The 56494-nt window shown below is 67.4% G+C and carries 52 protein-coding genes (2 of these 52 running past the window's edge); 33 read left to right on the forward strand and 19 right to left on the reverse strand.

Annotated features, from left to right (window positions below; all coding sequences use genetic code 11):
• The 5 genes in view from tsaE to trxA are tightly spaced (at most 57 nt apart) and all read left to right on the forward strand, a layout consistent with a single transcriptional unit that may run on beyond the window.
• Positions 1-551 carry the 3' portion of a tRNA (adenosine(37)-N6)-threonylcarbamoyltransferase complex ATPase subunit type 1 TsaE gene (gene tsaE, locus Q8S30_RS02275; RefSeq protein WP_305664413.1) on the forward strand. It extends 979 nt beyond the left edge of the window, so the window shows 551 of its 1530 coding nt (coding positions 980-1530); its start codon lies off the left edge, out of view; the stop codon is at positions 549-551.
• Positions 533-1228: a nucleotidyltransferase family protein gene (locus Q8S30_RS02280; RefSeq protein WP_305664414.1), complete on the forward strand. Its 696-nt coding sequence runs from the start codon at positions 533-535 to the stop codon at positions 1226-1228. Before tsaE ends, Q8S30_RS02280 begins: the two co-directional genes overlap by 19 nt.
• Positions 1221-4178: a double-strand break repair protein AddB gene (gene addB / locus Q8S30_RS02285; RefSeq protein WP_305664415.1), complete on the forward strand. Its 2958-nt coding sequence runs from the start codon at positions 1221-1223 to the stop codon at positions 4176-4178. The genes Q8S30_RS02280 and addB overlap by 8 nt, the downstream gene beginning before the upstream one ends.
• Positions 4175-7540, forward strand: a complete 3366-nt coding sequence (addA, locus tag Q8S30_RS02290; protein WP_305664416.1) for a double-strand break repair helicase AddA — start codon at positions 4175-4177, stop codon at positions 7538-7540. The genes addB and addA overlap by 4 nt, the downstream gene beginning before the upstream one ends.
• A gap of 57 nt (positions 7541-7597) precedes the next feature.
• Positions 7598-7918, forward strand: a complete 321-nt coding sequence (trxA, locus tag Q8S30_RS02295; protein ID WP_305664417.1) for a thioredoxin — start codon at positions 7598-7600, stop codon at positions 7916-7918.
• 51 nt (positions 7919-7969) lie between these two features.
• On the opposite strand, the gene Q8S30_RS02300 is transcribed toward trxA, so the two are convergent.
• A complete protein-coding gene (locus Q8S30_RS02300; RefSeq protein WP_305664418.1) occupies positions 7970-8962 on the reverse strand; it encodes an aminoglycoside phosphotransferase family protein in 993 nt (330 codons plus the stop codon).
• A 129-nt stretch (positions 8963-9091) separates the two neighbouring features.
• On the opposite strand from Q8S30_RS02300, the gene hslV reads away from it, so the two are divergent.
• Genes hslV through Q8S30_RS02320 form a run of 4 tightly spaced genes read left to right on the forward strand, consistent with a single transcriptional unit; the run spans position 9092 to position 13197 of the window.
• Positions 9092-9661: an ATP-dependent protease subunit HslV gene (gene hslV, locus Q8S30_RS02305; protein WP_305664419.1), complete on the forward strand. Its 570-nt coding sequence runs from the start codon at positions 9092-9094 to the stop codon at positions 9659-9661.
• Positions 9654-10712 carry a hypothetical protein gene (locus Q8S30_RS02310; protein WP_305664420.1) on the forward strand — a complete coding sequence of 353 codons (1059 nt, stop codon included), beginning with the start codon at positions 9654-9656 and terminating at the stop codon, positions 10710-10712. The genes hslV and Q8S30_RS02310 overlap by 8 nt, the downstream gene beginning before the upstream one ends.
• Entirely contained in the window at positions 10709-12016 is a 1308-nt protein-coding gene (gene hslU / locus Q8S30_RS02315; RefSeq protein WP_305664421.1) for an ATP-dependent protease ATPase subunit HslU, read from the forward strand. The genes Q8S30_RS02310 and hslU overlap by 4 nt, the downstream gene beginning before the upstream one ends.
• A gap of 59 nt (positions 12017-12075) precedes the next feature.
• Positions 12076-13197 carry an alpha/beta hydrolase gene (locus tag Q8S30_RS02320; RefSeq protein ID WP_305664422.1) on the forward strand — a complete coding sequence of 374 codons (1122 nt, stop codon included), beginning with the start codon at positions 12076-12078 and terminating at the stop codon, positions 13195-13197.
• On the opposite strand, the gene Q8S30_RS02325 is transcribed toward Q8S30_RS02320, so the two are convergent.
• The 3 genes from Q8S30_RS02325 to Q8S30_RS02335 all read right to left on the reverse strand — a co-directional run bounded on the left by Q8S30_RS02325 (position 13198) and on the right by Q8S30_RS02335 (position 15421).
• Positions 13198-13812 (reverse strand): Smr/MutS family protein, encoded by a 615-nt coding sequence (locus Q8S30_RS02325; protein ID WP_305664423.1) that lies wholly within the window; start codon positions 13810-13812, stop codon positions 13198-13200. It lies immediately after the preceding gene.
• A complete protein-coding gene (locus Q8S30_RS02330; RefSeq protein WP_371135424.1) occupies positions 13809-14678 on the reverse strand; it encodes a murein transglycosylase A in 870 nt (289 codons plus the stop codon). Before Q8S30_RS02330 ends, Q8S30_RS02325 begins: the two co-directional genes overlap by 4 nt.
• Before the next feature lie 80 nt (positions 14679-14758).
• Positions 14759-15421: a Tim44/TimA family putative adaptor protein gene (locus tag Q8S30_RS02335; RefSeq protein ID WP_305664425.1), complete on the reverse strand. Its 663-nt coding sequence runs from the start codon at positions 15419-15421 to the stop codon at positions 14759-14761.
• Positions 15422-15554: 133 nt separating this feature from the next.
• Here Q8S30_RS02335 and Q8S30_RS02340 point away from each other — a divergent pair, with 133 nt between their 5' ends.
• The 6 genes from Q8S30_RS02340 (at position 15555) to Q8S30_RS02365 (ending at position 24307) form a co-directional block, all read left to right on the forward strand.
• Positions 15555-16055 (forward strand): FxsA family protein, encoded by a 501-nt coding sequence (locus tag Q8S30_RS02340; protein ID WP_305664426.1) that lies wholly within the window; start codon positions 15555-15557, stop codon positions 16053-16055.
• A gap of 73 nt (positions 16056-16128) precedes the next feature.
• Entirely contained in the window at positions 16129-16653 is a 525-nt protein-coding gene (gene secB, locus Q8S30_RS02345) for a protein-export chaperone SecB (RefSeq protein ID WP_305664427.1), read from the forward strand.
• Between the two features lie 85 nt (positions 16654-16738).
• Positions 16739-17272, forward strand: a complete 534-nt coding sequence (idi, locus tag Q8S30_RS02350; RefSeq protein ID WP_305664428.1) for an isopentenyl-diphosphate Delta-isomerase — start codon at positions 16739-16741, stop codon at positions 17270-17272.
• Between the two features lie 155 nt (positions 17273-17427).
• Entirely contained in the window at positions 17428-19269 is a 1842-nt protein-coding gene (locus Q8S30_RS02355; protein ID WP_305664429.1) for an autotransporter assembly complex family protein, read from the forward strand.
• The gene (locus Q8S30_RS02360) at positions 19269-23144 is read left to right on the forward strand and encodes a translocation/assembly module TamB domain-containing protein (protein ID WP_305664430.1); all 3876 of its coding nucleotides are present in this window, start codon (positions 19269-19271) and stop codon (positions 23142-23144) included. The genes Q8S30_RS02355 and Q8S30_RS02360 overlap by 1 nt, the downstream gene beginning before the upstream one ends.
• Positions 23145-23311: 167 nt before the next feature.
• Positions 23312-24307 (forward strand): PRC-barrel domain-containing protein, encoded by a 996-nt coding sequence (locus Q8S30_RS02365; RefSeq protein WP_305664431.1) that lies wholly within the window; start codon positions 23312-23314, stop codon positions 24305-24307.
• A 234-nt stretch (positions 24308-24541) separates the two neighbouring features.
• On the opposite strand, the gene Q8S30_RS02370 is transcribed toward Q8S30_RS02365, so the two are convergent.
• The 3 genes from Q8S30_RS02370 to Q8S30_RS02380 are packed head-to-tail and all read right to left on the reverse strand — an operon-like array spanning position 24542 to position 27007.
• The gene (locus tag Q8S30_RS02370) at positions 24542-26290 is read right to left on the reverse strand and encodes a sensor histidine kinase (RefSeq protein ID WP_305664432.1); all 1749 of its coding nucleotides are present in this window, start codon (positions 26288-26290) and stop codon (positions 24542-24544) included.
• Positions 26291-26294: 4 nt separating this feature from the next.
• The gene (locus tag Q8S30_RS02375) at positions 26295-26855 is read right to left on the reverse strand and encodes an RNA polymerase sigma factor (RefSeq protein WP_305664433.1); all 561 of its coding nucleotides are present in this window, start codon (positions 26853-26855) and stop codon (positions 26295-26297) included.
• Entirely contained in the window at positions 26852-27007 is a 156-nt protein-coding gene (locus tag Q8S30_RS02380; protein WP_305664434.1) for a NepR family anti-sigma factor, read from the reverse strand. Before Q8S30_RS02380 ends, Q8S30_RS02375 begins: the two co-directional genes overlap by 4 nt.
• A gap of 98 nt (positions 27008-27105) precedes the next feature.
• Here Q8S30_RS02380 and Q8S30_RS02385 point away from each other — a divergent pair, with 98 nt between their 5' ends.
• A complete protein-coding gene (locus Q8S30_RS02385; RefSeq protein ID WP_305664435.1) occupies positions 27106-27918 on the forward strand; it encodes a response regulator in 813 nt (270 codons plus the stop codon).
• A gap of 57 nt (positions 27919-27975) precedes the next feature.
• Here the strand turns inward: Q8S30_RS02385 and Q8S30_RS02390 are convergent, their stop codons facing one another.
• Positions 27976-28143, reverse strand: coding sequence for a DUF1328 domain-containing protein (locus Q8S30_RS02390; RefSeq protein ID WP_305664436.1), 168 nt, complete (start codon positions 28141-28143; stop codon positions 27976-27978).
• Positions 28144-28339: 196 nt separating this feature from the next.
• Between Q8S30_RS02390 and Q8S30_RS02395 the strand changes: the two genes are divergently transcribed.
• On the forward strand, positions 28340-28687 hold the full coding sequence (locus Q8S30_RS02395; protein WP_305664437.1) for a YqjD family protein: 348 nt from the start codon (positions 28340-28342) through the stop codon (positions 28685-28687).
• A 7-nt stretch (positions 28688-28694) separates the two neighbouring features.
• Positions 28695-29054, forward strand: coding sequence for a phage holin family protein (locus Q8S30_RS02400; protein ID WP_305664438.1), 360 nt, complete (start codon positions 28695-28697; stop codon positions 29052-29054).
• Here Q8S30_RS02400 and Q8S30_RS02405 read toward each other — a convergent pair.
• Positions 29051-29908, reverse strand: coding sequence for a YihY/virulence factor BrkB family protein (locus Q8S30_RS02405; protein ID WP_305664439.1), 858 nt, complete (start codon positions 29906-29908; stop codon positions 29051-29053). The two genes, Q8S30_RS02400 and Q8S30_RS02405, sit on opposite strands and share 4 nt — an antisense overlap.
• Positions 29909-30276: 368 nt before the next feature.
• On the opposite strand from Q8S30_RS02405, the gene xylB reads away from it, so the two are divergent.
• The gene (xylB, locus tag Q8S30_RS02410) at positions 30277-31713 is read left to right on the forward strand and encodes a xylulokinase (RefSeq protein ID WP_305664440.1); all 1437 of its coding nucleotides are present in this window, start codon (positions 30277-30279) and stop codon (positions 31711-31713) included.
• On the opposite strand, the gene dnaQ is transcribed toward xylB, so the two are convergent.
• Genes dnaQ through Q8S30_RS02430 form a run of 4 tightly spaced genes read right to left on the reverse strand, consistent with a single transcriptional unit; the run spans position 31710 to position 34423 of the window.
• Positions 31710-32405: a DNA polymerase III subunit epsilon gene (gene dnaQ / locus Q8S30_RS02415; protein WP_305664441.1), complete on the reverse strand. Its 696-nt coding sequence runs from the start codon at positions 32403-32405 to the stop codon at positions 31710-31712. The two genes, xylB and dnaQ, sit on opposite strands and share 4 nt — an antisense overlap.
• A complete protein-coding gene (gene coaE / locus Q8S30_RS02420) occupies positions 32398-32994 on the reverse strand; it encodes a dephospho-CoA kinase (protein ID WP_305664442.1) in 597 nt (198 codons plus the stop codon). The genes dnaQ and coaE overlap by 8 nt, the downstream gene beginning before the upstream one ends.
• Positions 32991-33827, reverse strand: a complete 837-nt coding sequence (locus Q8S30_RS02425) for a shikimate dehydrogenase (RefSeq protein WP_305664443.1) — start codon at positions 33825-33827, stop codon at positions 32991-32993. The genes coaE and Q8S30_RS02425 overlap by 4 nt, the downstream gene beginning before the upstream one ends.
• Positions 33824-34423, reverse strand: coding sequence for a nucleoside triphosphate pyrophosphatase (locus tag Q8S30_RS02430; RefSeq protein WP_305664444.1), 600 nt, complete (start codon positions 34421-34423; stop codon positions 33824-33826). Before Q8S30_RS02430 ends, Q8S30_RS02425 begins: the two co-directional genes overlap by 4 nt.
• Before the next feature lie 425 nt (positions 34424-34848).
• Here Q8S30_RS02430 and Q8S30_RS02435 point away from each other — a divergent pair, with 425 nt between their 5' ends.
• The 7 genes from Q8S30_RS02435 (at position 34849) to Q8S30_RS02465 (ending at position 42209) form a co-directional block, all read left to right on the forward strand.
• The gene (locus Q8S30_RS02435; protein WP_305664445.1) at positions 34849-35301 is read left to right on the forward strand and encodes a CopD family protein; all 453 of its coding nucleotides are present in this window, start codon (positions 34849-34851) and stop codon (positions 35299-35301) included.
• A gap of 126 nt (positions 35302-35427) precedes the next feature.
• Entirely contained in the window at positions 35428-36708 is a 1281-nt protein-coding gene (gene rho / locus Q8S30_RS02440; protein ID WP_305664446.1) for a transcription termination factor Rho, read from the forward strand.
• 24 nt (positions 36709-36732) lie between these two features.
• Positions 36733-38007, forward strand: a complete 1275-nt coding sequence (gene mnmE, locus Q8S30_RS02445) for a tRNA uridine-5-carboxymethylaminomethyl(34) synthesis GTPase MnmE (RefSeq protein WP_305664447.1) — start codon at positions 36733-36735, stop codon at positions 38005-38007.
• Between the two features lie 12 nt (positions 38008-38019).
• The gene (gene mnmG / locus Q8S30_RS02450) at positions 38020-39885 is read left to right on the forward strand and encodes a tRNA uridine-5-carboxymethylaminomethyl(34) synthesis enzyme MnmG (protein ID WP_305664448.1); all 1866 of its coding nucleotides are present in this window, start codon (positions 38020-38022) and stop codon (positions 39883-39885) included.
• Positions 39882-40493, forward strand: a complete 612-nt coding sequence (gene rsmG, locus Q8S30_RS02455) for a 16S rRNA (guanine(527)-N(7))-methyltransferase RsmG (protein ID WP_305664449.1) — start codon at positions 39882-39884, stop codon at positions 40491-40493. Before mnmG ends, rsmG begins: the two co-directional genes overlap by 4 nt.
• Positions 40486-41292, forward strand: coding sequence for a ParA family protein (locus Q8S30_RS02460; RefSeq protein ID WP_305664450.1), 807 nt, complete (start codon positions 40486-40488; stop codon positions 41290-41292). The genes rsmG and Q8S30_RS02460 overlap by 8 nt, the downstream gene beginning before the upstream one ends.
• Before the next feature lie 11 nt (positions 41293-41303).
• Positions 41304-42209 carry a ParB/RepB/Spo0J family partition protein gene (locus Q8S30_RS02465; RefSeq protein WP_305664451.1) on the forward strand — a complete coding sequence of 302 codons (906 nt, stop codon included), beginning with the start codon at positions 41304-41306 and terminating at the stop codon, positions 42207-42209.
• Here the strand turns inward: Q8S30_RS02465 and Q8S30_RS02470 are convergent.
• From Q8S30_RS02470 to rph, 5 genes are read right to left on the reverse strand one after another with little or no spacing between them, the layout of a single operon-like run.
• Positions 42184-42537: a YbaN family protein gene (locus Q8S30_RS02470; RefSeq protein ID WP_305664452.1), complete on the reverse strand. Its 354-nt coding sequence runs from the start codon at positions 42535-42537 to the stop codon at positions 42184-42186. The two genes, Q8S30_RS02465 and Q8S30_RS02470, sit on opposite strands and share 26 nt — an antisense overlap.
• Complete coding sequence (hemW, locus tag Q8S30_RS02475; RefSeq protein ID WP_305664453.1) at positions 42537-43688, reverse strand: radical SAM family heme chaperone HemW; 1152 nt, start codon at positions 43686-43688, stop codon at positions 42537-42539. The genes Q8S30_RS02470 and hemW overlap by 1 nt, the downstream gene beginning before the upstream one ends.
• Before the next feature lie 2 nt (positions 43689-43690).
• Positions 43691-44065, reverse strand: a complete 375-nt coding sequence (locus tag Q8S30_RS02480) for a RidA family protein (RefSeq protein ID WP_305664454.1) — start codon at positions 44063-44065, stop codon at positions 43691-43693.
• Positions 44062-44670, reverse strand: coding sequence for an RdgB/HAM1 family non-canonical purine NTP pyrophosphatase (gene rdgB, locus Q8S30_RS02485; RefSeq protein WP_305664455.1), 609 nt, complete (start codon positions 44668-44670; stop codon positions 44062-44064). The genes Q8S30_RS02480 and rdgB overlap by 4 nt, the downstream gene beginning before the upstream one ends.
• Positions 44670-45383, reverse strand: coding sequence for a ribonuclease PH (gene rph, locus Q8S30_RS02490; protein WP_305664456.1), 714 nt, complete (start codon positions 45381-45383; stop codon positions 44670-44672). Before rph ends, rdgB begins: the two co-directional genes overlap by 1 nt.
• 145 nt (positions 45384-45528) lie before the next feature.
• Between rph and hrcA the strand changes: the two genes are divergently transcribed.
• Positions 45529-46596 carry a heat-inducible transcriptional repressor HrcA gene (gene hrcA / locus Q8S30_RS02495; RefSeq protein ID WP_305664457.1) on the forward strand — a complete coding sequence of 356 codons (1068 nt, stop codon included), beginning with the start codon at positions 45529-45531 and terminating at the stop codon, positions 46594-46596.
• A 3-nt stretch (positions 46597-46599) separates the two neighbouring features.
• Positions 46600-47142 carry a nucleotide exchange factor GrpE gene (locus Q8S30_RS02500; RefSeq protein WP_305664458.1) on the forward strand — a complete coding sequence of 181 codons (543 nt, stop codon included), beginning with the start codon at positions 46600-46602 and terminating at the stop codon, positions 47140-47142.
• A gap of 232 nt (positions 47143-47374) precedes the next feature.
• Here Q8S30_RS02500 and mutS read toward each other — a convergent pair whose 3' ends face one another.
• The gene (mutS, locus tag Q8S30_RS02505) at positions 47375-50005 is read right to left on the reverse strand and encodes a DNA mismatch repair protein MutS (RefSeq protein WP_371135431.1); all 2631 of its coding nucleotides are present in this window, start codon (positions 50003-50005) and stop codon (positions 47375-47377) included.
• Between the two features lie 170 nt (positions 50006-50175).
• Between mutS and Q8S30_RS02510 the strand changes: the two genes are divergently transcribed.
• From Q8S30_RS02510 to ggt, 5 genes are all read left to right on the forward strand, one after another.
• A complete protein-coding gene (locus tag Q8S30_RS02510; RefSeq protein WP_305664460.1) occupies positions 50176-52443 on the forward strand; it encodes an NADP-dependent malic enzyme in 2268 nt (755 codons plus the stop codon).
• Positions 52444-53322 carry a PfkB family carbohydrate kinase gene (locus tag Q8S30_RS02515; protein WP_305664461.1) on the forward strand — a complete coding sequence of 293 codons (879 nt, stop codon included), beginning with the start codon at positions 52444-52446 and terminating at the stop codon, positions 53320-53322.
• Positions 53323-53373: 51 nt separating this feature from the next.
• Positions 53374-54282, forward strand: coding sequence for a D-amino acid aminotransferase (locus Q8S30_RS02520; protein WP_305664462.1), 909 nt, complete (start codon positions 53374-53376; stop codon positions 54280-54282).
• Between the two features lie 52 nt (positions 54283-54334).
• Positions 54335-55051, forward strand: coding sequence for an HAD family hydrolase (locus Q8S30_RS02525; RefSeq protein ID WP_305664463.1), 717 nt, complete (start codon positions 54335-54337; stop codon positions 55049-55051).
• Positions 55052-55212: 161 nt separating this feature from the next.
• On the forward strand, positions 55213-56494 hold the 5' portion of the coding sequence (gene ggt / locus Q8S30_RS02530) for a gamma-glutamyltransferase (protein WP_305664464.1). The gene runs 377 nt beyond the window's last position; 1282 of the gene's 1659 nt are visible here — the first part of the coding sequence; its start codon is at positions 55213-55215; its stop codon lies beyond the right edge, outside the window.

Genomic DNA, 56494 nt, shown 5'->3' on the forward strand with positions numbered 1-56494 from the left:
GCACCCGCACCGACAGCGCCGGCTTTGCCGATCAAGTCGCGGCGTTAAAGGACACCCTCGCCCCCGGCGACCCGGTCATGGCCCTGCGCGACTACCACGCCGAAAACCTGCTGTGGCTGCCCGGCCGCGCTGGCATCGCCCGCGTCGGTCTGCTGGACTTCCAGGACGCGATGGCCGGCCCCCGCGCCTATGACCTCGTGTCGATGCTACAGGACGCCCGCCGCGATGTCCCCGACGCCATCGAGGCCGAGATGGTTGCCCGTTATTGCGCGCAGAACCGGCTGGATCAGAGCCGCTTTTCGGCCGAATACGCCTTCTGCGGCGCGCAGCGGAACCTGCGGATCCTCGGCGTCTTTGCCCGCCTGTCGATGCATTACGGCAAGCCGCACTATGTGGACCTGATCCCCCGGGTCTGGGGCCTGCTGCAGCGCGATCTGGCGCATCCGGCGCTGGCGGATCTGCAAGCCGCCGTCGCCGCCACCCTGCCTGCGCCGGATGCCGCCGGCCTGCAACGGATCAAGGAGCAGGCCGGATGCCACCCGCTGCGCTGATGCTCTACGCCGCCGGCTTCGGCACCCGCATGGGCGCGCTGACGGCGGACCGGCCCAAGCCGCTGATCCCCGTCGCCGGGCGCGCGCTGATCGACCATGCGCTGGCGCTGGTGCCACCGGGGCTGCGCGTCGTGGTGAACACCCATTACCGGGCGGACCAGATCGCCACCCATGTCGCCGGGCGCGGGCTGTTGCTGACGCATGAGCCGGAACTGCTGGAAACCGGCGGCGGCCTGCGCGCCGCGCTGCCGCTGCTGGACGCGGACCCGGTCTACACGCTGAATACCGATGCCGTCTGGACCGGGCCGAACCCGCTGGAAACGCTGGCCGCCGCCTGGGATGCCAGGCGGATGGACGCGCTGCTGCTGGTGCTGCCGCGCGCCCGTGCCATCGGCCACAAGGGCCGCGGGGATTTCGCCATCGGCGCCGATGGTGCCCTCAGCCGCGGGCCGGGCTTCGTGCCGGCCGTAGTGCATAGCGGCGCGCAGATCATCTCGCCCCGGCTGCTGGAGGCGGTGCCGGAGCGCATCTTCTCCAGCAATCGGCTCTGGGACGCTGCCGAGGCGCGCGGCCGGCTGTTCGGGGTGATCCATCCCGGCAGCTGGTGCGATGTCGGCCAGCCGGAGTCGCTGCCGCTGGCCGAGGCGATGCTGGCGGAAGCGGCCGCCCGTGTTTGACCCCTCCGCCAAGCCGCGCCTCTTTGCCCTGCCCTGCGGCGCCGACTTTCCGGTGGCGCTGGTTGACGGGATGATCGCGCGGATGGCGGGCCAGCCGCCCGAGGCGATGGCGCGGGTGACGCTGTATCTCAACACCCACCGGATGCTGCGCCGGGTGCGCGAGGTGTTCGGCGCCCGGGGGGCCCGGCTGCTGCCCCGGTTGCGACTGGTCACCGACCTTGGCCGCGATCCGCTGGCGGGGCTGCCCCCCGCGATTCCGCCGCTGCGCCGCCGGCTGGAACTGGCGCAACTGGTGGCGGGCCTCGTGGCGAACCAGCCCGATTTCGCGCCCGGCACCGCCACCTATGACCTAGCCGACAGCCTTGCCACCCTGATGGACGAGATGCAGGGCGAGGGCGTGGACCCGGCCGCGCTGGAACGGCTCGACATTGCCGACCACGCCGCGCATTGGCAACGGGCGCTGGCCTTCATCCGCATCGTCGCGCGCTATTTCGACGGCTCCGAAGCGCCCGACCCCGAGGCGCGGCAGCGCAAGGTGGCCGAGGCGCTGGTTCAGGCCTGGGCCGAGGCGCCGCCCTCTGGCCCCGTGATCGTGGCGGGGTCCACCGGCTCGCGCGGGGCGACGACGCTGTTCCTGCAGGCCGTGGCGCGGCTGCCGCAGGGCGCGGCGGTGCTGCCGGGCTTCGACTTCGACCTGCCGGAGGCGGTGTGGACCGGGCTTGATGCGGGCACCTTCCCGGCCGAGGATCACCCGCAATACCGCTTCTGGACGCTGACCCGCGCGCTGGACCTGACCCCGCGCGACGTGGCGCGGTGGAGCGAGGCGCAGGCGCCTTCCGATGCGCGCAACCGGCTGGTCTCGCTCGCCCTGCGGCCCGCGCCGGTGACGGACCAATGGCTGACCGAGGGCGCACGGCTGACCGATCTGGCCGGCGCGACCGCGGGGCTGACGTTGATCGAGGCGCCGAACCCGCGGACCGAGGCGCTGGCGATTGCCCTGCGGCTTCGGCAGGCGGCCGAGGAGGGTACCCGCGCCGCGCTGGTCACGCCCGACCGACTGCTCGGGCGGCGGGTGGCGGCGGCGCTGGACCGCTGGGGCATCCTGGCCGACGAATCCGCCGGACAGCCGCTGGTGCTGTCGCCGCCGGGTCGGTTCCTGCGCCATGTCGCGGCGCTGGTGGGGCAGAAGCTGACCGTCGAGGCGCTGTTGACCCTGCTTAAGCACCCGCTGGCCTGCTCGGGCGGCGACACCCGCGGCCCGCATCTGCTGTTCACGCGAGAGTTGGAGCTGCATCTTCGCCGTCATGGGCCCGCGTTCCCCGGCCCCGCCGATCTGGCGAAGTGGGCCGCGAAGGGCCCAGAAGATGGCCGCGCGGCTTGGACCCAGTGGCTGGGCGAGACGCTGTGCGGGCTGGAGGCGCTGACCGGCGAACGCCCGCTTTTGGCCTGCATAGAGACGCTTTTGGCCCGCGCTGAGGCTCTGGCCGCCGGCCCGGGTGGCCTCCCCAAGACTCTCTGGGCGGAGGCTGCGGGGCGCGAAGCGGCGCGGATCGTGGGCGAGCTTCTCCGCGAGGCCCCACACGGCGGCAGCTTCGCCCCGCATGACTTTGCCGACCTTCTGGCGACGCTACTGCAGGCCGGATCGGTCCGCACCCCCGATGCGCCGCATCCGCTGATCGCGATCTGGGGCACGCTCGAGGCACGGGTGCAAGGCGCCCATCTGGTGATCCTCGGCGGGCTGACCGATGGCGTCTGGCCGGAATTGCCGCCGCCGGACCCGTGGCTGTCGCGCAAAATGCGGGCCGAGGCGGGGCTGCTGCTGCCAGAGCGCCGCGTCGGCCTTGCCGCGCATGATTTCCAGCAGGCGGTGGCCGCGCCAACCGTGGTGCTCAGCCGCGCCCTGCGCGATGCCGAGGCGGAAACCGTGCCCTCGCGCTGGCTGAACCGGCTGACCAACCTGCTGAATGGGCTGGCGGCGCAGGGCGGTCCGCAGGCGCTGGCCGCGATGCAGGCGCGCGGCGCGGCGCTGGTCGCCGATGCGCTGCGGATCGAGGCGCCGGAGGCCCCCGCCCCCCGCGCCCACCGCCCCGCTCCGCGCCCGCCGCTGGCCCACCGCCCGCGCGAGCTTGCGGTGACCGGCATCCGCACGCTGATCCGCGACCCCTATGCCATTTACGCGCGCCACATCCTGCGCCTCCGCCCGCTCGACCCCATCGGCGCCGCCCCTGATGCAAGGCTGCGCGGACAGGCATTGCACCTGATCGTGGAACGGTTCATCCGCCAGCGCCCGGCGGGCGAGACGCCCGAAGACGCCCGCGCCCGGCTGCTGGCGGTCGCGGAAGAGGTGCTGGCGGCCGAGATTCCCTGGCCAAGCGCGCAGCGGCTGTGGCGGGCGCGGCTTGCCCGCGTGGCCCCCCGCTTCCTGGCGGCAGAGGCGGGGCGCGCAGCCCGTGGCACCCCGCTGCTGATCGAGAAAAGCGGCTCTGTTACACTGCAAACGCTTGGTTTTACCCTCTCCGCCCGTCCCGACCGGATCGACCTGCTGGAGGACGGCCGGGTGCACATCTACGACTACAAGACCGGCGAGCCGCCGAGCCTGAAGAAGCAGGAGCATTTCGAAAAGCAGCTGCTGCTGGAGGCGGCGATGGCCGAACGCGGCGCCTTTGCCGCGCTTGGCCCGCGCGAGGTGGAGGCGGTCACTTATATCGGCCTTGGCACCGGCGCCAAGCTGGTCACCAACCCGCTGGAGGATGACATCCTTGGCAAGACCTGGTCGGGCCTGCACCGGCTGGTCGGCGGTTATCTGGTCGAAGGGCGCGGCTATACAGCCCGCCGCGCGATGTTCGAGACGCGCGATATCAGCGATTACGACCACCTCTCGCGCTATGGCGAATGGGAGCTGAGCGAGCCGTCGCACCCTGAGCGCGTCGGCCCGGAGGAGGCGCCATGACCCGCAACGCCGCAAGCGCGCGGCAGGTTCTGGCGGCAGAGCCCCGCGCCTCGACCTGGTTGTCGGCCAATGCCGGATCGGGCAAGACCCGCGTGCTGACCGACCGGGTTGCGCGGCTGCTTCTGGGCGGGACGGAACCGCAGCACATCCTGTGCCTGACCTATACCAAGGCCGCCGCGTCGGAGATGCAGAACCGGCTGTTCCGCCGTCTGGGCGAATGGGCGATGCTGGAGCAGGGCCGCCTGCGCGCTGCACTGGCCGAGCTTGGCATCGACGGCATGGTCAGCGACGAGACGCTGGCCGAGGCGCGGCGGCTGTTCGCCCGCGCCATCGAGACGCCGGGCGGGCTGCGCATCCAGACCATCCACTCGTTCTGCGCCGGCCTGCTGCGGAGATTTCCGCTGGAGGCCGGGGTGTCGCCCGACTTCACCGAGATGGATGACCGCGCCGCCGAACTGCTGCGCGCCGAGATTGTCGAGGAGCTGGCGGGGGGCGGGGATATCGGCGCGGTGGATGCGCTGGCGGGGCTGGTGGCGGGGGATGACCTGTCGCCCGTTCTGGACGATTTGTGCAGGAATAGTGACGCATTTGCCGTTCCGCTGACCCGCCCGGCAGCGCTGTCGCTGTTCGACCTTCCGCCCGGCTATGACCGCGCCGCGCTGATGGCAGAGGTGCTGATGGGCGATGAGGCCGCACTGCTGGCCGATCTGGTGCCGCTGCTGCTGGCCAGCGGACCGAACGATTGCAAGGCGGGGGAGCGGCTGGCCTCTCTGGACCTCACGGACACCGATTGCCTGACCGCGCTGGAAGACGTGCTGCTGACCGGCAAGGGCGCCAAGGAGCCCTTCACCGCCAAGACCGGCAGCTTCCCGACCAAGGGACTCGCCTCCGGTGCCTGCGCGCCCCTCATGCCCCGCCTTCAGGCGCTGATGCTGCGGGTAGAGGCGGCGCGGCCGCGGCGGATCGCGCTGGCGGCGGCAGAGCGCGCGCTGGCGCTGCACCGTTTCGCCACTGCCTTCCTGCCGCGCTACCACGCCCGGAAGGCGGCCCGCGGCTGGCTGGATTTCGATGACCTGATCGCCCGCGCCGGGCGGCTTCTGTCGGATCGCAGCGTGGCGCAATGGGTGCTGTTCCGGCTCGATGGCGGCATCGACCACATTCTGGTAGACGAGGCGCAGGACACCAGCCCCGGCCAATGGGCGGTGATCGAACGGCTGAGCGAGGAGTTCACCGCGGGTGAGGGCGCGCGCGAGGGGCGGCGGACGCTGTTCGTGGTCGGTGACAAGAAGCAGTCGATCTACAGCTTTCAGGGCGCCGACCTGACCGCCTTTGACCGGATGCGCGGGCAGTTTGCCAGCCGCTTCCAGGCCGTCGGCGCGGCGATGCAGGATCTGACTCTGGACCACTCCTTCCGATCCTCCCCCGCCGTGCTGCGGGTGGTGGACCTTGCCTTCGACGGGCGGGCGGACCGCGGCATCGGCGGCGCGCCGCTGCATCTGGCCTTCAAGGATCAGATGCCGGGGCGGGTGGACCTCTGGCCGCTGATCCCCAAGGCGGAGCGCGAGGAGCCGGAGGCCTGGGACGCGCCGGTGGACCAGTTGCCCGAGGCGCATCCGGCGGTGCAACTGGCCCGGCGGATCGCGCGCTGGATCGGCGAGACCATCGCGGCGGGCACGCAGATCCCGGTGCCCGGCGGCACGCGCCCGGTGCATGAGGGTGACTTCCTGATCCTGGTGCAGCGGCGGTCGGACCTGTTTGCCGAGATCATCGCAGCCTGCAAGGCGGCGGGGCTGGCGATTGCCGGGGCCGACAGGCTGAAGCTGGGCGGCGAGCTGGCGGTGAAGGACATCCGCGCCGTGCTGGCTTTTCTGGCAACGCCAGAGGATGACCTGTCGCTGGCCGCCGCCCTGCGCTCCCCCCTGTTCGGCTGGACCGAGGCGCAGCTTTACGATCTGGCGCAGCCGCGTAAGGGCTACCTTTGGCAGGCGCTGCGCGGGCGCGAGGATCATGCGGAAACCCGCGCCATCCTGAACGACCTGCGCGACTGGGCAGATTTCCTGCGGCCCTATGAGCTGATCGAGCGGCTGCTGACCCGGCACGCCGGCCGCAAGCGGCTGGTGGCGCGACTGGGGCCGGAGGCTGAGGATGGTATCGACGAGCTGCTGACGCAGGCGCTTGCCTTCGAACGCAGCGCGGTGCCCAGCCTGACCGGGTTCCTGGTCTGGATGGAGGGCGGCGATGTCGAGGTGAAGCGCCGCCCCGAGGCTGCAGGCCGCGCGATCCGGGTGATGACGGTGCATGGCGCCAAGGGGCTGGAGGCGCCGGTGGTGATCTTGCCCGATACCATCCGCGGCGAGCGAAACCGGGGCGCCGCGATCCTGCGGCTGGAGGATGGCCCGCCGGTCTGGGGCACCAACGCCGATGAATCGCCCCCGGTGATGACTGCGGCCCGCGCGGCAGCGAAGGCACGGGAGGCGGAGGAGCGGGACCGGCTGCTCTATGTGGCGATGACGCGGGCAGAAAGCTGGCTGGTGGTCTGCGGCGCGGGGGATGCGGGCAGCAGCGGCGATCAGTGGTGGAGCCTTGTGGCCGCGGCAATGGAGAAGGCCGGGGCGGAACCGGCGCAGGTGGGGTTTGGGCAGATCCTTCGGTCTTTCTCAGGGGAGTGGCCGGTGGATGCTCCTTCGGCCACCCCCACTGTGGCACAGACGGGCCGGCCGCCGCTAGCGGACTGGGCGCTGAGACCGGCACCGCCTGCCGTGGGGACGGAAAAACCGCTCTCACCCTCGGACCTCGGCGGCGCCAAGGCCCTGCCCGGTGAGGCGGCTTTGTTGGGTGAGGACGCCGCCCTTCGCCAGGGACGGCAGCTGCACCTGCTGCTGGAGCATCTGCCCGATTGGCCCGCCGAGGCGCAGGCCGAGATCGCCTCGCGGCTGCTCTCGGTGGGCGAGGATAGCGCCGATCCTGCAGAGATAGAGACTGTTTTAGCCGCGGCGCAGGCGGTTCTGACCAGCGAGGCGATGCGCCCCTGGCTCGGCCCGGACACGCTCGCCGAGGTCGAAATCACCGCGCATCTGCCGGAACTCGGCGGTCGCAGGATCCACGGCATCCTCGACCGGCTGTGGATCGGCGAGGACCGGGTGCTGGCCATCGACTACAAGTCGAACGCCGTTGTTCCCTCGCGCCCCGAAGACGTGCCCCTTGGCTTGCTGCGCCAAATGGGCGCCTATGCTGCGGCGCTGGAGCAGATCTACCCCGGTCGGCGGATCGACACCGCAATCCTGTGGATTCGCAGCGGCCATCTGATGCACCTGCCTTGCGATATCGTGAGGGCGGCCTTGCATGGGGGCACCATCCCTTGACCTGCCCTGCCCGCGTCCATACTTTCAGGACCAACCCGCTTCATCAGGAGAAGACCGATGGCAACCCATCCCGTGACCGATGCCACCTTTGACGCCGAAGTCCGCCAGTCGGCCATTCCGGTCGTCGTGGATTTCTGGGCCGAATGGTGCGGCCCCTGCCGCCAGATCGGCCCGGCGCTCGAGGAAATTGCCACCGAGATGGAAGGCAAGGTCAAGATCGTGAAGATCAACGTCGACGAAAACCCCGACAGCCCGGCGCAGCTGGGTGTGCGCGGCATCCCGGCGCTGTTCCTGTTCAAGGACGGCCAGGTCGTGTCGAACAAGGTCGGCGCTGCGCCCAAAGCCGCGCTGCAAAGCTGGATTCAGTCGGCGATCTGATCGCGGGCAAGCGAAACGAGAGGGGCGCCCTTTGCGGCGCCCTTTTTGCATTCAACGCAGGTCCGGGAACGCCCGCCGTGCAATGGCGCGCAGCGCCGCCAGTCGGATCTGCTGCAACAGGTCGGATTTTGCCGCCGCTGCCGGGATGCGCGCCCAGTCTGCGATGATCTGGTTGCGCAGCAGGAAGCCGATGCTGGCGTCCTCGGGCCCCGAGAACACATAGCCCCGGAAAAAGGCCGCCAGGGCCCGCGGCGGCAGCACCTCGCCTTCGGGGATCTGCTCGGGGTCGGTGCAGGTCACCGCGAAATTCAGCAGCAGCCGCGCCACGTCATGCCCCACAGGGGCGCTTTGCGCCGGGGCGAAGTCCAGCCCCCAGACCCCGCCCTGCCCCGGCGGATCGCCCGCCAGCATCAGATTGCGCAGATTCATGTCGCCATGCCGCCCCCCAGCGCTGGCAGGCAGACCATCATAGCGCGCGCCCTCGGCGATTACCCGGTCGCTCAGCGCGATGAACTCGCGCGCGAGCGGCACCTGCCGGCGCCCCGCGGCCACCGCATCGCGCTGCCGCGCCAGATGATCGCAGACGGCGCGCGGGCGGTAGGCGCGCATCCCGGCATCGGTCGCGGCATGGAACCAGGCGAGCCAGCGGCCGCAGGCCTCCAGCGCATCATCCAGCTGCTCGGGCCGCGTCGCCTGCTCCATCACCGCGGCGGCGGTCTCGCCCGGCACCCGCTCCATCAGCAGGGCGTGGCTTTCGGGCAAGGCGGCCAGCACCTGCGGCACCCCGCCGCCCATCGCCCGCAAGGCCGCCTGCTGCGCGGCAAGGCTGCCCGCGAACAGGGCCGGATCGGCCGGCAGCGGCGCCAGCTTCAGCACCAGCGGTGGCTGGCCGGGGGCTGTCAGCTCCAGCACGATGCGGCGCCGGTCCGGTTCATCCCGCCAGGCCAGAAGCCGGGGCGTGTAACCCTCTGCCGGCACTCCCGCTATGGTCGAAAGCCGCGGCCACAGCGCCAACGCTGCCTGTTCGAGGCCTGTCCTGCCCATCCGTTCCCGTCCGATCTGCCCCGCGACATGCTGGCCGATCCGCGCGGCGAGGGGAAGGGGCGGCGAGCGGGGTTGCGGCGCCCGGCCCTGCGCCCATATTCAGGGCGTGACACAACGGAAGGCAGATCCATGACCCGCGACGAGTTTCCAGGCTGGCACGGCACCACGATCATCGGCGTCCGCCGCGGCGGCAAGGTCGTGATTGCCGGCGATGGGCAGGTCAGCCTTGGCCAGACGGTGATCAAGGGCACCGCCCGCAAGGTGCGCAGGCTCTCGCCGGGCGGGCATGACGTGGTGGCGGGCTTTGCCGGGTCCACCGCCGATGCCTTCACCCTGCTGGAGCGGCTGGAGAAAAAGCTGGAGGCCGCGCCCGGCCAGCTGGACCGCGCCTGTGTGGAGCTGGCGAAGGACTGGCGCACCGACAAGTATCTGCAAGAGCTGGAGGCAATGCTGATTGTCACCGACGGCACCGCGCTACTGGTCGTCACCGGCGCGGGCGATGTGCTGGAGCCAGAGCATGACGTAGCCGCCATCGGGTCGGGCGGGAACTACGCGCTCGCCGCTGCCCGGGCACTGATGGAGACGGAGTTTGATGCCGAGACCATTGCCCGCAAGGCGATGGCGATCGCGGCCGACATCTGCGTCTACACCAACGGCAAGCTGACGGTGGAGAGCATCGAGGGGGCCAGCCTTGACTGACGCGACCGGCTTTACCCGCGATGACCTGCGCGCCGGCGTTGCCGCCGGGCTGCTGACCGAACCGCAGGCCGCCAGCCTGCTGGCGCTGGCCGAGGCGCGGCACGGTACCCGCAGCACCCTTCCCGAAGAAGATGAGCCCTTCGAGCTGTTCCGCGGCTTTGCCGAGATCTTCGTGTCGGTCGGCCTTGTGCTGCTGCTCTCCGGGGTCATCGGGCTTTCGGCGCTGTTCGGCAGCCCGCTGCTGTTGATGGCCGTCACCGCCGGGGCCTGCTGGGCGCTGGCGCGCTATTTTACCTTGCGGCGGCGGATGGTGCTGCCCTCCATCGTGCTGGTCTGCGGCTATGCCGCAGGCATTGCCGGGGTGGCGGCGTCGCTGATCGGCGGTGAGGGCACCGCGCAGGACCTGCTGATCTGCGCGCTGATCGCGGCGGGGCTGGCGCTGTGGTACCGCGTGTTCCGCCTGCCCTTCACCATGTTCCTGCTGGGCCTGACCGGGCTGGCCGCCGTCGTCATCGTCACCGACAGCATCGCACCTGATGCCGCCCTGCATGGCTGGCAGGCGATGTTCGACCTGCGCGCCGGGTCTGGCCTTGCGCTTGGCACGCTCGCCTTCGGGCTGGCCGCCTTCGCGGGTGGCATGTGGTTCGACAGCCGCGATCCGCACCGGCTGGGCCGCCATGCCGCCAGCGGCTTCTGGCTGCATCTGCTGGCCGCGCCGGCGCTGGTGAACACCGTGGCGCTGACCTTCTACAACATGGGCCCCGGCACCGGCTATGTGCTGCTGGCCCTCGCCCTCGGGCTGATTGCCATGCTGGCGCTGGTGATCGACCGGCGCAGCTTCCTGACCGCCGGCATCGGCTACCTTGCCTTCCTCATCACGCTTGTTGCCCGGCAGGGCGGCGATCTGGACTGGCCCTGGGTCGTGCTGATCCTTGGCGCCGTCATCACCGGCCTTGGCGCCACATGGACAGACCTGCGCGCCCGCCTGATGCGGGCCCTCCCGGGCTTTCCGGGCAAGCGCCGCCTGCCGCCTTATCTGGAGACTCCATGACCGACCTGACCCCGCGCGAGATCGTCTCGGAACTCGACCGCTACATCATCGGCCAGCAAGGCGCCAAGCGCGCCGTGGCCGTGGCCCTGCGCAACCGCTGGCGGCGCAAGCTGCTGGGGGATGACCTGCGCGAAGAGGTGTACCCCAAGAACATCCTGATGATCGGCCCCACCGGCGTCGGCAAGACCGAGATCAGTCGCCGTCTGGCCAAGCTGGCCCGCGCGCCCTTCATCAAGGTCGAGGCGACGAAGTTCACCGAGGTCGGCTATGTCGGCCGCGATGTCGAACAGATCATCCGCGATCTGGCCGATGCCGCCATCGTCGACACCCGCGCCCGGATGCGCGAGGAGGTGAAGGCCCGCGCCCACAAGGCCGCCGAGGAACGGGTGATCGAGGCGCTGGCCGGCACCGAGGCGCGCGAGGCGACGCGCGAGATGTTCCGCGGAAAGCTGAAGCGCGGCGAGCTGGATGCAACGGTGATCGAGCTGGAGGTGGCCGATTCTGCCCCCGCGATGCCGTTCGAACTGCCGGGCCAGCCCGGCGGAATGGGCATGGGCGCGATGAACCTGGGTGAGATCTTCGGCAAGGCCTTCGGCGCCCGCAAGATCCGCAAGAAGCTGACCGTCGCCGAAAGCTATGAGCTGCTGATCAGCGAAGAGGCCGACAAGCTGCTGGACGATGAGATCGTGAAGGCCGCGGCGCTGGAGGCGGTGCAGGAAAGCGGCATCGTCTTCATCGACGAGATCGACAAGGTCTGCGCCCGCGCCGATGCCCGCGGCGCCGACATCTCCCGCGAAGGCGTGCAGCGCGACCTGCTGCCGCTGATCGAGGGCACGACGGTCAGCACGAAGTATGGCCCGGTGAAGACCGACCATATCCTGTTCATCGCGAGCGGGGCCTTCCACATCGCCAAGCCATCGGACCTGCTGCCCGAACTGCAGGGCCGCCTGCCAATCCGGGTGGAGCTGCGCGCACTGACGGAAGAAGATTTCGTGCGCATTCTGACCGAGACGGACAACGCCCTGACGCGCCAATACACCGCGCTGATGGCGACCGAGGAGGTGACGGTGACCTTCACCCCCGAAGGCATCGCCGCGCTGGCCCGCATTGCCGCCGAGGTGAACCGCAGCATCGAGAATATCGGCGCGCGGCGGCTGTATACCGTGATGGAGCGGGTGTTCGAGGAGCTGTCCTTCACCGCGCCGGACCGGGGCGGCGAGGCGGTGGTGGTGGATGCGGACTTCGTCGAGAAGAACCTCGGCGATCTGTCCCGCTCTGCCGACCTGAGCCGCTACGTGCTGTAACACTGGCGATGCGCGCCGGGGCAGGCTACGAAAACCTATGACCTGTCCCGGAGCGCGCCATGATCGTCCTTCGTCCCGCCTTGCTTCTGGTGCTGCTGCTTGCGGCCTGCACACCGCGGGGCGCAATCGTGATCGATCCGGCCGCGGCCGAGGTGGGCACGGTGCGCCCGGTCTTCGTGGGCACCTCGCGCGGGAAGGATGAGGAGACGGGCACCGAATATGCCAGGTACCGCAACCCCGAAACCCGGTTTGCCCGCTTCGACATCGCGATCCCCCCGGCGCATCAGGCGGGGCGGATCGTCTACACAAAGCCGAACAAGGCTGCCAATCCGCAGACCGATTTCCTGACCACGCGCGAGATCGTCTATGACGAATCCGGAGCCTTCCGGGCCGATCTGGCGCGCGAGCTGCGGCAGAGCCCCCGCGGCACGCGTGAGGCAGTGATCTTCGTCCACGGATTCAACACCACCTTCGCTGAAGGCCTCTACCGAATCGCGCAGCTGGCGCATGACCTGAAGATGCCGGGGGTTGCGGTGCATTACGCCTGGCCCTCGCGCGGGGCGCCGCTCGCCTATGTCTATGACCGCGATTCCGCCATGTTCGCCCGGGACGGGCTGGAACGGCTGCTGGACGAGGTAACGGCGGCGGGGGCAGAGCGGGTGGTGCTTGTCGGCCATTCGATGGGTGCCTCGGTGGTGATGGAGACGCTGCGGCAGATGGCGATTGCGGGAAAACCCGCGCGCGATGTCGCCGGCGTGGTGCTGATCTCGCCCGATCTCGACGTGGACCTGTTCCGAGCGCAGGCCACGCGGATCGGCACGCTGCCGCAGCCCTTCGTGATCTTCACCTCGAAGAAGGACAGGGCGCTGGCACTGTCGGCGCGGGTCTCGGGCGAGACGGCGCGGCTGGGGAATGTGACCGACGTCGCGCTGCTGTCGGGGCTGAACGTGACGTTGATCGACGTCACCTCCTACTCCACCGGCGCGGGCCATTTCACGCCCGGCACCTCGCCCGCGCTGATCGGGATCCTGTCGCAGATCAGCGAAGTCGATGATGCGCTTGCCAGCGGGCAGATCGGGCAGACCGGCCTGTTGCCGGGGGTGGTGCTGACGGTGCAGGGCGCGACTCAGATCGTGATGTCGCCGGTGACGGCGCTGGCGGGCGGGCTGGACGGGCAGTAGCTAGCGCCCGCGCCGCAGGTAGACGTAATAGGCCCCTGCCCCGCCATGCTTCAGATGCGCCTGCACCACCTGCAGCACCAGCGTACCCAGCGGCGGCATGGTCAGCCATTGCGGCACCTGATGGCGCAGCACGCCCTGCCGCTGCGGGATCGGGCCGTTGTCGAGCCCGCGCTTGCCCTTGCCGGTGATGACCAGCACCAGCCGCCGCCCTGACGCTGCCGACCGCAGGATGAAATGCGTCAGCTCGGGATGCGCCTCGGCCATGGTCATGCCGTGCAGGTCGATCCGCGCCTCTGGCTCCAGCCGGCCGCGGGTCATGGTCTTGTGGGTCTTGTGGTCCATCCTGACCGGCGCGGCGGCCAGCTGGTCAGAGACCGAGGGCGCAAGATCCATGCGGAAGGCAAGGTCGGGGGCGGATTGGCCGATGCGGAAGTCCTGCACCTCTGGCCGGGGTTTTTTCTTGGGTACATCCACCTGCGGCACCTGATGGGCGGGGACATGCGCCTTCGGCTCGGCCAGTGGACGGCTCGGGTGCAGGGGCTGCGCGCTGGCGGCGATGCGCTGCCACAGCTCCTGCTCATCCGGGCGCAGGCCACGCGGCCGCCGGGTGGTCACGACACGCGTCCGGGGCCAGCCCCCGGTGCCATCCGTTCCGCCAGCGCCGGTGGCAGCAGCAGCACCAGCCGCCCGGCATCCTTCATCCGGCCCGCCATCTCGCCCGCCTCGGCGCCCGATCCGCAGAACAGGTCGCCCCGCTGCGGCCCATGCATGGCGCTGCCGCTGTCCTGCGCGATGCAGAGCCGCGACTGCGTCCGGGTTTCCACCCAGACCGGCGCCCCCAGCGGAATGTGGTCGCTGTCCACGGCAAGGCTGCGCAGCGGCGTCACCGGGCGACCCATGGCACCTATGGGGCCAGAGCTTTCGGGCAGGTCCAGCAGCTGGAAGAACACGAAGGATGGGTTGTGCCAGAACAGCTCCACCGCCTGCCCGGGATGGGCGGCGCACCAGGCGCGGATCGTCTGCGCCGACATCGCCTCGGCCGAAACCTCGCCGCGCCGGATCAGTTCTTGCCCGATGGAGCGGTAGGGCTGGCCGTTGCGCCCGGCATATCCCAGCCGCAGCAGCCGCCCATCCTCCAGCCGCACCCGGGCCGAGCCCTGCACCTGCGCCAGAAACGCCTCGACCGGGCTGTCGAGCCAGACCAGCTCCTGCCCGCGCAGCAGCCCCCCAAGCTCGATCGCGGCGCGCGAGGGGCCAACGAGGCCCGGCGCATGCTCAGCGGGCAGCGCGTAGAGCGGCCAGGCGAAGCGCGGTGTGGCGGTCAGAGAGCCTTGCAGCTCGGGCTCGTAATAGCCGGTCAGCAGCGCCGGGGGGGTGCCGATCTCGACCGGCACGAAATGCTTCTCGAAGAACGTCCGCGCCTCGCCGCCGGTATCCGCGGCGGCGGCGGCCCAATCGGGGCCCAGCAGATCTGCCGTCACGAAAAACGCCGCCCGTGCGGCGGCGTGGTCGTCCCTGTCCCAGCCGGGAAGGGCGGCGTGAGTCCTTCGCCGCGCCGCGATCATTCCCCGGTGGCCACCAGTTGCCAGTTCGGGTCCGACGCGCCCATCTTGCGGGCAAAGGTCCAGACATCACGCTGCTTGCGGGCCGATTTCGGGTCGCCCTCGACAATCGCGCCGTTGCTGTCGCGCGCGACAGAGATCAGCTCGCCGACATAGCGCACAGAAATCTCGCCTTCGTCCGTGGCCGCGTCGAACTCGGCGCCATGCAACGCCAGTTCGCGCAACCCGATGAACTCGGCGGTGATGGTCAGGCCCTGCGCCTCGCGGGCGGCGACCACCTCGGCAAAGCTGTCATAGACCTCGGGGCCAAGGAACGGCTTGACCGAGGCAAGATCGCCCTTCTCGAAGGCCATCAGGATCATCTCATATGCACCGCGGGCGCCTTGCAGGAAGTCGCCCACCGAAAAGCTCGGTTCGGCCAGCTTCATCGCGGCCAGCGCCTTCGCGGCATCGCTGCCATCGGAAACGTGATCGGTGATGTCGCGATCCGGCCCGCCCTCGATCACCTCGAAGTCGCGGCGCACGGCGCGGCCTTCCGGCACGGGCGCAGTCACCGGGGGTTTCTCGAACCCTTCGCGTGTGCCGAGAACGGCTTTCAGGCGCAGGATCAGGAAAATGGCGATCCCGGCCAGGACAAGCAGTTGGATAACGGCATTCGACATGAGCAGACCTTTGAAAACGGACAGGCAAGCAAGCGCGGGGTTGGCACATCTTGCCGTCGCTACCTATGTAGGGCAGGGGCGAGGTCAAGTCCACCATCGCCCGGAACCGAGGATAAGCACAGGAATCCTGCCGATGTGGCTTTTCGTGGCCTTTTTGGCCGTCCCGCTGATCGAGATCACGCTGTTCATCCAGGTAGGCGGGCTGATCGGCCTGTGGCCGACGCTGGCGCTTGTGCTGCTGACTGCAGTCGCCGGCACATGGTTGATGCGCCGCGAAGGCGCACGGGCGCTGAACGACCTGCGCCGGTCCCTGAACGAGGTGCGCGACCCGACCGGCGACATTGCCCATGGCGCGATGATCCTGCTGGCCGGCGCGCTGCTGCTGACGCCGGGGTTCTTCACCGACACGCTGGGCATCTTGCTGCTGATCAAGCCGGTTCGGACGTGGCTGATGGCGCAGGTCGGCAAGCGCGTCACCATGACGCGGTTTACTGTGGGCGACGCACCGATGGATGGCCGCCATCCGGGCCATCGCCCCGACCCGCATCGCGGGCCGACGGTGATCGATGCAGAGTTTCATGAGGTGGAAGACAGCACCCCGCCGCGCGGCCCCTCGGGCTGGACGCGCGACTAGCCCGCCATTGAGCAGCCGGATGCGAGGTGCTACACCCGGCCCCGATCAACAGACTCCAGGGGAGACGCTACAGATGGCCGAAAACGGCAACGGGGCCGCGCCCCAACCGGAAACCCAGCCGGCCGCCGCGCCGCAGACGCCCCGGATGCAGGTGCTGGCCCAGTTCATCCGCGACATGAGCTTTGAGAATGTCGTGGCGCAGAAGGGCCTGACCAACGCCGACGTGCAGCCGGAAATGTCGGTGCAGGTCAGCCTCGACGCGCGCAAGCGCCCGGCGGAGAACCAGTATGAGGTGACCACCAAGTTCAAGATCACCTCTGCCAACCGCGCCGACAAGGCGCCGCTGTTCCTGCTGGAGCTGGAATATGGCGGGATCTTCCTGGTCGAGGGCGTGCCGGAAGAGCAGATGCACCCCTATCTGCTGATCGAATGCCCGCGGATGCTGTTCCCCTTCGTGCGCCGCATCGTTTCCGACGTGACCCGCGATGGCGGCTTCCCGCCGCTGAACCTCGACACCGTAGACTTCTTGGCGCTCTACCGCTCGGAACTCGCGCGACGGGCCGAGGCGCAGAAGGCACAGCCGCAAGCGCTGATCTGAACGCCTGACATCTGACACGCGCCGCCGCGGGATCCCCCTGCGGCGGCGCCTTCCATTCCGGGCTACAAGTTTCGGGGCCGTACCAATGACCGACATGATCCCTGCCTGGGTAGAGGGCACCCTGACCCCGATGGACAAGCTCGAGGTGCATCGCCTCGGCCTGCGCCACAAGGCGGTGTCGGTCTTCGTGCTGGCGGGAGAGCGGGTGCTGATCCAGCGACGCGCGGCCAGCAAGTATCACACGCCGGGCCTTTGGGCGAACACCTGTTGCACCCATCCGCATTGGGACGAACCCGCCGCCGCCTGCGCCGTGCGGCGGCTGCGCGAGGAGCTGGGGATCGACGGGCTGGCGCTGAGTGCCGCCGAAACCGTGGAATACCGCGCTGATGTCGGCAATGGCATGACCGAACATGAACTGGTGGAGATCTTCGTGGCCGAGGCGCCGGCCGATCTGTCGGTCAGCCCGGCCCCTGCCGAAGTGTCTGCCGTGCGCTGGATCGCCCTGCGCGACCTGCTGGAAGAGGTGGAGGATGAGCCGGAGCGCTTCACCCCCTGGCTGCGGATCTACCTGTCCGATCACCGCGACCGCATCTTTGGTCGCCGGGTGGGCAGCAGCTGATAACTTTGTGATAAATCCGCCCCGCCCGCGCAAAATCGTCGCAGGGCAGGGAACCAGCGATTCCTTGCCCGCATTGCTCCCTCGGGACTGGCGTCCTTGCCCCGGACCTGCGAAACCTTGGGCAGGTGAGGCGCGGGACGAAACGGGGGCATCGGATGCACGAAAAGCTTCGCTCTGCGAACTGGGCCCGGGCCCTTGTTCCCTCGCTGGCCGCCTGGCTGGCCTCGGCCGCCGTATTCTCGGTGCCAGCCGCATCTGCGCAGGAGGTGCAGCTTCAGCTGAGAGGCGCGAACGACACGCTGCGCGATGCGATCCGCGGGGCCTCGCTGCTCTATTCCGGCAAGGATGACGAGGACGCGGCCGATGCGCAGGACCTGCTTGCCTCGGCCCGCGCCGATTATGGCCGCATCCTTGGCGCGCTCTATGCGCAGGGGCATTACTCGGGCGTCATCCGCATCCTGATTGACGGGCGCGAAGCCGCGGCGATCCCGCCGCTGGATGCGCCCGATGTCATCCGCACCATCGTCATCGAGGTCGATCCGGGCCCCGGCTTCCGCTTCAGCCGGGCCGAAGCTGCACCGTTGGCGCGCGGCACCGAACTGCCCGAGGGCTTTGCCATGGGCCAGCCCGCCCGGTCGGGCGAGATCGTCGGCGCGGCGGATGCGGGGGCCGAGGCATGGCGCAATGCCGGCCACGCCAAGGTGCGCGTCGGCAACCAGCAGGTGACGGCAAACCACACCAATGCAACGCTCGATGCCCGCATCGGCTTTGACCCCGGCCCGCGTGTCACCTTTGGCCAGATGGCGATCACCGGCAATGAGCGGGTACGCGCCCGCCGAATCGACAAGATCGCCGGCTTCCCGACCGGCGAGGTCTATGACCCCGAAGAGCTGGAAGACGTGGCCGAGCGCCTGCGCCGCACCGGGGCCTTCCGCTCGGTTGCGCTGACTGAGGCGGAGAGCCTCGGCCCGGGCGCGACGCTGGATTACCAGCTTGTCGTGGTCGAGGAAAAGCGCCGCCGGATGAGCTTTGGTGCCGAGGTCTCCAGCCTCGACGGCGCGCTGGTCTCTGCCGGGTGGATGCACCGCAATCTTCTGGGCGGCGCCGAAAAGCTGACGATCAACGGCGAGATCGGCGGCATCGGGTCCCAGACCGGAGCCGAGGATTACAGCCTTGGCGTACGGCTGGATCGCCCGGGCACCCCGTTCCGCGATTCGACCGCCTTCGTCGAGGCGCTGGTCGAGCGCGCGCAGGAAGAAGACTACACCGCCGACACCGCCCGCATCGGCTTTGGCCTGACCCGCTACATCACCGATCAGCTGACCGGCGAGGTGAGCATCGGCTATGAGATTTCCGAGGTCACCGATGAGTTCGACGAGATCACCTATGAGCAGCTGGTGCTCCCGGTGAAACTGACCTGGGACACCCGCGACAACGCGCTGGACGCGGTGGAGGGCTACTATGCCCAAGGCGAGGTGACTGCCTTCCGCGGCTTTGGAACCACAGGCACCGGCGCGCGGCTGGCCTTTGACGGGCGCGCCTATCACGGATTTGGCGCGGAAGACCGGGTGGTTCTCGCGGGCCGGGTGCAGGGCGGGGCTATCGTCGGATCCGACCTCCTCGAAACGCCGCGCGAATATCTGTTCTACTCGGGCGGCGGCGGCACCGTTCGCGGCCAGCCCTACCAGTCACTCGGGGTCGAGATCGACCGCGGCGGCGGCCAGATCCAGGACATTGGCGGCGACCGCTTCGTCGCGTTCTCGGCCGAGGTTCGCGCCGGGATCCGCGGTAATTTTGGCGCCGTGGCCTTCTATGACGCCGGGTTCGTCGGGGTCGAGGATTTCTCTGAAGACAACGGCGCCTGGCAATCAGGCGCGGGTGTCGGCCTGCGCTATGATACTGGCATCGGCCCGATCCGGCTGGATGTGGCCGCGCCCGTGTCAGGCGATACCGGCGACGGTGTGCAAATCTACCTTGGGATTGGACAGGCATTCTGATGATGATGCAGCGGCTCCTCCCCCTCGCGCTTTGCCTGCTCCTGCCGCTGACCGCAGCCGCGCAGGACGCTGCGACCGATGCGCAATCCGACGCCGACCGTGGCTGGCTGACCGACTTTCTCGAGGAGAACCTGTCCAGCGCCGGGCGCGATGTGCGCGTCGAAGGCTTCGCCGGGGCGTTTTCCTCCCGCGCGACCTTCACCAGCATGAGCTTTGCCGATGACGATGGCGTCTGGCTGACGATCCGCGATGGCGCGATCCAGTGGAACCGCACGGCGCTGCTGGCCGGCCGCATCGAGATCCGCGAGCTGACCGCGGCCGAGATCGACCTGCCGCGCACCCCCGGCAGCGGCGAGGAAGGCACCGATCTGCCCGACCCCGAAGCCTCGGGCTTTGCGCTGCCGGAACTGCCAGTTTCGGTGCAGATCGGCACTTTGAAGGCGGATCGCGTGGTTCTGGGCGAGCCTGTCTTCGGCGCCGAGGCGGTGTTCTCGCTGCAAGGCACCGGCCAGCTGGCGGGCGGCGAGGGCAGCGTGGAGCTGACCGTCAACCGCATCGACGGCGCGCAGGGCGAACTGTCCTTCACCGGCGCCTATGCCAACGCTACCCGGCAGGCGACCGTGGATCTGCTGCTGAGCGAGGGCGCTGACGGGATCGCCACCACGCTCATCGGCCTGCCCGGCGCCCCGGCGCTGACGCTGGCGGTCAGCGGCACCGGCCCCATTGACGATTTCGGCGCCGATGTGGTGCTGACCACGAATGGCGAGCCGCGCCTGTCGGGCCGGGTGGAGCTGCTGGCAGAGGTGCCCGAGGGGCAGACAGAGCCGGTGCGCAGCTTCCGCGTCGATCTGGGCGGCGATGTCGCGCCGCTGTTCCTGCCCGCCTATCGCGATTTCTTCGGGACTGACATCCGGTTGGTCGCTGCCGGTGCCCGGCAGCCCTCGGGCGCGATGACACTGTCGGATCTCAGCCTGCAGGCGCGCGGGATTGACCTGCGGGGTGAACTTCAGGTCGGCGCAGACGGCTTGCCGGTGCTGGCCGACCTGTCCGCCCGGCTGGGGCTGGAGGATGGCAGCGAGATGATCCTGCCCGGTGCGGGCAACCCAACACGACTACGGGCGGCTGTGCTGAAGCTGGGCTTCGACGCGGCCGAGGGCCCCGACTGGACCCTTTCGGGCGAAGTGATGGGCCTGCAGCAAAGCGGCATCGGCATCGCCCGGCTGCGGCTGGACGGCGCGGGGCAGATCCTGCGGCCTGCCACAGCAGGCGATCCTGCTGCGGTAACGGCGGGCTTCGACTTCGCCGCCACCGGGATCACGACGGAGGATGAGGCGCTGGCAGAGGCCATCGGCCCGCGCCTGACTGGCAGTGCGCAGGTGGACTGGCAATCCGGCGGCGCGCTGGAAATCTCTGACCTAGTGGCAGAGGGCGCGGATTACGGGCTGAACGCCAACGCCACCATCACCGGCCTCGACAGCGCCTTCACAATCGACGGCACCGCACAGGCGCGGCTGGACAATCTGACCCGGTTTTCAGGGCTCGCGGGCCGGCCGCTATCTGGTGCGGCGAATGCCGATGTGTCGGGCAGCTATGGCCTGCTGTCGGGGATCTTCGACGTGACGGCAGAGGTGGCCGGCACCGACCTGACGGCGGACATCGCCGAGTTGGACGCGCTTCTGGCTGGCCGCTCACGCATTGCCGCCTCGATCCGGCGAGATGAGGCCGGCACCGAATTGCGCTCGCTGACCCTGCGCGCAGGAACGCTGGCCGCCGACGCCTCGGGCACGCTGGCGACCGGCGCCAGCAACCTGACCGCAACGCTGGACTTTGCCGACCTGTCGGTGATGGGCGGACCCTATCGCGGCAGCCTGTCGGTCGAGGCCGGGCTGCAGCAGGCCGGCGAGGTCAACCGCTTTACCGTCAGCGGCAATGGCATCGATCTGGCCTTGGGCATCCCTGAAGCGGACGGGCTTCTGGCCGGCAGAACCGCGCTGGCCTTTGTCGGCAGCGAGTTGAACGGCGCGATCACGCTGGACACGGCGCGGATCGGCAACACGCAGATCTCGCTGGACGCTGCCGGCCGCTACGAGGCTGGCGCCAGCGACCTGACCGCCACCGTCGATCTGCCGAACCTCTCGGTTCTTGGCGGCGGCTATCGCGGCCAGCTGGCGGCCGAAGCGCGGGTAACGGAGACTGGACCGGTGCGGCGGCTGGAGCTGACGGGCACCGGCACCGGGCTCGCCATCGGCCAGGCCGAGGCGGACCGGGTGCTTGCCGGGACCACGCAGCTGGACCTTGCCGCCGAAATGGAAGCGGGCGCGATCCGGGTGGACAGGTTCAACCTGACAAACCCGCAGCTGACCGCCACCGCCACGGCGCTGGTGGAAGGCGAGACCCGCAGCGTGGATATCGAGGCGCGGCTGGCCAACATGGCGCTGCTGGTGCCGGGCTTTCCGGGCGCACTGACCGTGTCCGGCACCGCCGCGGATATCGGCGGCAGCTACCGGCTGGACCTGACCGGGCAGGGGCCGGGCGGCACCAATGCGCGGGTGTCCGGCACCGTGGCGGGTGATTTTGCCACGACCGACCTTGCGATCACCGGCGGCGCGCAGGCGGGGCTCGCCAATCCCTTCATCGCTCCGCAAAGCGTCGAGGGGCCGCTGTCCTTCGACCTGCGTCTGAACGGCGCGCCGGGGCTTTCGGCCCTGTCGGGGCGCATTTCCACCACGGGCGCGCGCTTCTCGGCGCCCACCGCCGGCATCGCCATCGAACAGCTCGCAGCCAGCGCCGATCTGTCGGGCGGACGGGCACAGCTGACCGTAGATGCGCGCGTGCAAGAGGGCGGACGTATCAGTGTCTCGGGTCCGGTGAGCCTGACGGCGCCATTCGACGGTGATCTCACCATCCAGTTCGACAGAACCCGCCTGCGCGACGCAGAACTTTACGATACCCGCATCGATGGCACACTGCGGGTCAACGGCCCGCTTGCTGGCGGGGCCAACATCTCTGGCACGCTGCGGCTGGACGAGACGGAAATCCGCGTGCCCTCCACAGGGCTGGGGGGCGCGACCGCGATCCCCGATCTGGCGCATGTGGCAGAACCCGCCGATGTGCGCGCCACCCGCGGCCGTGCCGGTCTGCTGGGGACCGGCAGCGAGGGGCGCGGCGGCACTGCGCGGCCCTATGGCCTTGATGTGCGGGTGATCGCGCTGAACCAGATCTTCGTGCGCGGCCGCGGGCTGGATGCCGAGCTTGGCGGTCAGGTCCGCCTGCTGGGAACCACCGCCAATGTGCAACCGCAAGGCCGGTTCGAGCTGATCCGCGGCCGGCTCGACATCCTCGGCCAGAGATTCGATCTGGACGAGGGACTGATCGAGCTTCAGGGGAGCCTGGAGCCAACCATCCGCTTTTCCGCCTCGACCGAGACCGACGGTGATACCGCCACCATCGTCATCTCGGGCCCGGCCTATGAGCCAGAGATCAGCTTCGTATCCTCCTCGGGCCTACCCGAAGAAGAGGTGCTGGCGCGGCTACTGTTCGGGCGCGGGCTCGACAATATCTCGCCCTTGCAGGCGGCACAGCTCGCCTCTGCCGTGGCCACGCTGGCCGGGCGCGGGGGTGAGGGGATCATCGGGCGGCTGCGGCAGAACTTCGGGCTCGACGATTTCGACGTGACCACGGATGCCGATGGCAATGCCGCAGTTCGGGCAGGCAAGTACCTGTCCGAAAACGTCTACACCGACGTGACCGTGGGGGCAGAAGGCAACAGCTCGATCAGCCTCAACCTGGATGTGACCAGCAACATCGTCATCCGCGGAGAGGTGGAAGCCACCGGCAATTCCGGCCTCGGCGTGTTCTTCGAAAAGGACTACTGATCGCCCCACTCGCGTGGTGGCCCAGAAAAGGGCCTCCTAACGCCATTCGGGGCGATCAGGTTCCCGAAATCTCAAACCTTTCTTTCCGGAACTAGCCCCCTGCCAACTGGTTGTTAGGGCATAGCAGGGGCCACACACGGCCCGACCCGAACTGAAAGGAATGCGTCATGAACAAGCTTCTTGCATCGACCGCAATCGTTGCGATGACGGCTCTGCCGCTGGCCGCACAGACCACCACCACCGAAACCACCGCGCCGGAAACCACCGCGCCGATGGCTTCGGACACCGCGCCTTCGACCACTGGCTCGGCGACGATGGATGCGACCACCACCGCTGACACGATGGGAACGGGCGACTTTTCCTACACCGCCATGAATGACGAGCTGATGGCTTCCGAGTTCATCGGTCAGACCGTCTATGTGTCGGAAGGCACTGTCGATCTGACCGCGGGCAACAATGCCGACTGGGAGAGCGTTGGCGACATCAGCGACGTTCTGATGAGCCGCGAAGGCGAAGCCCAGGCGATCCTCGTGGACGTGGGCGGCTTCCTTGGCATCGGCGCGAAAACCGTTGCCGTCGACATGGAACAGCTGAACATCGTTTCGGACGGCGAGAACGCTGACGATTACTTCGTGGTCTTCACTGCAACCCGCGAAGCGCTGGAAAACGCTCCGGAGTTCGTTTCGGCTGACGAAGCTGACGACGCGATGGACACCACCGCCACCGACACTACGGCGACGGGCACCACCGCTCCGCTGGCTGCCGATACGAACATGGCAACCGATACCACTGCCACGACCGAGCCGATGGCGACCGATACCACCACCGGCACTGCCACGACCGACATGGCGACCTCGGATGATCCGATGGCCGGCCTGATCGACCCGACCACGCTGACCGCCGAGCAACTGCAAGGCGCCCCGGTCTATGACGCCAACGACGAGAAAGTTGGCGACATCTCGGAACTGATCGTCGCGGCTGACGGCACCATCACCGAGGCCGTGATCGACATCGGCGGTTTCCTCGGGATCGGCGCCAAGCCGGTTGCTCTGAACTTCGAGCAGCTTCAGGTGATGGCCGAAGAGGCTGACGGCACCGGGGTGCGTGTGCACCTGAACGCGACCGAAGAAGAACTGGAAGCGATGCCCGAATACGAGGGCTGACCGACCCAGTAGCGTCACGAGTACGGCCCGGGCATTGCCCGGGCCTTTTTTTGTCTGGGCATGGGGTGTGATGGGCGGAGGCGGTGCCCTCGCGAGCCAGCCGAGAGATCGCGCATCCCTACAGCCACCCTGTCTCGGAGAAGCCCCCTGCGATGCTTGACGTTTACAGGTGCAGTCCTGGCAGGAGAGGGTTGGGTTCTGCTCGGGCAGGGGACGGAACGGCCTAAGCGACCGTCATATCTGCGGCGGGCCGTCTGCCGGGGGGATGCCGCCAACCTCGAAGCGGACGCTCAGGCGATACTCGCCGTCGGCGCTGGTGATCTCTACCACGGTGTCAAGCTGCCCGGCGAAGGCGTTGATCAGCTTCGTGCCAATGCCCGGCGGATCGCCCTCAACCCTGTCCGGAACCCCGGCGCCTTGCGAGTTCACGATTTCCAGCGTTGCGGTGCCGTCCTTTTCGTCGCGCAGGCTCAGGCGAATCCAGCACTGGCCGCCACCCTCGGGCGCACTGGAATATTTCACCGCATTGGTCAGTGCCTCGGTCGCCAGCAGCGACACCGGCACCGCCTGATCGGGGTACAACGTCACCGGCGCAAAATCCGTGCGGATATCGAGGTTCGATCCGGGGGCCACCGACATCATCGTCATCTGGCTGACGATATCGCCCAGAAGCTGATCGGCCTGTACGGCCGACAAGGTTTCCGCCTGGTAGAGGTTGCGGTGGATGGTGGCCAGGCTGGCAACGCGGTCCTGCACGCTTTTCAGCACGCGGCGCGCGCCCGGTTCCTTCACCTGCCGGATCTGCATGTTCATGATAGACGCGATCAGCTGCAGATTGTTCTTCACCCGGTGGTGGATTTCCTTCAGAAGCACGGTCTTTTCCTGCAGCGAGGCTTCCAGCTCCGCCTCATCGCGGATCAGGATCCGCGCGAGGTTGTGGAAGGTCTGGCTGACATCTGCGATCTCGGCCGGGGCATCCTTCAGCACATCGGGCGGCACCTCGCGGCGGCCCAGGGCAAAGCGGCGCATCTGGCCGCGCAGCTCGCGCACATGGCGGATCACCAGACGGTCCACCGCTGCATAGGCGACCAGCAGGCTGGTAATCCACATGGTCAGCGGGAACAGCAGGGTGGAGGGCGCAATCAGGTCGCGGCCCAGCTGTGCCTGCTCGGGCGGCCAGCTGCCGACGACATGCACCATGCCCGGAACGAGGTCGAGCACGGCGAACACCCGCGAACGACCCTCGCCATCCCGCGCGCGGAAGATCGCGGCGTCACTGTCCACCAGAGTAGAGGCCTCGCGCCCTACCGGCAGGACCAGAGGCACCTCGACCAGACGGTGATTTTCCACGAATAGCGGCTCGCCGGCATGGTTGAACATGACGATGTTCACATCACGGTCCCGTCCCCGGCGCGAGCGCAGCAGCTCCAGCGTCGAATGCTTAACCGATAGCGTCAGCATCCCCAGCAACACGCCATCCTTGCTGACCGGCTGCGATACGATCAGCACCGGCACTCGCGAGACCTCGCCAGAGGCATTGGCGGTGACCATCGCCCGGGGCGCGGCAAGAAACGCCTTGTAGGTCGGGCTTTGCGACATGTCGCGGGCCTCGGCCAGCGAGGAACAGGTCATCTGGCCATTGGTCGGGATAAAGCCGGCAAAAGCATAGATCGGGCTGCGTTTGACATAATCGCCGAGGATCTGCGAGCAGGCGGCGTCGTTCCCCACCGTGTCCAGCAGCGCCTGCGACAGCGCCTCTGACGCGCCAAGCGCGCTTTCGATCATCGCGCGCTCACCCGCGGCAGCATTGGAGGTGCGTTGCAGCAGTGCCGATTCCGTGGCCTGCTCGGCATCCTCGGCCATGCGCCAGGTCTGCACCAGAGCGATGGTCCCCAAGGGCAGCAGGGCCACCGACAGAAGAAAGGCCAGGCGAAAGCCCAGCCGTTCCGTGAATTTCAGTTTTCCCCGAAGCCCGGCTTTCATGCCGTCAACCCGATGAGGCGGACGCCGCCATCACGGCCATTGTCGCGGGGTCAGTCATGGTCAGCTCCTCGCCTTCGGCCAGCTGCAGCAGTTCCGCCAGCCGCTTGCGGCCACGGTTGGCGCGGCTCTTGATGGTGCCCACCGCCACGCCGCACATCTGCGCCGCCTCTTCGTAGGCGAACCCCGAGGCCCCGACAAGGATCAGCGCCTCGCGCTGCTCATCCGGAAGCTGCTCGAAGGCCACCCGGAAATCGGCCAGCGCCAGGCGCCCATCATGGTCAGGCTTGGTCGCCAGCCGGCTGGCATGGATGCCATCGACATCGGCGACCTCGCGACGGGTCTTGCGACGGCCCGAATAGAAGGTGTTGCGCAGGATCGTGAACAGCCAGGCGCGCAGGTTCGTGCCGCGCTGGAAGCGGTCGATATTGCTCCAGGCCTTCAGGATCGTATCCTGCACCAGATCATCCGCGGCAGACGAATTGCGCGTCAGGCTAAGCGCGAAGGCGCGCAGCGCGCCGAGGTGGGTGACCAGCTCGTCGCGCGGATCAACAGAACCGTCGTTCATTTCTCGCGGTCCTGTTCCTTGAGCTGCTGAAGAAGCTGCATGAACTTGTCAGGAACCGACTCCTCCACCATCTGCTGGTAGACGCGCCTAAGATTCTCATCGATCTGGCGTTCCACGGTGGGCTTGCTCTCTTCGGTTCCGCTGGATTTCATGCTGCTTCCCGGGTCGTATTTTTATTCACGCGCGCTGGAACCAAACTAGGGCCCCAGCGTTTGGTTCCCTGAAAAACTAAAAAATTGTCGGAGATGACATGACAGACGGGAAATCGACGGACATCACTGCGGCGATCGGGCCGGAGCTTCCGTTCCTGCGCCGCTATGCACGTGCGCTGACCGGCAGCCAGAGCACGGGTGACCGTTATGCGGTGGCCACGCTGGAGGCGATCCTGGCGGATCGGTCGATGTTCGAAGGCGATCTGCCGCCCCGTGTCGCGCTGTTCCGGGCCTTTCACGCAATCTGGTCCTCGGCCGGCGCGCCGGTGGCCGAAAGTGGCGCTGATGCGCTGGAGGCGCGGGCCCAGGTTCACCTGTCCAGCCTGACCCGCAACACCCGCGAGGCACTGCTGCTGCGCACCATCGAGGAAATGCGCTTCGACCAGATCGCGCAGATCATGGACGTGACCCAGTCCGAAGCCGAAGACCTTGTCACCATCGCCATGAACGAGATGGAGCGCAGCGTTCTGGGCCATGTAATGATCATCGAGGATGAGACGATCATCGCGATGGATATCCAAAGCATCGTGCAGTCGATGGGCCACCGCGTCACTGGCATCGCCCGCACCCGCGAACAGGCCGTCGCGCTGAGCCGCAAGGAACGCCCGAACCTCGTGCTGGCCGATATCCAGCTGGCCGACAACTCTTCGGGCGTCGATGCCGTCAACGACATCCTTGCCGAGTTGGGTGATATCCCGGTGATCTTCATCACCGCCTTCCCGGAACGCCTGCTGACGGGCGAGCGGCCGGAGCCGGCCTTCCTGATCTCGAAGCCTTACCTTGAGGAGCAGGTCCGCTCTGCCGTCAGCCAGGCGATGTTCTTCGCCTCGACCGAGACGCTGGCTGCCTGAGAACAACGTCACCGCATCCGTTAAAAGGCCGCCCCTTGGGCGGCCTTTTGCGTAACGTCATGCCTGGCTTCGGATGGCGCGCACGATCAGCGCCACGACGAACAGCACCAGGAAGATGAAAAACAGGAACTGCGCAACGCCGGCAGAGGCGGTGGCAAGCCCACCAAAGCCGAAAACACCGGCGATGAGGGCGATGACGAAGAAGACGGCGGCCCAGTAGAGCATGGTTGACTCCCTTCACTCTGGCAGAACACAATTGAATGGCACTGAAGACGCGCCAGATTTCAGTCCGAACGCGCCAAGCCTGCCGCGGTTCCAAAATGCCGCAGCTGCGCAAGGCCAGTTTGCAAGCGCGGAAGGAACCGGAGCGGGGCCCGCGCGTTGACCGGGCAACAGAAACACATCTTGAAGGAGACGTGACATGGCTCGCGCACCCGAACTTCCGACCGGCAACGGCAATGGCAAGGCGCTTGATGCCGATTACGCCGCGCTGAGCGATCAGATTGCTTCGCTGAAGGCCGATCTTGCAAACATCACCGGCACACTGGCCGACATGGGCCGACATCAAGGTGCGTCCGCTGTCGAAGCTGCCAAGCTCCGCGCCGAACAGCTGCGCGACATGAGCTCGGAACAGGTCGAGGCACTGCGCGCGCGCGCGACCGACGCCGCTGCCCAAGCAGATGCCTTCGTCAAAGAGCGTCCGGCGACCGCCGTTGGCGTGGCCGCGGCCCTTGGCTTCGTGCTGGGTCTGCTGACCGCCAAGCGCTGAGGGCGAGATGCTCAAAGGTCTCCTGACCGACGTTCAGGTTACTGTGGAACGGACTGCCCGGCGGGCGGTCCGTTCTGCCGTACTGGGCGCCTTTGCCGCACTGTTTGCCTTGATTGCTCTCGGCTTTCTCACCGCGGCGGGTTTCATCGCGCTGATGGTGGAATATGGCCCGGTCGCAGCGGCATTGACGCTGGGGATCGGCTATCTGGTTCTGGCCGCGCTGTTTCTGGTGGCGATGGCCAGCGGGCGCACTGCGCCGCCGCCCCCTCCGCCGGTGGAAAAGCCGCGCCCGCCACTGGCTGACGCCTTCTTGCTGGGCATGGAGGCTGGCCGCGGTTTCGCCCGCGGGCGTCGCGGCGACCTTTAAGCCTCGTCCGCGGCCGGCTCGGGCGGCCGCGGAATACCCAAGACCCGGTTCAGCGCGGCCCCCAGCAGAACTGCATAGGCCGAGAGGTAGAACCACATCAGCAGCGCCACCACCGCGCCAAGCGATCCGTACACCCGGTTGTACGAGCCGAAATTCGCCAAATACATCGAGAAGGCCAGCGAGGCCGCGGCCCAAAGCAGCGCCGCCAATCCGGCACCCGGCGTGATCCAGCTCGCCCGCCGCTCGGATTTCGTGTTGGGGCCAAAGCGATAGACCAGCCCCAGTGTCGCCAGCACCAGCAGGAAGGTCGCGGCCCAAGGCAGGCCCGCCACGATACGTCCCTCGACCGGGCCAAGCGGCAGGAAGGCCAGCAGGATCGGGATCACCACCACCGTGATCAACCCTGCAATGGCCATCCCCAGTACCGCCAGCGTCAGCCCCATCGCCACGGCCAGTTGCCCCACACCGCCACGTCTGGGGGAGCCGTAGATGGTGTTCAGCCCCTTCACGACCGAGGCGAGCCCCGCGCGGGTCGACCAAAGCGCCACCCCAAGCGAGATCCCGGTGCGCCAGCCGACCTGCTCGCCCGACGACTGCACCAGCGCCTCGACCTGACCACGGATCAGCCCGAAAGCCTCGGGCGGGATAAAGCCGCTTGCAACCTCAAGATAGCTTTGCAGCGCCGCCGGATCGGCCAGCCAGCTCCAGACCGACACCACCGCGCCGAGCGCGGGAAACAGCGCGAACATGGCATAGAACGCCACCCCGGCCGCGATCAGGCCAAGGTTGCGCTCATCCGTCAGGCGCCAAACCTCGGTCAGGATCGTCCAGGGGGTCAGGGGCTTTGGGGGCATCGGGGCGGTCCCTGTGTCATCGGCCAGCGCTTCGCGTCCGGGCAATGGTGACCCGGTGAAGAACGGGATGCAACCAGTTGCAGCACAAAGATTATCGGCTGATCGGGGGGTAGGGGAGCCGCGAAACGGACCTCTGGTGAGGGACAGTGGGGCGAGGCCCGTTTCGCGACATCCGGCGTTAGGCGGGGACCATTTGCCGGATCACCGGGCAGCCCGGCAAAGCCGCGCGGTTCATCTGAATAACCACAAACCCGCCTGCCGGTTCCCGCAGCAGCGCAGATTTTTCACCGTTACCGCAAACGGTTTTCCCTTGCCCTCACCGCCCGGGATGGTTGACTGACGCCGGGCGCAAGACACGGGAGCGGGCCATGTATATCGGACTAGATCTGGGAACCTCGGGGCTGAAGGGCATCCTCATCGACGACGCGCAACGCGTGCTGGCAGAGGCGACGGCGCCGCTGACCGTCTCGCGCCCGGCAGCGGGCTGGTCGGAGCAGGCACCGGCCGATTGGACCCTGGCGGCAGAGACTGTGCTAGGTGAACTCGCAGCTTATGGGCTTGGCGCAGTGCGCGGCATCGGGCTTTCGGGCCATATGCACGGCGCGACGCTGCTGGACGCTTCCGACAAGGTGCTGCGGCCCTGCATCTTGTGGAACGACACCCGCGCCCATGCCGAAGCAGCGGCGCTGGATGCCGATCCGCGCTTTCGCGCGATCACCGGGAATATCGTCTTCCCGGGCTTTACTGCACCGAAGCTGGTCTGGGTGGCGCGGCATGAACCCGAAGTGTTCGCCAAGGTCGCCAAGGTGTTGCTGCCGAAGGATTATTTGCGCCTTTGGCTGACAGGCGAGCACGCCGGCGAGATGTCGGATGCTGCTGGCACCAGCTGGCTGGATACTGGCGCGCGGGGCTGGTCGAGCGATCTGCTGGACGCGACGGGCATGACCCTGTCGCAGATGCCGCGGCTGGTGGAGGGGTCCGAGGTGTCGGGCATTCTGCGCGCAGACATAGCGGGTCGGTTTGGGATGCCGGCGGGTGTGGTTGTAGCCGGGGGCGGGGGGGACAACGCCGCCTCGGGCATTGGCGTCGGTGTGGTGAAGGCGGGGCAGGCCTTCGTCTCGCTGGGAACCTCGGGCGTGCTGTTTGCCGCGAATGACGGCTACCAGCCCGATCCGGCGACGGCGGTGCATACCTTCTGCCACGCGCTGCCCGGCACCTGGCACCAGATGGGGGTGATCCTGGCCGCGACCGACGCGCTGAACTGGTTCGCGCGGCTGGCAGGCACCGCAGCCGCCGGGCTGACCGCCGATCTGGGCGCGCTGCAAGGCCCCGGCAGCACGCGGTTCCTGCCGTATCTCGGCGGTGAGCGCACGCCGCTGAACGATGCCGCCGTGCGCGGGGCCTTCATCGGGCTCGACCATGCGACGGACCAGCAGGCCGCGACCCGCGCCGTGCTGGAGGGCGTGACCTTCGCCATCGCCGATTGCCGCGATGCGCTGGCGGCGACGGGCACACGGATTGACAGCCTGCTGGCGGTGGGCGGTGGCTCACGCTCCGACTACTGGCTGGCCGCGATTGCGACTGCGCTCGACACGCCGGTTTCGGTGCCGGTCGCGGGCGATTTCGGCGGGGCGTTCGGGGCCGCGCGGCTGGGGATGATGGCCGCCACCGGCGCGGGAGCCGAACTGGCAACCCCGCCCGAGATTGCGCGGATGATCGAGCCAGTGACAGCGCTGGTTCCGGCCTTTGCCGAGGGCCATGCCCGCTACCGCGCCGCGCGGGACGCGATCCGCGCTCTGGTTTAGGCGAAGCGCCGCCAGATCGCGGCGTCGCCAAGTCCTGCGACGAAGGCCGCATGGGCCTCTGCCTCCGCCTCTGTCAGGCGCGGGGGCAGGGGCTCAGGACGGGTGCGCGGGCGCCAGGCCTCGACCGGCTGCGCGCCGGCCTTGGGGGTCGGGGCGCTGGACAGCACGAGGTCCGGCTGCCGCCCGCCCAGAAGCTCCAGATACACCTCGGCCAGGATCTCACTGTCCAGCAGCGCGCCATGCTTCTCGCGCGAGGTATTGTCTACGCCGAACCGCCGGCAAAGGGCATCGAGCGAGGCGGGCGAGCCCGGAAACTTGCGCCGGGCGATCAGCAGCGTGTCCAGCGCCCGGTCCGCCGCGATCAGCGGCAGCTTGGCCCAGGACAGCTCAGCATTCAGGAATTTCATGTCGAAGGAGGCGTTGTGGATCACCAGCTTGGCATCCATGCCGATGAAGTCCCAGAAGGCCGCGCCAATCTCGGCAAACCTCGGCTTGTCGCGCAGGAAGTCGTCGCCAAGGCCATGCACGGCAAAGGCCTCGGCCGGCATCGCGCGTTCGGGGTTGATGTATTGGTGATAGACCCGGCCGGTGGGCATGTGGTTCAGCAGTTCCACCGCCCCAATTTCGACGATGCGGTGGCCCTCGGAGGGTTCGAAGCCGGTGGTTTCGGTGTCGAGGACGATTTCACGCATGACGGGCCCTGATGGTTTCGATCAGGTCTTGCACGGCGGCACGGGTGGCTTCAAGGCCGTTGGTCTCGATCACCCAGGTGGCACGTGCGCGCTTTTTGGCATCTGGCATCTGCCGCGACAGGATCAGGTCCAGCTGCGCCTCGGTCATGCCCGGGCGGGCGAGAACGCGGGCGCGCTGCACCTCGGGCGGGGCAGAGACGACCAGCGTGGCATCCATCTGCGCCTCGGCGCCGGTTTCGAAGAGCAGGGGAATGTCGAGCAGGACCAGCGGTTTATCCGCCGCATCCGTCAGAAACGCCTCCCGGTTCGCAGCAACCAGCGGATGCACGGCGCGTTCGATCTGGCCCAAGGCGGTGGGGTCTTTTGCGATCCAGTCCTTCAGCGCGGCCCGGTCCACGGCGCCGTCCTTGACAGCCTCCGGATGCAGTTCTGCGATGGCTGGCACCGCAGCCCCGCCGGGCGCATAGAGCCGGTGGACGGCCGCATCCGCATCCCACACCGGCACGCCCGCCTCGGCGAACATCGCCGCGGTAGTGGACTTGCCCATGCCGATGGATCCGGTGAGGCCGAGCCGGAAGGGCCCGCTCATCCCAGCACCGCGTCCCGCGTGGCCTGATCCACCTCGGGCCGCTTGCCGAACCAGCGTTCGAACCCCGGCGCGGCCTGATGCAGCAGCATCCCGAGGCCGTCCACGGTGGTGCAGCCCATTGCGGCGGCGGTTTCCAGAAACTTGGTGCGCAGCGGCGTGTAGACCAGATCGGTGACCACGGCCGAAGCCATCAGCCCATCCAGCGGCACCAGAAACTCCGGCTTGCCGACCATGCCGAGCGAGGAGGTGTTCACCACCGTCACCGCATCATCGAGCATGTTGCCGGCCTGCACCCAGTCGCAGACCACGACCTTGGCGCCGAACTCGGCGCGCAGCCCCTCGGCCCGCGGGCGGGTGCGGTTGGTCACGCGGATTTCGGGCACGCCAACCTCCAGCAGCGAGGCGACGATGGCCCGCGCCGCGCCGCCCGCGCCGAACACGGCGGCCGGGCCCGAGGCGGGCTTCCAGTCGGGCGCGTTCTGGCGAAGGTTGGCGATGAAGCCATAGCCGTCGGTATTGTCGGCATGGATTTTGCCGTCCTTGCGGAAGATCAGCGTGTTGGCGGCCCCGATCAGCGATGCACGGTCGGTGACCACATCGGCCAGTTGCAGCACGGTTTCCTTATGCGGAATGGTGACGTTGCAACCGACGAAGCCCGCCTTCGGCAGCGCCCTCAGCACCTCGGCCAGATCAGCCTGCGCCACATCCATCGGCACGTAATGCCCCGCCAGCCCGTATTTGCGCAGCCAGTAGGCGTGCAGCCGCGGAGAGCGGGAATGGGCGATGGGCGAGCCGATGACGCCGGCCAGCGGGATGCGGGGATGGTCGGTCATGTCGGCATCTCTCCACGCAGGCGCAGCCAATTGAGCAGGGGAATCAGCGGCAGGCCAAGAATGGTGAAATGGTCGCCTTCAACGCGGGACATCAAGCAGACACCTTCCTTCTCGATCTGATAGCAGCCGACAGAGTGGCGGATGCTGTCCCAGTTGCGGGTGACATAGGCGTCGATGTAGCTGTCGGGCAGATCATGCATCGTCAGCCGCGCTTCACCGACATGGCGCCACTCGGGTTTCGATGCCCGATATATCACGGCGGCCGAGAGCAGGCGGTGGGTTTTTCCCGAAAGGGCCCGCAACTGTGCCCGCGCTGCATCAGGGGTTTCGGGCTTGGCGAAAACCTCGCCCTTCAGCTCCAGCACCTGATCGGCGCCAAGCACCAAGGCCTCCGGGTGCTTGTCCGACAGTTTGCGCGCCTTCATCTCTGCCAGCGCATCGGCAAGGTCGCGGGGGGTGGCGCCTTCCGCCTCCAGCGCGGCGCGGATCGCCTCCTCATCGATGCGGGCGGGCAGCACCTGCGGCGCAAGACCGGCGGCGCGCAACATCGCTGCGCGGGTCTCGGAGGCGGAGGCAAGCAGCAGGGGCGTGGGCATGGGGACGATCCTGTGGACAAACGGGGCCGGGCGCAGGGGAGGCTATGGGGGCAAGTGGCGTCCTGCGATGGCTGGCGGAATTCCGGGGGGAGTGTCAAGCATCCGGGGGCGGCTTATCCACGCAGGCGCAAGGTTGTCCACGGACTGTGGATGCCCGCTTCGCGCAGGCGTTGACGGAAACTTATACACAAAGGTGTATGTTAACGAAGCCTCGTAACATAATGATTACATGTTGAAATTCTCAGGATGATAACGTGTTGAAAAACTGCGCACAGAGTTTTCCACAGCCGTTATCCCATGTGGAAAAACTGGGGTGAGCGCGGCATATCCCGTTACCCACAGGCCTTACTACATCATCATCTCTTCAATCTTTCTCTTATTTAAAAGAGAAGTAGGAAGACCCTTCGAAGCCAGAGGCCCCAATGATGACCGATCTGCTCGCCACGCTTTACCCTTGGGTCAAGGCCCTGCACATCATGGCCGTGCTGACCTGGATGGCGGGGATCTTCTATCTGCCGCGCCTATACGTCTATCACGTCGAACGCGGGCAGAACGGCGCAGAGGAACCGGCTGCGAGCCTGACGGTCATGGAGTGGAAGCTGCTGCGCTACATCATGAACCCCTCGCTGATCGCGGTCTGGTTGTTCGGGCTGATGCTTGTGGCCACGCCGGGCATCGTGGACTGGTCGAGCATCTGGCCCTGGACCAAGGCGGTTGGCGTGATTGCCATGACTTGGTTCCACATGTGGCTAGGCGCCCGGCGCAAGGACCTGGCGGCCGGCACCAACACCCGCACGGGGCGCACCTACCGGATGATGAATGAGGTTCCGACGATCCTGATGGTCGTCATCGTGCTCTCTGTCGTATTGAAGTTCTGATTTCGTTGACTCGGAAGCCCTTCGCGCTTATGTGACCGGGTCAGCGGGGCCATTCGGCCCGACGCATTTCCCATTCCTCTGCCGCAATGCCCGCTTGCCGGGCGCGCCATCATTTGTCCGAGTGCCATGACCGAGACCCAAGAACGCCTGAACCTTGCCGAACTGAAGGCGAAAAGCCCCGCCGACCTGCTGGCGATGGCCGAAGAGCTGGAAATCGAGAACGCCTCGACCATGCGCAAGGGCGAGATGATGTTCTCGATCCTGCGCGAATATGCCGATGAAGAAGGCTATGAGATCGGCGGCGATGGTGTGCTGGAAGTGCTGCAGGACGGCTTCGGCTTCCTGCGCTCGCCCGAGGCGAACTATCTGCCGGGCCCGGATGACATCTACGTCTCGCCCGACATGATCCGCCAGTATTCGCTGCGCACCGGCGACACTGTCGAGGGTTTGATCCGCTCTCCGGGGGAGACAGAGAAGTATTTCGCGCTGACCAAGGTCGAGGTTATCAACTTCACCGACCCCGAGAAAGCCCGCCACAAGGTCGCCTTCGAGAACCTGACGCCGCTCTACCCGACCGAACGGCTGAAGATGGAGATCGAGGATCCGACGATCCGCGACCGCTCTGCCCGGATCATCGACCTGGTCTCGCCCATCGGCAAAGGCCAGCGCGGGCTGATCGTGGCGCCGCCGCGCACGGGCAAGACCGTGCTGCTGCAGAACATCGCCCAGTCGATCGCGACCAACCACCCGGAATGCTATCTGATCGTGCTGCTGATCGACGAGCGGCCCGAGGAAGTCACCGACATGCAGCGCAGCGTCAAGGGCGAGGTCGTCTCCTCGACCTTCGACGAGCCCGCCACGCGGCACGTTGCGGTGGCCGAGATGGTCATCGAAAAGGCTAAGCGGCTTGTTGAGCATAAACGAGATGTTGTGATCCTTCTGGACTCGATCACAAGACTTGGTCGCGCCTTTAACACTGTGGTGCCGTCCTCGGGCAAGGTTTTGACTGGCGGTGTCGATGCGAACGCCCTGCAGCGGCCGAAGCGCTTCTTCGGCGCGGCGCGGAATATTGAGGAAGGCGGCTCGCTGACCATCATCGCCACGGCGCTGATCGACACCGGCAGCCGGATGGACGAGGTGATCTTCGAAGAGTTCAAGGGCACCGGCAACTCGGAAATCGTGCTGGACCGCAAGGTCGCCGACAAGCGCGTCTTCCCGGCGATGGACATCCTGAAGTCGGGCACGCGGAAAGAGGATCTGCTGGTTGACCAGAAAGACCTGCAGAAAACCTATGTCCTGCGCCGGATCCTCAACCCGATGGGCACCACCGATGCCATCGAGTTCCTGATTTCCAAGCTGAAACAGACGAAATCCAACTCGGACTTCTTCGATTCAATGAACGGCTAACCAGCCGCTTCAGGAGCCCCGTCGATGGATACGATCTTCGCCCTGGCCTCTGCGCGTGGCCGGGCCGGGGTTGCGGTCATTCGCATCTCTGGCCCGCTGGCTTGGGCTGCGGTGCGGGATCTGGCCGGCGATGTGCCGGGGCCGAGGGTGGCCGCGCTGCGGGTGCTGCGCGATGGGGCCGAGGTGCTGGATCAGGCGCTGGTGCTGTGCTTCGCGCAGGGGGCCAGCTTCACCGGCGAACAGGTGGCCGAGCTGCATCTGCACGGCTCTACGGCCACGGTTTCCGCCGTTCTGCGGGTTCTGGGCGACCGGCCCGGCCTGCGGATGGCGGAAGCGGGCGAGTTCACTCGCCGGGCGCTGGAGAATGGCTGCCTCGACCTCGCGCAGGTCGAGGGCCTGTCGGACCTGATCGAAGCGGAAACCGAGGCGCAGCGCAAACAGGCGATGCGGGTGCTGTCGGGTGCTGTTGGGGCGCGCGCTGAGGGCTGGCGCCGGCAGCTGATCCGCGCCGCTGCGCTGATCGAGGCGACCATAGACTTTGCCGATGAAGATGTGCCAGTGGATGTGACGCCGGAGGTGACGGCGTTGCTGGAAGCTGTGATGGCGGAGCTGCGGGTTGAGGCCGAGGGCGCGAAGGTTTCAGAGCGAATCCGGGACGGGTTTGAGGTGGCCATCGTCGGGCTGCCGAATGCGGGAAAATCAACGCTCCTCAATGCCTTGGCGGGGCGCGAGGCGGCGATCACCTCGGAACATGCCGGCACCACGCGCGACGTGATCGAGGTGCGCATGGATCTGGCTGGCTTGCCGGTGACGATCCTGGATACCGCTGGACTGCGTGAAACCAAGGATGCGGTGGAGGCCATCGGGGTCGAGCGTGCGATGGCGCGGGCGCGGGGCGCTGACCTGCGGGTGTTTTTGATTGCGGAGGACGGGCTTCCCGACGGCTTGATCCCGCTGCCGGAAGATATCGTCTTGCGCGGCAAGGCCGATGCCGGCGGCGGCGTCTCCGGCAAGACCGGGGCAGGGGTTGCGAACCTCATTGCCCGGATCACGACGACCCTCGAAACCCGCGCCGCCGGTGCCGCGGTTGTGACGCGGGAGCGGCACCGCCTGGCGATCCTCCGTGCGGTAACGGCTTTGGAATCCGCCAAGGTTGAGGTATTGAACGGCGCGGACAGGGCAGAGCTGGCCGCCGAAGATATGCGCCATGCGATCCGCGCCCTTGACTCCTTGGTCGGGCGTGTCGATGTGGAGCATCTGCTGGGTGAGATCTTTGCCAGTTTCTGCATCGGGAAGTGAGGAGTGTTTCACGTGAAACATTTTGACGTCATCGTCATCGGCGGCGGCCATGCTGGCTCCGAAGCTGCGCAAGCCGCGGCGCGCGTCGGTGCGCAAACGGCGCTGGTGACGCTGCGCGCCGATGCGATTGGCGTGATGTCCTGCAACCCGGCGATTGGTGGCCTCGGCAAGGGCCATCTGGTGCGCGAGATCGACGCGATGGACGGCGTGATGGGCCGCGTGGCCGACAAGGCCGGCATCCAGTTCCGCCTGCTGAACCGCCGCAAGGGCCCGGCCGTGCAGGGGCCGCGCGCCCAGGCGGACCGCAAGCTCTACCGAGAGGCGATGCAGGCGGAGATGGCGGCGCGTCCTGGGCTGACGGTCATTGAGGGCGAAGTCTCTGATTTTGTGATGGACGGTCAACGGGTTGCCGGCGTTCTGCTGGCCGATGGTTCGCGCCTGACTGCGCACTCCGTGGTGCTGACCTCCGGCACCTTCCTGCGCGGCGTGATCCATATCGGCGATGTGCGCCGGCCCGGTGGACGCATGGGCGACCGCCCTTCGATCCCGCTGGCGGAGCGGCTCTCTGCTCTGGACCTCCCGCTTGGCCGCCTGAAAACCGGCACCCCGCCACGACTTGACGGGCGTACCATCGACTGGACGGTGCTGGAGCAGCAGCCGGGTGACGACGATCCGGTCGTCTTCTCCTTCCTCAACAAGGTGCCCGCCGCGCGGCAGATCGGCTGCGGCATCACCCATACCAACGAGCACACCCACCAGATCATCCGCGACAACCTCGGCCGCTCGGCCATGTATGGCGGCCATATCGAGGGCGTCGGCCCGCGTTATTGCCCGTCGATCGAGGACAAGGTGGTGCGCTTCGCCGACAAGACCTCGCATCAGGTGTTCCTGGAACCGGAAGGGCTCGACGACCCGACCGTCTACCCCAACGGCATCTCGACCTCGCTACCCGAGGATGTGCAGCACGACTATGTCCGCTCGATGCGCGGGCTGGAGAATGTGACCATCCTGCAGCCGGGCTATGCCATTGAATATGACTATGTCGATCCGCGCGCCCTGTCGGCGACGCTGGAGCTGAAGGCTGTGCCGGGCCTCTATCTTGCGGGTCAGATCAACGGGACCACAGGATATGAGGAGGCGGCGGCGCAGGGGCTGGTCGCGGGCTTGAACGCGGCGCTGGTGGCGCAGGGGCGGGATCCGGTGATCTTCTCGCGCTCGAACAGCTATATCGGCGTGATGATCGACGATCTGGTGACTCGGGGGGTGACGGAGCCTTACCGCATGTTCACCTCGCGCGCCGAATTCCGGCTGTCGCTGCGCGCGGACAATGCCGACCAGCGGCTGACGCCTCTGGCGTTGTCGCTCGGCTGCGTCAGCGAAGCCCGGGCGCGGGCGTTCGGCCACAAGATGGAAGCGATGGCAGAGGGCAGGGCGCGGCTGGAGGCGATGAGCCTGTCGCCCACCGAGGCCGCCGCCGTGGGGATCCGCGTCGGACAGGATGGCGTGCGTCGTAATGGGTTCGCGCTGCTCTCCTTCGCCGATGTCGGGTTCGATCAGCTGCAGCAGGTGGACCCGGAACTGGTGAATCTTGCGCCAGAGATCCGCGAGCAGATCGCCCGCGATGCGCTTTATGCGAACTACATCACCCGGCAGGATGCTGACGTTCAGGCGATGCAGCGCGACGAAAGCCATGAGATCCCGGAAGCGTTCGACTATGCCGCTCTTGGCGGATTGTCCAATGAACTCAAAGGCAAGCTCGCGCGGATCCAGCCGGGCAGCCTCGCCCAAGCGGGACGGATCGACGGGATGACGCCGGCGGCGATGACGCTGATCCTCGCGCGGTTGAAGCAAATCGGCCGGCAGCGGGCGGCGGGATGAGCGGCGATCTGGGGTTAAATGTTTCACGTGAAACATCGGAGCGGCTGGCGACCTATGCCGCGCTGCTGGTGAAGTGGAACCCGGCCATCAATCTGGTGTCGAAGTCCTCCCTTGCTGATCTCCAAACCCGCCACTTCGCCGATTCGGCGCAACTGTTCGAGCTGTGCCCGCCGACGGCGCACCACTGGGCCGATCTTGGCTCGGGCGGCGGCTTTCCGGGCCTGGTGATTGCGATTCTCGCAGCCGAATCGATGCCTGACCTCACAGTTACCCTCGTCGAATCAGACGGCCGCAAGGCCGCCTTCCTCTCAGCGGTCGTTCGCGAAACCGGCCTCCACGCCAAGGTCATCGCTGACCGCATCGAGTCTCTCCCGCCGCTCGCCGCCGACGTGCTTTCCGCTCGCGCGCTGGCCGCTCTGCCGCAGCTTTTGGCCTTCGCCGAGCAGCATTTGGCACCCGGCGGCCACGCCCTGTTCCCGAAAGGTGCGACGCATCGGTCCGAGGTCGTCGAATCCCTTGCGGACTGGCGCTTCGACCTGCGAGAACACCCCAGCAAGACCGATCCCCACGCGGTCATCCTGGAAATCGAAGGTGTGTCTCGTGTCTGATCCGACTCGGCCCGCGGGCCCCCGCATCATTGCCATCGCCAACCAGAAGGGCGGCGTTGGCAAGACCACCACAGCGATCAACCTCGCCGCTGCACTGGCCGAGTTGGGCCACCGGGTGCTGGTGGTCGACCTTGATCCGCAGGGCAATGCCTCCACTGGATTCGGGATCGAGGCGCAACACCGCGGCCTGACGACCTATGATCTGCTCATCGAAGATGCCGCGCTGGAGGATGTGATCCGCGCCACGGACAGCCCGAATGTCTGGATCTGCCCGGCGACGACAGATCTCAGCTCGGCCGACATCCAATTGGTTTCAAACGAAAAACGTAGCCACCTGCTCTATGACGCGCTGCGCCAGCCGGCGATTGACGCTTATGGCTTTGGTTTCGTCCTGATCGACTGCCCGCCCTCGCTGAGCTTGCTGACCGTCAACGCGATGGTCGCGGCGCATTCGGTGCTGGTGCCGCTGCAGGCGGAATTCTTTGCGCTCGAAGGCCTCTCGCAGCTGATGCTGACGATCCGCGAGGTGCGGCAGACCGCGAATCAGAACCTGCGGATCGAGGGCGTCGTGCTGACCATGCATGATATGCGCAACAACCTGTCGCAGCAGGTTGAGAATGACGCGCGCGAAACGCTGGGGGATCTGGTGTTCACCACCGTCGTGCCGCGCAACGTTCGGGTGTCCGAAGCACCGTCCTATGCCGTGCCGGTGCTGACCTATGACACGCTGTCGAAGGGCAGCCAGGCCTACCGGGCGCTTGCAAGCGAATTGCTGGCGCGGACGATGGCCGAAGCCTGAGGGAGAGCAAAATGTCCGAGAAAAAGATCGAACGCCGGGGCCTGGGCCGCGGACTTTCGGCGTTGATGGCCGATGTGAACATTACCACCGCGGAAAGCCCACGCGAGGCGCCGCGCCGCGCCGATCAGCGCGTGCCGGTGGAAAAGCTGGTGCCGAACCCGAATCAGCCGCGCCGCGACTTCCCGAAAGAGGCGCTGGAGGAACTGGCGGCCTCGATCCGCGAGAAGGGTGTGATCCAGCCGCTGATCGTGCGCGAACGCCCGGGTGGTACCTATGAGATCGTCGCTGGCGAGCGGCGCTGGCGCGCGGCGCAGCTGGCGCAGGTGCATGATCTGCCGGTGGTGGTGCGCGATCTGGACGATACCGAGGTTCTGGAAGTCGCCATCATCGAGAATATCCAGCGCGCCGACCTGAACCCGGTCGAGGAGGCGATGGCCTATCGGCAGCTGATGGACCGCTTTGGCCATACGCAGGAAAAGATCGCCGAAGGCCTGTCGAAAAGCCGCAGCCACATTGCCAACCTGCTGCGCCTGCTGAACCTGCCGCAGCCGGTACTGGACCATGTCCGCGAGGGGCGGCTGACGGCAGGCCATGCCCGCGCGCTGATCACCACCGACAATCCCGTAGAACTCGCCGCGCAGGTCATCGCCCGCGGGCTGTCGGTGCGCGAGACGGAAAGCCTTGCGAAACGGCCTGCTGCGCCCACGCAGGCAGCCCCGCGCAAGTCTCAGGCTCCGGAAAAGGACGCCGACACGCGGGTGCTTGAGCTCGACTTGAGCGCTACAATTGGTATGAAAGTGCAGATTGACCACAAGGGAGAGCAGGGCGGCAGCCTCAGCATCGCCTATCGCACGCTGGATGATCTGGACGAGCTGTGCCGCGCCCTGTCGTCTATGCGCTCGGCCGAGACCAGATGAAGGCGGCGGTGCCGGCCAGCGCCAGCCCCTGCATCGCCAGCGCATAGGGCGGCAAGCCCATCCATATCCCCAGCCCGATGCTGACGACGAAGGAGGCGGTGGCCCATCGCTTGCCGGTCAGGCTGATCGCCCCGCGCTCGCGCCAGCTGACGATCGACGGGCCGAAGACGGGGTGCGAGAGCAGCCAGTCATGCACCCGCTCTGACGACCGCGCGAAGGCAAAGGCCGCCAGCAACACGAAAGGCACCGTCGGGATCAGCGGCAGAACCGCCCCGATCAACCCGCAGGCCAGTGCGATCCAGCCAAGGCCTGCCCAGAAGATCCGCATCAGCCCATCAACTCCCGGATCACGCCGTTCAGCACCGCCCGCCCGTCGCGGGTCGCGCGCAGGTGGTCGCCCTGCTGCTCGATCAGCCCAAGTTCCTGCAAACCCGTCACCGCCTTCGTCTCCAACTTGCCGCCCGCCAGCACAGACAGCCGAGAAAGGCTGATGCCTTCGGCGAGCCGCAGGCCCATCAACAGATATTCCGCTGCCTGATCTTTCAAGGCCAGCGGTTCACGAACCGTTTCGCCATTCCCTGCCTCAGCCATTTTCAGCCAGCGCAGGGGGGCCAGTTCTGTCTCTGTCGCATGGCGAACCCCGCCCAGGGTCAGCCGCCCATGCGCTCCGGGGCCGATCCCCGCATAGTCGCCATAGCGCCAGTAGATCAGGTTGTGCCGGCTCTCCGCCCCGTCGCGGGCGTGGTTGGACACCTCATAGGCCGGCATCCCCGCCGCCTCGCAGATATCCTGCGTCAGATGGTACATGTCGGCGGCGCTATCCTCGCCGGGCAACCCTCGCAGCCCGCCCGCGGCATGGCGCGCGCCAAAAGCGGTGCCGTCCTCGATGGTCAGCTGGTACAGCGACAGGTGGTCGATCGCCATCCCAAGCGCCTGCCGCAGTTCCGCCGCCCAGGCCTCTGGCGTCTGGTCCTGCCGCGCATAGATCAGATCGAAGCTGACCCGCTCAAACGTCCCCCGCGCCACGTCGAAGGCCGCCCGCGCCTCCGCCACCGAATGCAGCCGCCCCAGACGGCGCAGATCGGCATCGTTCAGCGCCTGCACGCCCATCGACACCCGGCTGACCCCGGCATCGCGATAGCCGCGGAAGCGCCCGGCCTCGACGCTGCCGGGGTTCGCCTCCAGCGTGATTTCGGCATCATTGCCCATCGGCCAGGTCGCGCGCACCTTGTCCAGGATCGCCGCCACCAGATCCGGCTCCATCAGGCTGGGGGTGCCGCCGCCGAAGAACACGGTGTTCAGCACGCGGCCCTGCGTTTCCGCACCCACCCGGTCAATCTCGCGCAGATAGGCCGCCTGCCAGCGCGACTGGTCGATTTCCGCCGCGACATGGCTGTTGAAATCGCAATAGGGGCATTTGGAGGCGCAGAACGGCCAGTGCAGATAAAGTCCGAACCCGCCGTTCTGCCAATCGTCCATGCTCAGCCCCGGAAGGCCGTGACTTCGACCTCGATCAGCATCTCGGGGCGGATCAACCCGGCAATCACCATCGTGGCGGCAGGGCGGATCTCGCCCAGATGCGCGCCCAGAACCGGCACCACGGCATCGACCAAGGCGGCATCGGTCAGCGTGTATTGCACGCGCACGATATCCTCCATCGCAAAGCCCGCCTCGGTCAGCGCCCCGCGGATCGTGGCAAAGCAGTTCTGCGCCTGCTGCGCCACATCCTCGGGCATGGTCATCGTCGCATAATCATAGCCGGTGGTGCCCGACACGAAGCACCAACCGCCTTTCACCACGGCGCGGGAGTAGCCCATCGTGGCTTCGAAGGGTGAGCCGGAAGAGATACGTTTCATGCGAAACACCCCGCAACGAACTTGGCGAAGGCATCGGCCCGGTGGCTGAACGTGTTCTTCAGCGCCGGATCCATTTCCCCAAAGGTGATGTCATGGCCAACCGGCATGAACATCGGGTCATAGCCATGCCCGCCTGCGCCGCGCATCGGCCAGACCAGAGTGCCCTCGACCTTGCCTTCGAAAACCTGATCCGACCCATCCGGCCAGGCCAACACCAGCGTGGAGCGGAACCGCGCCGTGCGGGGCAGGGGTGCCGCCTTCGCCTCGCACTCCGCCCAGGTCCGGGTCATCGCCATCACGAAGTCGCGCCCGTTCGGCGTTTCCGCCCAATCGGCGGTGTAGACGCCGGGCGCGCCCTCCAGCGCATCCACCTCGATGCCGCTGTCATCGGCCAGCGCCGGCAGGCCCGTGGCCTTCGTAGCCGCATGGGCCTTGATCCGCGCATTGCCGACAAAGGTGCTCTCGGTCTCTGCCGGTTCCGGCAGGCCAAGTTCGGCCGCGCCCACCACCGTCACGCCGAAGGGGGCGAGCAGCGCCGCCATTTCCTCCAGCTTGCCGGCATTGTGGGTCGCAACCAGCAGGCGGTCGCCCTCGAACCGCGCCATTACGCCACCGCCGCTTTCTGCGCCGCGACCAGCTCTGCAATCCCGGCCTCGGCCAGGTCCAGCAGCTGCCCCATCTCGCCGCGCGAGAAGGTCGCGCCCTCGGCCGACATCTGCACCTCGATCAGCTTGGCCGATCCGGTCAGGATGAAGTTGCCATCGGTGCCCGCCTCGCTGTCCTCGAGGTAATCGAGGTCCAGCACCGGCTGCCCCGCATAGATGCCGCAGGAGACGGCCGCCACATGCTCCAGGATCGGGTCGGTGGAAATCTGCCCGCTTTTCAGCAGCTTGTTCACTGCCAGCCGCAGCGCGATCCAGCCCCCGGTGATCGAGGCGCAACGCGTGCCGCCATCGGCCTGGATCACGTCGCAGTCCACGGTGATCTGCCGCTCCCCCAGAGCGCGGGTATCCACGCCCGCCCGCAGCGCCCGGCCGATCAGCCGCTGGATCTCCTGCGTGCGGCCCGATTGCTTGCCCGCAGCCGCCTCACGCCGGTTGCGGGTATGGGTGGCGCGGGGCAGCATCCCGTATTCCGCCGTGACCCAGCCCTTGCCGGTGCCCTTCAGGAAGGGCGGCGCCTTTTCCTCCAGCGAGGCGGTGCACAGCACATGGGTCTCGCCGACCTTGATCAGGCAAGATCCTTCGGCGTGTTTGGTGACCCCCGTTTCGATTGAAATCGGGCGCATTTCGCTTAGTTTCCGGCCAGAGGGGCGCATGGGCTTTCCTTTCTTCGCGTTTGCGGCCAATTACAGGCCGCACCCGGCGCGATGCAACCCCGGACTGCCCCGACACCCCATGCAAAGCAGCGTTGACGCCAGCCCCGCAGCCTTTCTAATGGGCCGGCGCGATAGGACGGGAATGATGAACGACGGGTCCAGAATCCTCGCTGAAATGAATGACCGCAGCCGCGAGGTGTTTCGCCGTGTGGTCGAGGGCTATCTGGACAATGGCGAACCCGTTGGCTCGCGCACCCTGACCCGCAGCATGAGCGAAAAGGTCAGCGCCGCGACGATCCGCAACGTGATGCAGGATCTGGAATATCTCGGCCTGCTCGACAGCCCCCATATCTCGGCCGGCCGGATCCCGACCCAGCTGGGCCTCAGGATGTTCGTGGACGGGCTGATGGAGGTCTCCACCGTCTCCGCCGCGGACCGCGAGCGCATCGACGCCACCATGGGCGGCAACGAGCCCGATGTCGGATCGCTACTGGACCGCGTCGGCTCTGCCCTTTCCGGTATCACCCGCGGCGCCAGCCTGGTGCTGGCCCCCAAGCATGAAGCCCCGATCCGCCATATCGAATTCGTCAGCCTCGCCGCCGACCGCGCGCTGGTCGTGCTGGTCTTCGCCGATGGCCATGTCGAGAACCGCGTCTTCCGCCCGCCCGCCGGCCAGACCCCCAGCTCGCTGCGCGAGGCGGCCAATTTCCTCAACGCGCTTGCCGAGGGCCGCACCCTTTCCGAGCTTCGCACCCATATGGGCCGCGAAATCGCCCTGCGCCGGCAGGAGCTCGACGGCCTCGCCCGCGAAATGGTCGAAAGCGGCATCGCCCTGTGGGAAAACGAGGGCCTCCCCTATGAGCGGCTGATCGTTCGCGGCCGCTCCAACCTCGTCGGCGCGGCCGAAGCCGAGGAACTCGACCGTATCCGCAGCCTCTTCGATGACCTCGAACGCAAGCGCGACATCGCCGATTTCCTCGAACTCGCCGAAACCGGCGACGGGGTGCGCATTTTCATCGGGTCAGAGAACAAGCTTTTCTCACTTTCGGGTTCCTCTCTGGTGGTCTCTCCCTATATGAACGCTGACCGTAAGATCATCGGCGCCGTCGGCGTCATCGGACCGACGCGGCTGAACTACGGGCGCATCGTGCCGATTGTCGATTACACGGCGCAGCTGGTCGGGCGTCTGCTGTCCGACCGGGGCAAGGGATAGAATATGAGCGAGATGAAAAAGGACGAAATCCTGGAAGACCAGGCCCAGATCGCCGAACCGGCGGACGAGGCGGCTTTCGACGAGATCGAGGCCATCCGCGCCGAGCGCGACGAATTCCGCGACCGCTTCATGCGCGCGCTGGCCGATGCCGAGAACTCGCGCAAACGGGCGGAACGTGACCGGCGCGAGGCCGAGCAATATGGCGGCTCCAAGCTCGCCCGCGACCTGCTGCCGGTCTATGATGCGCTCCGCCGCGCGCTGGATGCGGCAGGGGATGAACAGCGCGCCGCGGCTTCTGCGCTGATCGAGGGCGTGGAGCTGACGCTGCGCGAGCTGATCAAGGTGTTCACCAAGCACGGGATGGAACCGATCGTGCCCCAGGTCGGCGACCGCTTCGACCCGCAGCAGCACCAGGCGATGTTCGAGGCGCCGCTGCCCGGCACCAAGGCCGGTGACATCATCCAGGTGGCGACCGAAGGCTTCATGCTGCATGACCGCCTGCTGCGCCCGGCGCAGGTGGGCGTGAGTTCGACGCCGAAGTCCTGAGCCCTGCCGTTGCAGCGGGGGGCTTCGCGCCCCCCGCACCCCCCGCGGGATATTTGGACCAAAACGAAGCAGGTAACGAGTTCTTAACCATACGCCGCCAGAGTGGCGGCACGGTACAGGCGGGGACGCCGATGACCGTCCAAGACGAAGCGGCCCGCGCCAGGGGATTGGTGCGGGCCGTGCTCATTCGTTTTGGCCTAAATATCCCGGGGGTGCGGGGGCTGGCCCCCGCTTACTCCCGCTCCGCCAGCGCCGCCTTGAGCGCATAGAGCGCCGCCAGTGCCTCGCGCGGCGTCATCTCGTCGGGATGCAGCGCTGCCAGCCGTTCCTCCAGCACCGAAGGCCTTGAAACCACAGGCACCGGGGCAGGGGCCACCCGCGCCATGCTGAACAGCGGCAGGTCATCCACCACCGCCTGCCGCCTTGCGCCGCCCTCGCGCTCGCCCTTTTCCAGCGCCTCCAGCACTACCTTGGCGCGCTCGATCACCGCCGTGGGCAGGCCCGCCAGCCGCGCCACCTGCACGCCATAGCTGCGGTCGGCCGCGCCGCGCAGCACCTCGTGCAGGAAGATCACCTCGCCCTCCCATTCCTTCACCCGGACGGTGGCGTTCTCCACCCCCTCCAGCTTGGCGGCGAGCGCGGTCATCTCATGGTAATGCGTGGCAAAGAGCGCCCGGCAACGGTTGGCGCCATGCAGATGCTCCAGCACTGCCCAGGCGATCGACAGCCCGTCATAGGTCGCCGTGCCGCGGCCAATCTCATCGAGGATCACCAGCGCCCGGTCATCGGCCTGATTGAGGATCGCGGCCGTCTCCACCATCTCGACCATGAAGGTCGACCGCCCCCGCGCCAGATCATCCGCCGCGCCCACGCGGCTGAAAAGCTGGCTCACCAGCCCGACATGCGCCCGGGCCGCCGGCACGAAGGCCCCCGCCTGTGCCAGCAGCGCGATCAGCGCGTTCTGCCGTAGGAAGGTCGACTTGCCGGCCATGTTCGGCCCGGTCAGCAGCCAGATCGCCGGTGTGCCGCCCTCCGTCAGCGCGCAGTCATTGGCCACGAAGGGCGCGCCGCTTCGCTTCAACGCGCGCTCCACCACCGGATGCCGCCCCGCCTCCACCACGAAGGCGCGGCTGTCATCCACCAGCGGCTCGCACCAGTCGCCGCCCGCCGCCAGATCGGCGAACCCCGCAGCAAGATCGATCCCGGCCAGCGCCCGCGCGGCCTCGCCAATCGCCGCCGCCTGCTCCATCACCGCGCGTTTCAGGCTGTCATAGAGCCGCTTTTCGATCTCCAGCGCGTGATTGGCCGAGTTCAGGATCCGCGTTTCCATCTCGTTCAGCGGCAGCGTGGTGAAGCGCACCTGATTGGCGGTGGTCTGGCGGTGGATGAAGGTCTCGTTCAGCGGCGGCGCCAGCATCCGTTCGGCATGGGTGGCCGTCGTCTCGATGAAATATCCCAGCACGTTGTTGTGCTTGATCTTCAGCGCGGGAATCCCTGTCCGTTCGATATACTCCGCCTGCATCCGTGCGATCACGCCGCGGCCTTCGTCGCGCAGCGCGCGCGTCTCATCCAGTTCCGCGTCGAAGCCCGGCGCGATGAAGCCGCCATCGCGCACCAGCAGCGGCGGTTCGGCGGCCAGCGCGGCGCCCAGCAATGCCACCAGCGGCTCCTGTCCGCCAAGCGCCGCCACAGCCTCGGCCAGCAGCCCCGGAGCCTCCGCCCCCGCCAACCGCGCCGCGATGCGTTCTGCCTGCTCCAGCCCGGTGCGGATCGCCACCAGATCGCGTGGCCCGCCGCGGTCCAGCGCCAGCCGGCTCAGCGCGCGGTCTATGTCCGGGCAGCGGCGCAGATCCTCGCGCAGATCCTCAAGCAAGCGGCTCTGTTCCAGCAGGAATCGCACCGATTCCAGCCGCGCGCGGATCTGGCCAAGGTCGCGCGAGGGCGCCGAGATCCGCCGTTCCAGCAGCCGTGCGCCCCCCGCCGTCACCGTCCGGTCGATGGCCGCCAGCAAGGAGCCCTCGCGCCCGCCCGACAGCGCCTGCGTCAGCTCCAGGTTCCGCCGTGTCGCCGCATCGATCTGCATCGCGGCCCCGGCGATTTCCTGCACCGGGGCGCGCAGCAGCGGCAGCTTGCCGCGCTGCGTCAGCTCCAGATAGTCGACCAGCGCGCCCATCGCCGACAGTTCGGCCCGCCCGAAGCTGCCAAAGGCCTGCAGGCTGCCGACTCCATACAAGGCACAGAGCCGCTTTTCCGCGCCCAGACTGTCGAATGACCCCCGCGACAGCGGCGTCAGCGCGGCGCGGAAATCAGAGACTATTCCTGCACAATCGGCCTCTCGCGCCTCGCTGACCAGCACCTCGCGGGGGGCCAGCCGCGCCAGCTCCGGTGCCAGCCGCACCATCGGGCAATCCATCACCCGGAACTCGCCGGTGGAGATATCGGCCCAGGCCAGCGCCGCCTCGCCGCGCACCTCGGCCCAGGCGGCGAGGTAGTTGTGGCGGCGCGCCTCCAGCAGGCTTTCCTCGGTCAGGGTGCCCGGCGTCACCAGCCGCACCACATCGCGCGCCACCACCGATTTGCTGCCGCGCTTCTTCGCTTCGGCCGGGTCTTCCATCTGCTCGGCAATCGCCACACGAAAGCCCTTGCGGATCAGCGTCAGCAGATAGCCCTCGGCGGCATGGACCGGCACCCCGCACATCGGGATATCCTGCCCCAGATGCAACCCGCGCTTGGTCAGCGCGATGTCGAGCGCGGCCGAGGCGGCCACGGCATCGTCAAAGAACATCTCGTAGAAGTCGCCCATCCGGTAGAACAGCAGCGCCCCCGGATTGGCCTCCCTGATCTGCAGATATTGCGCCATCATCGGCGTGACGGTCGGTTCGGACACGCGGCACTCCCTTTTGTGACGCCGGACCCTAGCGGAGCGGGGCGGGCGCGAAAAGGCCCCCTGCCGCGGCGCGGCTTGCACAAAGCGTTGTGACAACGCTGCAGGGGCGCTAGAACGCGCAGGCTTGCAGGAGGAGCCAGCCCCACATGTCCATCAAGACCCGCATCACGCCCGAAGAGGCGCTGGCCTATCATCTCGACCCGACGCCCGGGAAATACGAGATCGTCGCCACCACGCCGATGGCCACGCAGCGCGACCTGAGCCTCGCCTACAGTCCCGGCGTTGCGGTGCCGGTGCAGGCCATCGCGGACCGGCCCGAGACGGCCTATGACTATACCGTCAAGGGCAACATGGTCGCCGTCATCTCGAACGGCACCGCGATCCTTGGCATGGGCAATCTCGGCGCGCTGGCCTCCAAGCCGGTGATGGAGGGCAAGGCGGTGCTGTTCAAGCGCTTCGCCGACGTCAACGCCATCGACATCGAGCTGGATACCGAGGATGCGGAGGAGATCATCAAGGCGGTCTCCCTCATGGGCCCCACCTTCGGCGGCATCAACCTTGAGGATATCAAGGCCCCCGAATGCTTCATCATCGAGCAGCGCCTGAAGGAAATCATGGACATTCCAGTGTTCCATGACGACCAGCACGGCACGGCGGTGATCTGCGCCGCGGGCCTGATCAACGCGCTGGAGATTACCGGCAAGAAGATCGAGGATGTGAAGATCGTCCTCAATGGCGCGGGCGCCGCGGGCATCGCCTGCCTTGAACTGCTGAAGTCGATGGGCGCCCGCCATGACAACTGCATCATGTGCGACACCAAGGGCGTGATCTATCAGGGCCGCACCGAGGGCATGAACCAGTGGAAATCGGCCCATGCCGCGCGCACAGAGGCGCGCACGCTGGATGACGCGATGAAGGGCGCCGATGTGTTCCTCGGCGTCTCTGCCAAGGGCGCGGTCACCGCGGACATGGTCGCCAGCATGGCCGACAACCCGGTGATCTTCGCCATGGCGAACCCCGACCCCGAGATCACGCCCGAAGAGGCCCATGCCGTGCGCGCCGATGCCATCGTCGCCACCGGCCGCAGCGATTATCCCAATCAGGTCAACAACGTCCTCGGCTTCCCCTACCTCTTCCGCGGCGCGCTCGACATCCACGCCCGCGCGATCAATGACGAGATGAAGATCGCCTGCGCCCGCGCCCTTGCCGAACTGGCGCGAGAGGATGTGCCCGATGAGGTGGCGATGGCCTATGGCCGCAAGCTGAGCTTCGGGCGCGACTACATCATCCCCACCCCCTTCGATCCGCGGCTGATCTACGTGATCCCGCCAGCCGTGGCCAAGGCCGGCATGGATACCGGCGTCGCCCGCCGCCCGATCATCGACATGGCCGGCTATGCGCAATCCCTGCGCGCCCGGATGGACCCGACCGCCAGCATCCTGCAGGGCATCCACGCCCGCGCCAAGCGCGCGCAGGCCCGCATGATCTTTGCCGAAGGCGATGACCCCCGCGTTCTGCGCGCCGCCGTCGCCTGGCAACGCGCCGGGCTTGGTCAGGCGCTGGTCGTCGGGCGCGAGGCGGATGTGAAGGAGAAACTCGAAGCCGCCGGCCTCGGCGATGCCAGCCGCGAGCTGCAGGTGGTCAACGCCGCCAATACCCGCCATCTCGATGCCTATCGCGACTTCCTCTACCGCCGCCTGCAACGTCAGGGCCTCGACCGCGAGGATGTCCACAAGCTTGCCTCGCGCGACCGGCATGTGTTCTCGGCGCTGATGCTGGCGCATGGCCATGGCGATGGCATGGTCACCGGCGCCACCCGCAAATCGGCGCATGTGCTGGAGCTGATCAACCACGTCTTCGACGCCCAGGCCTCCGATGGCGCCGTCGGCATCACCGCCGTGCTGCACAAGGGCAAGATCGTGCTGATCGGCGACACGCTGGTGCATGAATGGCCCGACGAGCATGACCTTGCCAATATCGCCGAGCGCGGTGCGCAGGTGGCCCGCGGGCTGGGGCTGGAACCGCGCGTAGCGTTCCTCTCCTTCTCGACCTTCGGCTATCCGGTGTCAGAGCGTGCGACCAAGATGCATATCGCGCCGCAGGTGCTCGATGCCCGGGGCGTGGATTTCGAATATGATGGCGAGATGACCGTCGATGTGGCGCTGAATCCGCAGCAGATGGCGCATTACCCGTTCTGCCGTCTCACCGGCCCCGCCAACGTGCTGGTGGTCCCGGCGCGGCATTCCGCCAGCATCTCGGTCAAGCTGATGCAGGAAATGGCCGGCGCCACGGTAATCGGGCCGATCCTGACCGGCGTCGAAAAGCCGATCCAGATCTGCTCTACCAACTCCACGGTCAACGATATCCTCAACATGGCGACCATCGCCGCCTGTCGGCTGGGGCAGCTGGGCTAGATGATCTACAACCTCGGTTCGATCAATATCGACCATGTCTACCGGGTGCCGCATCTGCCGGCGCCCGGTGAGACGCTGGCGGCGACCCACTACACGGTCGGCCTCGGCGGCAAGGGCGCGAACCAGTCGGTCGCGGCGGCGCGGGCCGGGGCGCGGGTGCTGCATATCGGCGCAGTTGGGGCAGAGGGTGCATGGGCGCGGGACCGCATCGCGGGCTACGGCGTCGATGTCGCGCAGATCGCCGTGCTGCCGGTGCCGACCGGTCACGCGATCATCACCGTCGATCCGTCCGCGGAAAACAGCATCGTGCTGTTCCCCGGCGCGAATCAGGCGCTCGACCTTGCCACCGTGCAGGCGGCGCTGGTCGGCATCGGCCCGGCGGACACGCTTCTGGTGCAGAACGAAACCGCCCATGCCCCTGCCGCCGCAGCCCTCGCCCGGGCGCAGGGCGCGCGGGTGATCTGCTCCGCCGCGCCCTTCGACCCTGATGCGGTGCAGGCTATGCTGCCCCATACCTCCATCCTTGTCCTGAACGCGGTGGAGGCGGACCAGCTCTGCGCCGCTTTGGGGTGCACGCTGGATCAGGTGCCGGTCCCCGAACTCCTCGTCACCCGCGGCAAGGACGGGGCAGAGTGGGTCTCCAACGCCACCGGCGCCCGCGCCCACGCTGCGGCACTGAAGGTGCAGGCCGTCGATACCACCGGCGCCGGCGACACCTTCGCCGGCTATTTCGCCGCTGCCCTCGATGCCGGACAGACCCCGGCACAGGCGCTGACCCTTGCCGCTGCCGCCGCCGCGCTGAAGGTCACGAAGGCCGGCACCGCCGACGCGATCCCCGACCTGTCCGAAGTGACGGATTTCCTGTCGCAGCGGGGCTAGGCTTCCCCCGTCTGCCCGCCTAACCTTCCGCCAAAGCAGGAGCGCGCGCCCATGACCGACACCGCCGACCACGTCACCACCCACCAGGCCGAAGACGATGCCCGCAACGAACAGATCCTGATCTGGGTCAACGGCCGCGTGGTGCCCAAGGCGCAGGCGATGGTCAGCGTCTATGATTCGGGCTTCATGCTGGGCGATGGCGTGTGGGAGGGCATCCGCCTTTACGACGGCACCTGGGCCTTCCTCGATGAACATATCGAACGCCTGTTCGAGGCGGCAAAGGCCATCGACCTCGACATCGCCCTGACCCCCGATCAGGTGAAGCAGGCAATCTTCGACACGCAAGAAGCCAACGCCATGCAGACCGATGCCCATGCCCGGCTGATGGTCACCCGCGGCGTCAAGCACCGGCCGTTCCAGCACCCCTCGCTCAGCCGATCCGGCCCGACGATGGTGATCATCATGGAACATTCCCGTCCCAAGATCCCGCGCCCGATCCGGCTGGCCACCGTGCCGCATCTGCGAGGCCTGCCGATGACGCAGGACCCCAAGCTGAACTCGCATTCCAAGCTCAACTGCATCCTCGCCTGCATCGCCGCCGAAAAGGCCGGCGCGGACGAGGCGTTGATGCTCGACCTGCATGGCTTCGTGAACACCACCAACGCCTGCAACTTCTTCATCGTCCGCAAGGGCGAGGTCTGGACCAGCACCGGCGACTACTGCATGAACGGCATCACCCGCGGCAAGGTCATCCGCCTGTGCCGCGACAACGGCATCCCGGTGTTCGAGCGGAACTTCTCCCTCGTCGATACCTACTCCGCCGATGAGGCTTTCCTGACCGGCACCTTCGGCGCGCAGACGCCCGTCAGCATGATCGACGGGCGAGTGATCGGCAACGGCGAGATGGGCCCGATGACCCAGCGTCTGCGCGGGCTCTACAAGGGACTCGTGGCGGCATGATGCGGCAATCGTATGTATGGTATCTGCATAACTTCTGCATGGGTTCTGCATGATGCGGATCGCCATGTGGTCAGGCCCCCGCAACCTCTCGACTGCGATGATGTACGCCTTCGCCGCCCGCGGCGATTGCGCCGTCTGGGACGAGCCGTTCTATGCCGCCTACCTCGCCGCCACCGGCCTTGATCACCCGATGCGGGCGGAGATATTGGCGGCGCATGAGGCGGATCCGGGCAAGGTGGCAGCCGCCTGTTCCGGCCCGATTCCGCAGGAACAGAGCCTGTTTTACCAAAAACACATGACCGTCCACATGATCCCGGGCGTGGGTCGCGGCTTCATGCGCGACTGCGTGAACGTGTTCCTGATCCGTCATCCTGCCCGGGTGGTGGCCAGCTACGCAAAGAAGCGCGAAGGGCCGACCTTGCCCGACATCGGCTTCGTCCAGCAGGCGGAACTGTTCGACGAGGTGACGGGTTGGCTGGGCCACCCCCCGGTCGTTGTCGACAGCCTCGACATCCGCGCTAACCCGAGGGAAACGCTTCAGAAACTGTGCCAGTCCATCGGCATCCCCTTCACCGACAACATGCTCACCTGGCCCGCCGGAGGCCACCCCTCCGACGGTATCTGGGCCCCGCACTGGTATGGCGCGGTGCATCGCTCCACCGGCTTCGAAGAGCCGGAAGGCCCGTTGCCGGAGCTCTCGCCAGAGTATCAGGCGCTGGCCGATCAAGCGCTGCCGCATTACGAACGGCTGGTGGCGTTCAAGATCTGAAAAGTCGTGCTTTTGGCCGGAATAGAGACTGTTTCGGCCAGATACCGCCTTTGGTCAAGCACCGAAGGCGGGTTTACCCGGCGGCCGACCGCGCTAGAGTTGGGCTCTGACCCGATCCCCCGGGATCCAAAGGGTTCGCCGACCATCCAGAAGGGTTTCGCGTGGATTATCAAAGATCTCCCCTGCCGTTCACCTGCGAAAAGCGCCCCGCCTCGGGTGCCTTGGGTGTGGTGGTCACCAACGCCCCGCTTGGCTCCGCCGCGGGGAATGAGATGCTGGCGGTGGGGGGCAATGCCATCGACGCGGCCGTGGCGGCGATGCTGACGCTGACGGTGGTCGAGCCGATGATGGTCGGCATTGCCGGGGGCGGTATCACCCATATCCGGTTGGCGGATGGCCGGCATGTGGTGATCGACGCGCTGTCCGTCGCGGGGCAGGGCGCGCGGCCGGACATGTTCGAGACCGTGTCGGACCTGCCGCCGACCTATATGGACACCGCGGGCCGGCGCAACATGGTCGGCGCCTCGGCCGTGGCGGTGCCGGGCAATCTGCGCGGCTGGTGTTTGATGCATGAACGCTATGGCAAGTTGCCCTTTGCCGATGTGATCGCCCCGGCGATCCGGGCGGCGGCCTCCGGCTTTGTGGTCAGCAACTACCTGCACGGCGCCCTGCGTGAGCATCAGCAAGACCTGCTGGCGGATCCCGAGATGGCGCGGCTGTTCCTGCCGGGTGGCGCGCCGGTGCCGGTCGGCCACCGGTTTGTGATGGCGGACTATGCAGAGAGCCTGCGGCTGATCCAGGCCGAGGGCGCGGACGCACTGCATGGCGGAGCACTCGGGCGGGCCTTGGTGGACCGGCTGGCCAGCGGCGGCCATGTGACGCTGGACGATCTGGCGGCCTACCGCGTGGTCGAACGCGAGGCGATCTTCAGCAGCTACCGCGGCCACATCATCGCCGGGCCACCGCCGCCCGCCTCCTCGGGCGTGCATGTCGCGCAGATGCTGAACATGTTGGAGCCGCATGACATTCGCGGCATGGGCTTCGGCAGCGCCGACAGCCTGCACCTGCTGGCCGAGGTGATCCGCGTGGCGTTCGAGGACCGCCGCGCCGCCTCGGGCGACCCGGATTTCGTGGATGTGCCGGTCGGGAAATTCATCTCCGAGGACTACGCCCTCGCCTGCCAAAGTCGCCTGCGCGATGTGGCGCAGCCGGGCGCGCCCGGGGTGCAGGGCCATGAAAGCCGCGACACGACGCATCTGACGGTGGCGGATCGCGAGGGAAATGTCGTCGCCTCCACCCACACGCTCAACGGATTGTTCGGCGCGCGGATCATGGTGCCGGGAACCGGGATCATCCCCAACAACTACATGCTGAATTATGACCCGCACCCGGGGCAGGCGCTGTCGATCGCGCCGGGCAAGCGGGTGCCGACCTCGATGGCGC

The organism is Frigidibacter sp. (assembly GCF_030695035.1).
Taxonomy (GTDB): Bacteria; Pseudomonadota; Alphaproteobacteria; order Rhodobacterales; family Rhodobacteraceae; genus Frigidibacter.

Bases quoted from the DNA above. Each gene is read 5' to 3' on its own strand.
- Q8S30_RS02280 (WP_305664414.1), top strand. From the start codon at position 533: ATGCCACCCGCTGCGCTGATGCTCTACGCCGCCGGCTTCGGCACCCGC.
- addA (WP_305664416.1), top strand. From the start codon at position 4,175: ATGACCCGCAACGCCGCAAGCGCGCGGCAGGTTCTGGCGGCAGAGCCC.
- trxA (WP_305664417.1), top strand. From the start codon at position 7,598: ATGGCAACCCATCCCGTGACCGATGCCACCTTTGACGCCGAAGTCCGC.
- Q8S30_RS02300 (WP_305664418.1), bottom strand. From the start codon at position 8,962: ATGGGCAGGACAGGCCTCGAACAGGCAGCGTTGGCGCTGTGGCCGCGG.
- hslV (WP_305664419.1), top strand. From the start codon at position 9,092: ATGACCCGCGACGAGTTTCCAGGCTGGCACGGCACCACGATCATCGGC.
- hslU (WP_305664421.1), top strand. From the start codon at position 10,709: ATGACCGACCTGACCCCGCGCGAGATCGTCTCGGAACTCGACCGCTAC.
- Q8S30_RS02320 (WP_305664422.1), top strand. From the start codon at position 12,076: ATGATCGTCCTTCGTCCCGCCTTGCTTCTGGTGCTGCTGCTTGCGGCC.
- Q8S30_RS02335 (WP_305664425.1), bottom strand. From the start codon at position 15,421: ATGTCGAATGCCGTTATCCAACTGCTTGTCCTGGCCGGGATCGCCATT.
- Q8S30_RS02340 (WP_305664426.1), top strand. From the start codon at position 15,555: ATGTGGCTTTTCGTGGCCTTTTTGGCCGTCCCGCTGATCGAGATCACG.
- secB (WP_305664427.1), top strand. From the start codon at position 16,129: ATGGCCGAAAACGGCAACGGGGCCGCGCCCCAACCGGAAACCCAGCCG.
- idi (WP_305664428.1), top strand. From the start codon at position 16,739: ATGACCGACATGATCCCTGCCTGGGTAGAGGGCACCCTGACCCCGATG.
- Q8S30_RS02355 (WP_305664429.1), top strand. From the start codon at position 17,428: ATGCACGAAAAGCTTCGCTCTGCGAACTGGGCCCGGGCCCTTGTTCCC.
- Q8S30_RS02360 (WP_305664430.1), top strand. From the start codon at position 19,269: ATGATGATGCAGCGGCTCCTCCCCCTCGCGCTTTGCCTGCTCCTGCCG.
- Q8S30_RS02365 (WP_305664431.1), top strand. From the start codon at position 23,312: ATGAACAAGCTTCTTGCATCGACCGCAATCGTTGCGATGACGGCTCTG.
- Q8S30_RS02370 (WP_305664432.1), bottom strand. From the start codon at position 26,290: ATGAAAGCCGGGCTTCGGGGAAAACTGAAATTCACGGAACGGCTGGGC.
- Q8S30_RS02375 (WP_305664433.1), bottom strand. From the start codon at position 26,855: ATGAACGACGGTTCTGTTGATCCGCGCGACGAGCTGGTCACCCACCTC.
- Q8S30_RS02380 (WP_305664434.1), bottom strand. From the start codon at position 27,007: ATGAAATCCAGCGGAACCGAAGAGAGCAAGCCCACCGTGGAACGCCAG.
- Q8S30_RS02385 (WP_305664435.1), top strand. From the start codon at position 27,106: ATGACAGACGGGAAATCGACGGACATCACTGCGGCGATCGGGCCGGAG.
- Q8S30_RS02390 (WP_305664436.1), bottom strand. From the start codon at position 28,143: ATGCTCTACTGGGCCGCCGTCTTCTTCGTCATCGCCCTCATCGCCGGT.
- Q8S30_RS02395 (WP_305664437.1), top strand. From the start codon at position 28,340: ATGGCTCGCGCACCCGAACTTCCGACCGGCAACGGCAATGGCAAGGCG.
- Q8S30_RS02400 (WP_305664438.1), top strand. From the start codon at position 28,695: ATGCTCAAAGGTCTCCTGACCGACGTTCAGGTTACTGTGGAACGGACT.
- Q8S30_RS02405 (WP_305664439.1), bottom strand. From the start codon at position 29,908: ATGCCCCCAAAGCCCCTGACCCCCTGGACGATCCTGACCGAGGTTTGG.
- xylB (WP_305664440.1), top strand. From the start codon at position 30,277: ATGTATATCGGACTAGATCTGGGAACCTCGGGGCTGAAGGGCATCCTC.
- dnaQ (WP_305664441.1), bottom strand. From the start codon at position 32,405: ATGCGTGAAATCGTCCTCGACACCGAAACCACCGGCTTCGAACCCTCC.
- coaE (WP_305664442.1), bottom strand. From the start codon at position 32,994: ATGAGCGGGCCCTTCCGGCTCGGCCTCACCGGATCCATCGGCATGGGC.
- Q8S30_RS02425 (WP_305664443.1), bottom strand. From the start codon at position 33,827: ATGACCGACCATCCCCGCATCCCGCTGGCCGGCGTCATCGGCTCGCCC.
- Q8S30_RS02430 (WP_305664444.1), bottom strand. From the start codon at position 34,423: ATGCCCACGCCCCTGCTGCTTGCCTCCGCCTCCGAGACCCGCGCAGCG.
- Q8S30_RS02435 (WP_305664445.1), top strand. From the start codon at position 34,849: ATGACCGATCTGCTCGCCACGCTTTACCCTTGGGTCAAGGCCCTGCAC.
- rho (WP_305664446.1), top strand. From the start codon at position 35,428: ATGACCGAGACCCAAGAACGCCTGAACCTTGCCGAACTGAAGGCGAAA.
- mnmE (WP_305664447.1), top strand. From the start codon at position 36,733: ATGGATACGATCTTCGCCCTGGCCTCTGCGCGTGGCCGGGCCGGGGTT.
- rsmG (WP_305664449.1), top strand. From the start codon at position 39,882: ATGAGCGGCGATCTGGGGTTAAATGTTTCACGTGAAACATCGGAGCGG.
- Q8S30_RS02465 (WP_305664451.1), top strand. From the start codon at position 41,304: ATGTCCGAGAAAAAGATCGAACGCCGGGGCCTGGGCCGCGGACTTTCG.
- Q8S30_RS02470 (WP_305664452.1), bottom strand. From the start codon at position 42,537: ATGCGGATCTTCTGGGCAGGCCTTGGCTGGATCGCACTGGCCTGCGGG.
- hemW (WP_305664453.1), bottom strand. From the start codon at position 43,688: ATGGACGATTGGCAGAACGGCGGGTTCGGACTTTATCTGCACTGGCCG.
- Q8S30_RS02480 (WP_305664454.1), bottom strand. From the start codon at position 44,065: ATGAAACGTATCTCTTCCGGCTCACCCTTCGAAGCCACGATGGGCTAC.
- rdgB (WP_305664455.1), bottom strand. From the start codon at position 44,670: ATGGCGCGGTTCGAGGGCGACCGCCTGCTGGTTGCGACCCACAATGCC.
- rph (WP_305664456.1), bottom strand. From the start codon at position 45,383: ATGCGCCCCTCTGGCCGGAAACTAAGCGAAATGCGCCCGATTTCAATC.
- hrcA (WP_305664457.1), top strand. From the start codon at position 45,529: ATGAACGACGGGTCCAGAATCCTCGCTGAAATGAATGACCGCAGCCGC.
- Q8S30_RS02500 (WP_305664458.1), top strand. From the start codon at position 46,600: ATGAGCGAGATGAAAAAGGACGAAATCCTGGAAGACCAGGCCCAGATC.
- mutS (WP_371135431.1), bottom strand. From the start codon at position 50,005: ATGATGGCGCAATATCTGCAGATCAGGGAGGCCAATCCGGGGGCGCTG.
- Q8S30_RS02510 (WP_305664460.1), top strand. From the start codon at position 50,176: ATGTCCATCAAGACCCGCATCACGCCCGAAGAGGCGCTGGCCTATCAT.
- Q8S30_RS02515 (WP_305664461.1), top strand. From the start codon at position 52,444: ATGATCTACAACCTCGGTTCGATCAATATCGACCATGTCTACCGGGTG.
- Q8S30_RS02520 (WP_305664462.1), top strand. From the start codon at position 53,374: ATGACCGACACCGCCGACCACGTCACCACCCACCAGGCCGAAGACGAT.
- Q8S30_RS02525 (WP_305664463.1), top strand. From the start codon at position 54,335: ATGCGGATCGCCATGTGGTCAGGCCCCCGCAACCTCTCGACTGCGATG.